Below are 51,127 nucleotides of genomic sequence, written 5' to 3' on the forward strand. Positions count from 1 at the left end.
GCCCCCGCGCGCCGCGCCGGCGATGGCACCGCCTGCCGCGCCGACAGCGCCGACACCGGCCGCAGCGAGACCAACTCCGGCGGCGCCGATCCCGGCCGCCGCGAGGCCGGTTCCGACGGCGGCGCCGGCGCCAAGCTGGGGACCGCCGGCGATCAGGCCGTTGGCGATTCCGGGACCGAAGATCGTGAGACCGAGGAGAGTGAGCGCCGCCAGAATCAGGGTGAGGGCGTCGGAGATCGTCGGCGGATTGTTCAGCGCGGTGGTGAACTGGCCGAAGATGGTCGAGCCGATGCCGACGATGACTGCCAGCACGAGTATCTTCACGCCGCTTGAGACCACATTGCCGAGCACCTTCTCGGCAAGGAAGGCGGTCCGGCCGAAAAGCCCGAACGGCACGAGCACGAAGCCGGCCAGCGTCGTCAGCTTGAACTCGATCAGGCTGACAAAGACCTGTATCGCCATGACGAAAAAGCTGATGATGACGATCAGCCAGGCGATCAGCAGGATCGCGATCTGGATGAAATTGTCGAAGAAGCTGGTGAAGCCCATCAACCCTGAGATCGAGGTCAGGATCGGCTTGCCGGCGTCGATGCCGACCTGCGCGAGCTTTCCCGGTTGCAGGAGCTGCGCGGCGGTGATCGTTCCGCCGCCGGCCTTCAGCCCGAGCCCGGAGAACGAGTTGTAGATGATCTGCGCGAGATTGTTGAAGTTGCCGATGATGAAGGCGAAGACGCCGATGTAGAGCGTCTTGCGGATCAATCGCGCCAGGACGTCTTCGTCGGGCGCCATCGCCCAGAAGAGGCCGGCAAGCGTGACGTCGATCGCGATCAGCGTGCTGGCGAGCCAACGCACATCGCCCTGCACCAAACCGAAGCCGGAATCGATGTACTGCGTGAAAGTCGCGAGGAACCCGTCAATGACGCCCGTACCGCCCATGCGATTTACGGCTCCTCCGCATCGGTCTTCGGCGTCGGATGCGACGCGGGTGGGGTGGCGCTGTGGGCCGGCCGGTAGGTGAAGAAGCGGCGGCGATTTTCTGCCCATGCGGCCGCGCAGGCGCCGTCGTTTTGCGCCGCCATGCCGATCGACTGGCAGCGCGCGAGTTCGGCCGCGAGCGGATCGGTCGATTCTGCTCGCCGTGGCGCGGGCGCATGAGGCTTGGCACCGTCGTGATCGAAGCGAACCGCAAGGGCGACGATCGCCACGGCAACCAGCAGGAACCCGGACGCGCGAGCGACGGCGCGGGTGTTGAACAGCCGCCCGCGCATCAGTGGAACATCTGCGCAGAGCCGGCCTGATAGCCGGCGCCGTAGTTCAGGAAGTTCTGGAGCTGTTGCTGCGCCTGGACCTGGCTCTCGATCCGACGCGCGCCGTCGAGGCTCTGCGCCCGCGCGATCGACGCCATGACAGCGGTAAGATCGGCGAGCTGCTTGGTCTGGATCGCGATGAGCTGGTTTCCGGACTGCGCGGCCTGCAATGCGCCGGTCGCCGACTGGCTGGTGGAGATCAGCGCATCGATCTGCGTGCGGGTCGTGTCGAGGTTCTGCACGACACCGGCCTGAACGCGCATGGCGTCCTGGAAGCCGGCGCGCGCGTTCTGCCAGCGCGTCTGCGCGTCGGCGATCAACTGCTGCGATGACGTCGCGCTCGAATAGGCCTGCGGATAGGTTTGCGTGAATGCCTGATCGATGGTGCTGACGCTGTAGGCGATGCGCTGCGCCTGAGAGAGAAGCTGTTGCGTCTGCGCGATCGACTGTTCGAGCGTGGCGAGCGAGGAGTACGGCAGGCTCGCGAGATTGCGCGCCTGATTGATCAGCATGGTGGCCTGGTTCTCCAGGCCTTGGATCTCGTTGTTGACCTGCTGCAGTTCCCGCGCCGCGGTCAGCACGTTCTGGGCGTAATTGCTCGGATCGAAGACGATCCACTGCGCTTTCGCTGGCGGGCTGATCGAGACGAGAGAGAACGTGGCGACGCCGGCCGCGAGCGCGACGCGGATCCGATGACGGATCATGGGATGGTCTCCTGATTTTGGGTGAGCATGTCCGCTGCCCAGTCGACGCCCTTGGCGCGCAGCCAGGCGGCGGCAAAACCGTCGCGGCCGTGTTCGGCGAGGAGGCGCGAGATCGTGGCCTGATCGGTCTTCGACGACGCGGCGGTGAAGGTGAGCGCGACTTCGGAGAGCCCGAGTTCGAACAGGCGGTTCCCGCGTCGCGACTGGCAGTAATAGTCGCGCTTCGGCGTCGCCCGGCTCAGGATTTCGATCTGCCGGTCGTTCAGGCCGAAGCGACGATAGACCGCGGCGATCTGGGGTTCGAGCGCGCGCTCATTGGGCAGGAAAAGCCGCGTCGGGCAGCTCTCGATGATCGCCGGCGCTATCGACGATCCGTCGATATCGGCGAGCGATTGGGTCGCGAAGACGACGCTCGCATTCTTCTTCCGCAGCGTCTTCAGCCATTCGCGCAACTGCCCGGCGAAGCCGGGATCGTCGAGGGCGAGCCAACCTTCGTCGATGATGAGCAAGGTCGGGCGGCCGTCGAGCCGATCCTCGATGCGATGAAAAAGGTAGGCCAGAACCGCGGGAGCCGCGCCGGCCCCGATCAGCCCCTCGGTCTCGAAGGCCTGAACATCCGCCTCGCCGAGACGCTCGGTCTCCGCGTCGAGGAGCCCGCCCCAGGGTCCGGCAACCGTATAGGGCTGCAGCGCCTGCTTGAGCGCATTCGACTGAAGCAGAACGGAAAGGCCGGTGATCGTCCGCTCCGCCATCGGCGCGGAGGCGAGCGAGGTGAGCGCGGACCATAGGTGTTCCTTCAGTTCGGGCGTGATGGTGACGGCCTCGCGGCCGAGCAGGGCCGCGACCCACTCGGCAGCCCAGGCGCGCTCGCCAGCGTCATCGACGCGCGCGAGCGGCTGGAGTGCGACGGCTTCGACGGCTTCATCCGCGAGGGCCCCGCCGAGGTCGTGCCAGTCGCCGCCCATCGCCAGCGCCGCCGCGCGGATCGATCCTCCGAAATCGAAGGCGAAGACCTGCGCGCGCGGGTAGCGGCGGAATTGCAGCGCCATCAGCGCCAGCAGCACCGATTTGCCGGCGCCGGTCGGTCCGACGATCAGGGTGTGACCGACATCGCCGACGTGCAGCGAGAAGCGGAACGGGGTCGAGCCTTCCGTGCGCGCGAAAAAGAGCGGCGGCGCCGGGAAATGCTCATCCCGTTCCGGCCCGGCCCACACCGCCGAGAAAGGCATCATGTGGGCGAGATTCATCGTCGAGATCGGCGGCTGACGCACGTTGGCGTAGACATGACCGGGCAGCGATCCGAGCCACGCCTCGATGGCGTTCACCGTCTCGCGCATGCAGGTGAAGTCGCGGCCCTGGATCGCCTTCTCGACCAGGCGCAGCCGTTCCTCGGCGGTGCGGGCGTCTTCGTCCCAAACGGTGACGGTCGCCGTGACATAGGCTTCGCCGACCAGATCGGAGCCCAGCTCCTGCAGCGCGGCGTCGGCGTCCAGCGCCTTGTTCGCGGCGTCGGAGTCCATCAGCACCGACGCCTCGTTGGTCATGACCTCTTTCAGGATGGCCATGATCGACTTGCGCTTGGCGAACCATTGCCGCCGGATCTTGCCGAGGACCTTGGTCGCGTCGGTCTTGTCCAGGCAGATGGCGCGCGTCGCCCAGCGATAGGGGAATGCCAGGCGGTTGAGGTCGTCGAGCAGCCCCGGCCAGGTCTGCGACGGGAACCCCATGACCGTCAGCGTGCGCAGATGCGCGCCGCCGAGCCGTGGCTCAAGGCCGGCGGTGAGGTCCTCATCGAAGAGGATGGCGTCCAGATACATCGGCGTCTCGGGCACGCGGACGCGCTGGCGCCGGGTCGAGATGCAGGCGTGCAGGTACGTCAGGGTTTCGCCGTCATCGAGCCACGCGGCTTCGGGCATGAAGCCTTCGATGAGCGCGAGCACGCGATCGGTGCGATCGACGAAGCCATCGAGCGCCGCGCGCCAATCGGCGCCCGTCTGAGCGCGGTTCTCGTAGAGGAATGCCTCCGCGCGCGCGGAATCGTCGGCCGGCGGCAGCCAGAGCAGCGTCAGGAAATACCGGCTCTCGAAATGCGCCCCTTCCTCTTCGAATTGCGCGCGGCGCTCGGCGTCGACCAACTCCGAAACCGGGTCCGGGAAGCGGCTGTTCGGGTAGCCACGCGCGAAGTCGCGCTGCGCCTCGATGAAGATCGCCCAGCCGGAGCCGAGGCGGCGCAGCGCGTTGTTGAGCCGCGAGGTGATGGAGACCAGTTCCGCCGGGGTCGAGGAATCGAGGTCGGGTCCGCGAAACTTCGCGGTGCGCTGGAACGATCCGTCCTTGTTGAGGACGACGCCCTCGCGCACGAGCGCCGCCCAGGGCAGGAAGTCGGCGAGGCTCTGCGCACGGCGACGATATTCGGCGAGGTTCATCATCGCCGCGCCCTCACGCGACCAGGTGCTGCGGGTAGCGCAGATGCCGGCGCACCACGTCGACGAAGGCGGCGTCGCGCTTGGCGGCCCAGACGGCCGCGAGATGCCCGAGCAGCCAGAGCGCGGCGCCAACGAGCCAGAGCCGCAGGCCGAGTCCGATCGCCGCGGCGAGCGTTCCGTTGACGATCGCCACGGCGCGCGGCGCGCCGCCCAGGAAGATCGGCTCGGTCAGGGCGCGATGGACCGGCGCGTAGAACCCGGCGATGGCGTCGGACGGTTCCATCATACCATCACCCCGCCGCCGAACTGGAAGAAGGACAGAAAGAAGCTCGAGGCTGCGAAGGCGATCGACAGACCAAAGACGATCTGGATCAGGCGGCGAAACCCTCCGGAGGTTTCGCCGAACGCGAGGGTCAGGCCGGTGATGACGATGATGATGACGGAAATGACCTTGGCGACTGGTCCCTGGACCGAATCCAGGATCTGGGTCAGCGGCTGCTCCCACGGCATGTTCGTGCCGGCCGCGTAGGCCGGCGCCGTGGCGAGCGCGACGAAGGCGGTGGCGGAGGCCGTGACGAGGGCACGGCGGGCGCGGGTAAGCAGCATCACGGTTCTCCTGCTGGGGTGAGGACGTAGTCGCCGTTGGGTCCGAGCCCTCGGACGGCGGCGAGTTCGGCGAGACGGCGGGCGGCGCCGCGGCCCGACAGCACGGCGATCAGGTCGATCGTCTCGGCGATGAGCGCGCGAGGAACGGTGACAACGGCCTCCTGGATCAGCTGCTCGAGACGGCGGAGCGCGCCCACCGCCGAGCCGGCGTGGAGGGTGCCGACGCCTCCGGGATGGCCGGTGCCCCACGCCTTGAGCAGGTCGAGCGCCTCGGCGCCGCGTACCTCGCCGATCGGAATCCGGTCCGGCCGCAGCCGGAGCGATGAACGCACAAGATCGGACAGCGAGGCGGCCCCGTCCTTGGTCCGAAGGGCGACCAGATTGGGCGCCGCGCATTGGAGCTCGCGCGTGTCCTCGATGAGCACCACGCGGTCGCCGGTCTTGGCGACTTCCGCGAGTAACGCGTTGACGAGGGTGGTCTTGCCGGTCGAGGTGCCGCCGGCGACGAGGATGTTCTTGCGGGCCAGAACCCCGGCGCGCAGCAAGTCCGCCTGGTCGGCGGACATGATCCCGGCGTCGACATAATCTCCGAGCGTGAAGACCGCGACTGCCGGGCGCCGGATCGCGAAGCATGGCGCGGCAACGACCGGCGGAATCAGACCCTCGAACCGCTCTCCTGTTTCCGGGAGTTCAGCCGAGACGCGCGGGGAACCTGGATGGACCTCGACGCCGACATGGTGCGCGACGAGTCGCAGGATGCGTTCCGCGTCGGCGGGTGCCACGCGGACGCCGGTCTCTTCCAGCCCGCCGGACAGGCGATCGATCCACAGTCGTCCGTCGGGGTTGAGCATGACCTCGACGATGCTCGGGTCTTCGAGGTGGCCGGAGATCGCCGGTCCCAGCGCGGTGCGCAGCATGCGCGCGCCACGGGCGAAGGCTTCCGATCGAAGGGAGATCGTCGTCACACAGAACCCCGCGAAGTCGCCTCGACGCTGAGGCGGTTGGATCAGCGGGGTTGATTAGAAAGAGCCAGAACTGGGGCGACGCAACAAGACTCGAGGGTGCGTCGGGCTACTGGGTAGAAATACAGGCCGCCAGGACAGTGCATCGCTATCCCAGGCAGAGGGGCACTGACGACACTGAGTGAACATGCGAAGGTCGGCCTGCATACGGTCAGACGCACGAAATGACTTTTTGCAAAGCGAGACACAAGCTGCCGGCAATGATTCAGAGTTTCAAAATGGCAAAGAAAAGTAGTTCTGACGCAAGAAGACTAGGCAAGCGAGCAAAGGCTTGGACCAATTACGAGGAAGTCGCTCGATATGTGCTTCAACAGCTTGGGAAGAGGTTCGGACTTGCCGATGTGGAAGGTAAGCAGAAGGTCTCTGGGCGGCAATCTGGAACAAAGTGGGAAATTGATGCCAAGGGTGTGCGAGATGGCGACGCGTCGTTCGTAATTGTCGAATGTCGACGCTACGGTAAGCGCCTAAATCAGGAGGCACTTGCGGCGGTAGCATATCGGATCCTCGACACGGGTGCGACAGGCGGAATCACAGTCAGCCCGCACCCCCTTCAAAGGGGCGCCGCGAAGGTCGCCAGGGCTAGCCAAATCGAGCATGTGCAACTCCGATCCGACAGCACCCGTGAACTGTGGGTCGCTGAGATCAAGAAGGTGATCCACGTCGGAATCACCGAAGTTGTTGGATTGACCGTGAGGGACTCTTTCACGATCACGGTCATAGACGCCGACGGCAATGTGGTGGAGCAGCGGAGCGGATAGGCCACGAAGAGCGGTTGATCTTAAGATCTGACTTGCGGTCCCACGGTATCCGCATTGGAAAGCGTTCGGCGCCGGTCACACCGACCTTTTTGGGTCGCTATCCGACCCTCAAAGCCGTTGTCGATCGCAACCGTCATTCGGTCTATACGGTTGTGAGTCGGATGCCGCTACGTCGCAAACAATCTCGTCGGCCAACTTGCGCCCGCGAGCGAGGCGGCGACCCAGCGCTTCAACAAACCCTTCATAGCGCTCTCGCCCCTTGGCCTGCGCCGCGGCGACCGAGCTGTCCGGGAGTGGCGGCGTGCTCGTCAGCCAGAAGCGAACAAAGACCGCCAGCGCCTCGTTCGATATGTCCACGTACCTTTCTATGCGCTCCAGGTGCCGGCCAATGCGATCCAGCCGTCGCGCCAGCGCCGCCTCCAGCCGGTCGGCGCCATCCGGGGACAAATGCGATGCCAGCGCCGCTTCGACGATCATCGACTGGCTAACCCCTTTCCGCGACGCATAGTCGGACAGCTTGGTCATCAGATCGGGGGGAAGGCGGAACGTGTGTTTGGTTCGCATCGCGCTCACATCCGCATGTCGTCTGCCGGATCGAGGGACACTTGCCGGGCGACAGCACTCATCGTGCGCTGCAAGATGCGCTGCCGCTGCGGCTCGTCCTCCGCGTCCTCATCGATCAACTCGAATTCGTTGACAGCCCGTGGCGCCGCCGGAGCAATGTCCTCGTGCTCGGGCAGCTCGGGCTCGCGCCGGATGCCTCCATTCGCTGGATCTTCAGTGTCGGTCTGGTGCGGTCGAACGATGACGGCGCCTTCCCAGTCGCCATAGGCGTCAGTGGGATTGGTTTTCGCGCGGGGCGTGTCCAGGCTGTGGCCCGATAAGTCGGGCGGCCGCAGAATGCGAGCCTTCAGTTCGGCGTCCTCGTAGTAACGCGCTTTCTTCGCTCGAATCGGCTGGCAACCGGATACCAGAACGAGTTCGTCCTCGTGCGGAAGCTGCATCACCTCACCCGGGGTCAGCAGCGGTCGCGCGGTCTCCTGTCGTGACACCATCAGGTGGCCGAGCCAGGGGCTCAGCCGATGGCCGGCGTAGTTCTTCATCGCGCGCATTTCGGTGGCGGTGCCGAGGGCGTCGGACACACGCTTGGCCGTCCGCTCGTCGTTGGTCGCGAAGCTCACGCGCACATGGCAGTTGTCGAGGATCGAGTTGTTCTGGCCGTAGGCCTTTTCGATCTGATTGAGCGACTGCGCGATCAGGAAGCTCTTGAGCCCATAACCCGCCATGAAGGCGAGCGCGCTCTCGAAGAAATCCAGCCGACCGAGTGCCGGGAATTCGTCCAACATCAGCAACAGCCGATGCCGCGGCGCCTTCGGTGAGAGCTCCTCGGTCAAGCGCCTGCCGATCTGGTTGAGGATCAGGCGCACGAGGGGCTTGGTCCGGCTGATGTCCGATGGCGGCACCACCAGGTAGAGGGTGGTCGGCGCCTTCGCCTCCACCAGGTCGCGGATGCGCCAATCGCACCGCCGCGTCACAGCCGCCACGACGGGATCGCGGTAGAGGCCGAGGAACGACATGGCGGTCGACAGCACGCCGGACCGTTCGTTCTCGCTCTTGTTGAGCAACTCGCGGGCCGAACTGGCGACCACCGGATGAACGCCGTGCTCGCCCAGATGCGGCGTCGTCATCATGGCGCGAAGCGTCGTTTCGATCGGGCGGCGCGGATCGGAGAGGAAGTTGGCCACGCCGGCGAGCGTTTTGTCAGGTTCGGCGTAGAGCACGTGAAGGATTGCGCCGACGAGCAGTGAGTGGCTGGTTTTCTCCCAGTGGTTCCGCCGCTCGAGTGCGCCTTCGGGATCGACCAGCACGTCCGCGATGTTCTGGACGTCGCGCACCTCCCATTCGCCCCGGCGAACCTCGAGCAGTGGGTTGTAGGCGGCAGTTGCCGCATTCGTCGGATCGAACAACAGCACCCGGCCGAAGCGCTGGCGCCAGCCGGCGGTCAGCGACCAGTTCTCGCCCTTGATGTCGTGGACGATCGCTGATCCCGACCACGTCAGGAGCGTCGGCACCACCAGACCGACGCCCTTGCCGGACCGGGTCGGCGCGAAGCACAGGACATGCTCGGGGCCGTCGTGCCGCAGATATCGATCCTGCCAGCGCCCGAGCACCGCCCCATCATGGGCGAGCAGACCAACGTCGCGCACCTCCGCGGTCTGCGCCCAGCGGGCCGAGCCATAGGTCGTGACGCGCTTCGCTTCGCGGGCGCGCCAGACCGACATGGCGATCGCGACGATGACGGCAGCGATCCCGCCCAAGGCGGCAATGTAGGCGCCCTCGGTGAAGATGTCGCGTGCGTAGGCGTCGTAGGCGAACCACCACCAGAAGAAGGCAGGAGGCTGATATATCGGCCAGCCGAAGACCTCGAACCAGGGTCTACCGAGCTGGGGTTGGAAGACGAGCCTCCACGCCACCCACTCCGTCGCCCCCCAGACGAAGGCGAGCGCGACAAGGCTGACGGTGAGCACCTGGCCCCAGAGGATCTTGGTCGCGTTCATAGCGATCGAAGATCAGCGGGGGGATCCGAGTGAAAGACAACCGTCTAGTGAACTTCACAGTTCGCGCGGATAGATTTGGGTAGAAATCGGTCGGGTTAGCGAGCCCGCGCTGACGTGAAGCGGAGCGTAACTTCGGAGTCTATGATGGATGTCTCATACGCGGTTGACACCTTGTTCGCCGGGGTCGTGCCCGAAAGGCTCGATGAGTTGAAGAATTTGTGGGGACAGCATGCGGAGCGGGTCCGCCTTCTCGACGTGCCGAGGTTCCTTCTGCAGCAGCTTTACGGAACCGTACAGGTGAGCGAAGTGGCGCTGCGCCAAATTTGGCTCACTGGTTATGCCGCGTGGAGCGCCGTCCAAGCCTATAATGTACCGCTGGCGCTTTCCGCCGTTCATGACGCTCCACTCGATATTGCGGCCTGGCACGCCGTTCCGTCTCAAGCCGAAAGAGACTTCGCCTTCGACAGCCTTTTCGACAAGCTAATCGAACTCGGAAGAATCGGAAGCCTTGAAGGCTTCAACTGGCCCGAGAACGTCCCTTACCCCCAAGAAGGATTGAAAATCACGGATCCAGAGATGAAGGGAACGTTTGACCTTGTCTGCATGGCAGGAGCTTACGTATTCGCGCATGAGGTGCGGCACGGCGTATTTGAACAAGAAGGTAGCAGGCCAAACGACCTCGTTGAGGAGGAGTGGGAATGTGATCGTTGGGCGTTGTCGCTGATGCTCGACGAAGCGGAAGACTATGCGAACCGTAACGGTTGGGCACCATCTGACGTACGAGCTAAACGACTCCTTGGAATCATCATCGCAAAGCTGACAATCCTGGCGCTTACGCCCCGTTCGTCGTGGGATGAGTCTGAAGATCATCCGCCCGTGAGGGAGCGAATGCAACTCGTTCTAGACGCCGCGGTTGATCCCGTTCCCGACTGGTTCTGGATAACGGTTACATCGATGCTTTTGGCGTTCGCGAGACGACTTGGCATATCCATAACTCCGCGCCCTCTTCCTCCAAGTTTTCGCAGTCTGAGCTACAACATCTGCGAGCTCCTCACGTCGCACTAGCAGCAAGCCGCCCTATAAGCCGATCCCGCGATTACGCTGAAAAATCCAATCCACTTTACCGAATTGACCCATGACGCCCCCGACTTGTCGCCCGAGCTGCCGCTCCAGCGCCGGCCGCCAAGGGACGAGCTGAAACCCCATGCCGTCATCGATCATGGCGAACCGGCCGGAGGCAAGCGCGACCCGTTGGCGATAGACGCCCGAGACGTGCTCGCCCTCTACGGATGGCCGATGGGCGAGCCCCGTTTCGGCCGAGAGCCGCGCGACAGCGTCATCGAGTTCACGTCGGCGCAGCGTGTCGAGAATGTCGCGTGCGAAGACGACCTGCTGCCCTTGCCGGCGCGCGAGGTCCTGTTCAACGAGATGATCGATGCGGCGGTCCATCGCGTCCCGCACTTGAGCGCCGAAGCCGGCGCCACCGAGCGCGGTCTCCTTGGCGAGAAGCTGGCGATCGAGCCAGGTGGCGCCGGATGCCGTCACCTGCGCGTCAATGTTCAGGTCGGAACGGGTGGCGAGCGAGAGCCGCCTGCGGCCGCCGGCATCGTCGTAGACTCGCGCCTCGACGATTGCGCCGGGCTTCGCGTCGCCGGTCACGTCGAGATGGGCGAAGACGACGTGATGCGTGCGGCCGTCGATCCCGTCGACGACGACGTAGGCCGTGCCTTTCAGCTCGTCGTGCAGCCCGCGCTCGACCAGACGGCCGAGGATCGGTGCGGACGGTTCCTCTCCGTGCATCGCGAAGCTGGTGACGTCCGGCTCGCGATCGCAGGCACTCATGGCCCGGTGCATGGTCTTGATGATGTCGCCGCGGACGCCGAGGTCCCTCAGCGTGGGTTCGAGACCCGGCTTCAGCGTCCACTGCGCCGGGCTACACTGCTCCGCGAGCCCGAGGCGTTCGAGCCTGGCTGCGCGGCCGATCAGCAGCCGGCGCAGCTCGGGGTCTTCGTCACCGCCTCCAGGCCTTAGGTCCGCGACGCCGCCACCCTCGTCGGCCATGTCGCGCAGGGAGCGGTCGAGGCTGGTCCATCGCTCCGCGCCGACTTCGCTCTCCAGCCCGGCGCGGATTTCCAGGGCGGTGCGCGGCCCGAGCTCCAGGGTGACGCGTTCGGCGGCGCGGTTGCGCAGTCCGTGGCTGATGTAGTCGCGACTGATGACGAGATCGGCGCCATCGTCGGCACGTCCGCGCACCAGGACATGGATATGCGGATTGTTGGTGTTCCAATGATCGACGGCGACCCAATCGAGGCGGGTGCCAAGATCGCGTTCGGCATCCCGCATCAGCTCGCGCGTGAAGGCGCGCAGGTCCTCCATGCGGCCGCCGTCTTCGGGCGAGACGGTGAAGCGGAAATGGTGCCGGTCATCCTCGCACCGCTCGGCGAAGGCCCGTGCGTCGGCGTCGTCGGAGGACGCGTCGAACATGCGCGCGTCGGCGCCGTCATGGGTGACGCCGTCACGCTTCAGATAGGCCAGGTGCTTCGCCAGCGGCGCCGATCGGAACCGGTCGCCGCGATGACGGACGATGCGGGTCATGATGACGACGCGGCGCGTGGATGAGCGCGACGCAAGCGACAGCGCCGCACGCCGGCCGCGGCCGAAGGTTGATCCCCCCTTGCTCTTTCCGGCGCCCTTGAACGTCGCTCCCCGATGGCCGGCCTTCGCGGCGGCGCGCATCACCTCGCCGACGAAGGTCTTCGGCCGCTTGGCGCCTCGGTTGCCATGGCGAATGCGGCCGGGCCTGGCGGTGAAGTCGTCGTCGGCCCCCGTCATGGCCCGATACGTGCTGGCCGATACAGAGGATGGCGCTCGGAGCGTTGATTTGCTTGGGCTTTTGACGGAAAGCGCCAGCACGGTTGCTGGGCCATCTGGCGAAAATCCTCAATCCAACCAATCACATGCGCCGGGCCGCAGGCGGCGCTTTTATCTTGCCGTCCGTTGGTCGGTTCGTCGGTCTCGCTCTCGACGACGTTCCAACCGCCGCCACAGCCCGCCGGAACACGAAATGACGTCGCGCCGATCATCGCCCCGGGCTCCAACCAGACAGCGCTACGAACAGGCCGTTCGACGACGGCGCGAGGCCGGTCCAGTCGGCGACGCGACGGTCACCTGACGCCGATCCGGACGACGGCCCGACTGCATTCTTGCCGCTGCTCGATGGCGGTCTCGACGGCGACGGGAAAAGCGATGCTTCGGTCCAGGATCGCTCGACCGTCGCCAGCAGCGTCGCATCATCGACCTCGCCACCGGCAACGACCGGGGCCAGTCGTGCGAGGTAGGCGCGGGTCTCCATCGGCAGCGGCCTGCCTGTCGCGAGGTGGTCCTCCCAACGTGCTGGCCCGGCGTTGTAGGCCGCGAGGAAGCCAGGGATGCCGTAGCGGTCGTGCAACTCCCGCAGATACGCCGTGCCGGCGAAAATGTTGTCGTGCGCGTCGTAAGGATCGGCGCCCAGATGGTAGTGACGGCGCAGCTCGGCCCATGTCTCCGGCATGATCTGCATGAGGCCGATCGCGCCCTTGGGCGACGTCGCGCGCGCATCGCCGACGCTTTCGGCCCGCATGACGGCGCGGATCCAAGCGGGAGGAATGCCGAACCGCGTGGCGGCTTCGTCGACGAAGACGGCGAACGGCTCACGCGGCGCGACCACGCGCATCTGTGCAGGTTGGGCGCGGGCCGACATGCCGCCGAGCGACACCTGGACAGCGACGGCAATGATGCACGCCGCGCGATGCAGACGCCGCTGTCGATGAGGATTGGGGCGAATGGGGGATCGAAGGCAGGCCGGTAAGAGGGATAAGGTTCGGTGGTGAGCGGGGCCATGATCGGCCAGCGAGCAGCGAAGCCGTTGCACGATCAGTCCTCCTCGTGCGTCCAGAGGGGAACCGCCCGACCGACGATCGTGCTCGCAGGCAGCAAGCCGAAATAGCGGCCGTCAAAGGAGTGCGCCGACCCCCGGTTCATCAGGAAAATCGAGTCTGTCGGCACGCGCTGGCAGCCCTGCCAGACTGGCAGTGGGCGGCGCTGGCTGTCGCTGTCGAGGGCCTCGCCCATCGCAATGCCATCGACGCTGACCGTGCGTCCTGCGCGGCATACGATTTGGCCCGGAAGGGCAAGGATGCGCTTCAGCATGGGCACGCCCCGGGGCAGGTAGCGACGCTCCGCGAGGAAGCTGGCGAGCTCCGGCGGCGGATCGACGGCGACCAATTCGGTGACATGCAGTTGCCCGGCGGACTCGATCGCGTAGAAGCCGATCGGCACGCTCGCGCTGACGTTCCAGATCAACAGCGGCCTTGGCCGGATGACGAGCGTCGTGGCCGCGGCCAGCGCGATCAGGCTCGCGAAGATCGACCAGCGTTTGCGCGTCATAGGCCGACGCTCCGACGCGCGAGCCACGCGCGATGACGCTCGCGGGTGTAGGGGCGCGGCGCGTCGCCAGCGCTCAGCCGGTTATGGACGTGACGCCAATAATCGGGCGCAGCTTCGCTGGGATCGATGTCGAGCGCTTCGATGGCGTCGATGGTCTGAAGCGTGCGCTCGACCTTTGGCCAGCCGCTGATCCGCAGCAGAATCTCGCCACCTGGCTGGACGTAGGGCACGGTCTGGTAGGCTTCGCCGGCGGCGACCGCGCGGAGAATATCGATCCGGGATACGACGGTGCCGTAGTCTTTGGCGGCCCAGCGAACGAAGGCAAAGAGCGAATTCGGCGCGAAGCTCAGCACGCGGCGTCGCCGGTCGAGGATCGTTTCCTCGATGTCGCGACCGAAGCGGATCCAGTGCTCGATCCGCTTTTCGATCCAGGTCAGTTGGACGTGGGTCAGCGGTGCGGCAGCATGAGATGCGCGCGATCGCGGTCGCGTGTCAGCCGTCATGACGCCGTTCCCTCGTTGTCGGGAAACTCGCGCAGCAGCAGAGCGCGCAGCATGTCGGCGACGGTTTCGCCACGGCGGAACGCGGCGATCTTGATCCGTCCGCGCAATTCAGGCGTCACGTCGATTGTCAGCCGAGCGGAGAACGTGTCGGCGCCGCGCGGCGGCGGCGCGAAATCCTGAGTTCGCACCCAGGCGTCCGGGGTGGCCGGTCGCGCGGCGAACGCGCGCTTGGAGACACGATCGGTCATGTCGCCACCGCCTCGACTTCAGCGGCGAGCGCGGCGATTTCTCGCGCAGCTAGGCTGTCCGGGGCGAGCTCGTCGACCAGGCGGCCCGAACGCGCGGCGTCCGCGAAGGCGACGCGCTGGCCGATGCGGGACGCGAGAACCGGCGGATCGTGCTCGACCAAGCCGTCGGCGGTCTCGCGGGCGATCACCGTGCGCGCGGCGCAGCGGTTGAGCAGGAACCGCGCGGCGAGTCCGGGGCGAAAGACGCGCGCCTCCTCGAGCAGCCGCAGCATCTCGGCGGACGCCCACCCATCGAACGGCGAGGGTTGCGCGGGGATCAGGACCAGGTCGGCGGCGAGTAGGGCCGAGCGCAGCAGGCCGGCGACACGAGGCGGCCCGTCGATGATCACGTGATCAGCACTGCGCGCGAGGTCCGGCGCCTCGCGATGCAGCGTGTCGCGAGCGAGGCCGACGACGCCGAACAACCGGGGCGCGGTCTCCCGGGCGCGCTGCGCGGACCAATCGAGCGCCGAACCCTGCGGGTCCGCATCGATGACGATGACCCGCTTCCCTTCCCGGGACCATCGCCCCGCGAGATGGAGGGCGATCGTCGTCTTGCCGACGCCGCCCTTCTGATTGAGCAGCGCGACGATCATGGCCCGCGACCCCGGGTTATCCCCAAGGTTGGCGCGTGGCCAACTTCAAGAAGGTTAGATTCTTTTGGGTTAGAGTCTAAGTTAGGTGTGTCGTAAGTGACTGTTTTGGATATCGGAATCGGCGTTTTCGGTTCCCGATGGCACGAGCCCGCGGTTCCTGATGGCACGTGTTCGCCGGTTCCCGATGGCACGAGCGTTCCCACAGCTTGTCCACAGACGCCTGTGGATAACCGCGCGCTGACGAACGCGAGCAGCTCGCGCCGCCCTGCCTCGTATTCGATGGTCAGGCGATAGCCCGGCAAGGGCTGACGGCGGACGATGTCGCGCAGCTCGAAGGCGAAGCGCTTGAAGGGCGAAAGGCTGGCTGACTTGGCGTGCAGGTGCCGAAAATCGAACCGCCAGCCGGCGTGCTGGTTGCCGGCGTGCTTGCGGACGAGCCGATAGAGCCAGCGTTCCAGCCCGCCGGTCAGGCGGAAATAGGTGCGGTCAATGGTCAGGACGAGCGCGTCATCGAGGACGGCGCGATAGAACCAGTCAGGCACGATTAGGTCGATGCCGGCGGGGTTGCCATGCCTGTCGGCGTGCTCGGTCCACTCGTTGATCCAGGAGAAGCGGTGCAGCCGCCGTTCCGCCGCCTGACGCAGGGACGTGGCGACCGTCGTCGACTGGAGCCTGTCGAGCGCGGCCTTCAGGCGGTGATAGTCGCGTGCACTCGTGCCGCGTCCGATGAAGGTCAGGATCTCGTAAGGCGTGGCCGCCATCAGGCGCGATGTGCGGATTCCGGCGTCGCGCGCCTCGACGATCTGCGAGGCCGCCCAGATCAGGACGTCCGCGTCCCAGATCGTCGCCATGCCGTGCTCAGGCACGGCTTCGACCCGGATGGTGATATCGTTCATCCGGAAATCGATCGGCGTGGTGCGATGCGTCTTGGCGAGGCTGAAGAAGGGGTAAGCCATGAGGTCCTGCGCGTCGCGTGGCGCGAGATCGCCGGGCAGCGCCCGGAAGAGTTCGAGCTGCTCGCGTTCGGATTGAGGGCGGTGGCGCGAGGACATCGGGCAAGTCAGCGGCGCGGAAGCGCGGCGCGCGCCAGGGCATCGGCCGTGTGGCGTTTGGCGGGCAGGACGGTCGAACGGCCGGGGTCCGAGGTGGACGCTTTGGCGCCGGACTCGACCCAGGCCTGGAGATCTTCGAGGCGATAGACGACGCGACCGCCAAGCTTCGAATAGCGCGGCCCGGTGCCGTAGATGCGGTGCTTCTCGAGCGTGCGGATGGAGAGCCCGACGATGCGCGCAGCCTCCGGCGTGCGCAGATAGCGTTGTGGCATGCCCGCGATGGTGGTGGACATGGGATACCTCCGTGATCCTATGAGGGGTCGCCGGATGGCGGCGGCCGTCGCGGATCACGTTCGGCAATCGAGCGGGTGAAGGGGGATGGCGAAGTTGCGGGCGGCGAATTCGCCACCCCCCGGGCGCGCGACGCTATTCGGGTGGCTTCGATTTCAGCAGCTTGCGATAGCCACCGCGCATCAAGGCGACGCCGGTGCGCGCGATGCGGATGACCGCGTCGCGTAACGACGATGTCTTCCAGGCCTCGTCGGCAACGCGTCGGGGGCCGAAGATGACCTCAGCAATCGCGCGGTAGCTGGCGCCATCCAGCCGCGCGTCCAAGGCTTGCAAGGCTGCTATCAGGCGTTCGAGGCGTCGGGATCGGGATCTTCGAGGGCCAGATGATCCTCGCGCCTGCGCTTCCCAAAGCCGCACGACCGCGTCGGCCCGCGCCGCGGTCATGGCGTCGAGCGGAATGATGGCGGCGAGGGACGCTCCAGCGTCGGTTCCCGCCGTTACCCAGAGCTGCTGGAGGCCGGCTTCGCTCCGGACCATGAGATGAGCGCCATCCTCGGCGTCGCGACGGACCATCTCAGCGGGAAGATCGGCAAGGGTAAGGGCGGACTGGCTCGCGCCAGCCGGCGCGGCGGCGAGGATGACGACCGACGCCAGTTCGTTCGGTCGCCAGAAAGCGGGCGACTGGTCGGCGCGGGCGTCAGGGTCCGCCAGGAAATCGTAACCCCCAGACGCCGGCGCGGACATCCGCGGCGCCAGCGTCGCCGGCGGCGGCCCGATAATCGGCCCGGTAGGCAGGGTTACGCCGCAGGAACTCCCAGGCGAGCCCGGCGGATTCAAGCGTCTTGGCGTATTCGTAGGCGGCAGGAGACCGCCAATCCTCCTTCGACATGGTCGGTCTCCGCGACGGAACGACGTGATGCCTTCGGTTGCGAGGACTGAGGTGTGAGCGAGTCGCCGGATGTGAAGTCCACCCGCCGGCATCGCGCCATGCCGGAATCGGCTCGGCGTAAATACGCGGATCCGTGATCGCGGGACCGGATGGAAACGTAAAGCCGGAGTCGCGGTTCGGGTCAGCTCGGCGTGCTGAGGAGATCTCGGTAGCCCTGCGCTGTCAGCCAGCGGGCGCGCGCCAGATGCGATTCATAGGCGCTGCGCGCTCGAGCGGGTTCGTGCCCCGGATCGATGCCCAGCACGATATGCGCCGCTTCTTCCCACGGCGCGCCTTCCTCGGCGGCGTCGAGCAGGCGCAGATAGATCGCAGCATGCGATCGGTCGTAATCCGTAACGTGCGTCGCGTTGGGCGCGGCGTCTGCGATCTTCGAATCCATTGGCGCGGTCCTGATCGTCTCTCGTGTCCCCAGACGGAGGTCTGGCCCGGCGGCGTGGTTGATAGCGAACCTGTGGCCCCGCGAACACCGGGACGTAAGGCCGCGTATTATAATACGTAGCGCCAAAATACGCGATTGGTGTCCACCCTATGGATGGATATCCGGCGAGTTTTTGGCGCAAATCTCAGACGATTTCGAACGCAAGCGGGTCTCAGCCAGGAGGCCGTGGCCGAGCGGATGGATGTCGATCGAGCTCATGTGAGCAGTATGGAACGCGGTCAGCAGAACGTCACGCTACTGACGCTTTGGCTCGTGTCTCAGGCGGTCGGCGTGAAGCCGGCTGCATTGCTGGATGAGGATTTCGCTGCGACGGCTGCCGAGGGCATCGCGGAGAGCGATCCGTCGTCCTGATCCCCTAAACGGAAAACCCCGTCCGGCGGTTCCGGACGGGGCTTCGCGTCGTCGGCTCAGTCGCCGTTGGTGCGGCGGCTGCGCGACCAGATCAGGGTGAACCCCTCGCCGTCCTCGTCATCGACCAAGTTGGCGTAGATCGGCGCGTTGAAGCTGGGATCGTCCAGCTTGACCGAGAGATAGTCGCGCCCCTCGTTCGAGCGCTTGGACCAGGCCGCCCCGATCTCCGCCCGGCCGACGAAGATGCGGTGGCTGGGCGTGTTGTCGCTCGCCCGGTTGGCCTCCGGGACGATGCGGACGCCCTTGGTCTGAACGCTGAGGGTGACGATTTCGCCCTGCAGCTCGCTGCCGACCTTCTTGAAGGAACCGATGGTGGCCATGTCACTTCTCCTTGCTGTTCGCGAGCCCGCGACCATCGCGGCCTCGATGGCGATCGGCAGGCCGAAGACGATCGACGACGCACCCGACGGTCGGGGTCCCCATCGCCGCCCTTTCGGCGTATGTGCGATGGGGTGGCCCGAGGGCCGTAGCGCAGCGGAGGACGGCGCCGAGGAGACTTTCTTGTCTCGCGAGGAATGGGCCGATCCGGGGTCCCGCGGGCTCGTCCCGTGGGGTGGTCGGTCCAGGGGAAGAAAGTCGATGCGGCGACGTTGCGGCTCAGACGATCGAGGCGCAGCCGGTCTTCGGCCAGATCAAGCCAAGGAGAGGCCCCGTGCTCGCGCGCGGTGAACAGCATCCTTGGGGAAAGATGTGGCGGGCTTCGGTTCGCACGAACAAGGGGCTGCGGCGCTGACGGGGAGAGAAAGAGCCCCTGGCGCAGAAAAGGGCGGACCAGCCTGAGTCCCTGAAGGCGGGGAAAGCGACGCTATTTCAGCCAGCACGCAGATCGACGGTGGGTAGACACCGCGGCCTAGCTTCAGCGATACGTGAGTGCGCGCGCTTCATTCGTCGGAGGGATGCCCCCGCTCAACGCCGACCTATCCCAAGCTCGACCGCGATCAGAGAAATCGGGGATCAGGAGATCCTGGGCGTTGTCGCCATCTGCGACTGATCCGACATCGCGACAGAGACACGTCGGACACCGGACGGGTAAGCCATCCCAGCGACTCGGACGACAGCGGTCGCACCGATGGCGATCGCGCCCACAATGGCAAACACCTCTCGCCAGCCTTCGGCTGGGACGCCGATCCGGGCCAGCGCGAGGGTGGCGTGGTAGCCGGCAACGGTTGCGGGCGCGGCGAAAAGGAGCGCGATGAGCCCCCGCAGCACGGGTGAGGCGAAGGTCGCGAAGATCGCTTGGCCGACGACCAACGTAATGGCGCCCGCCGTAAACCCGACGATCAGGCCGCCGAAGAGACCCGCTCCGCTATGATAGGCGGCGAGGCCCGTGGTCATGCCGGCGAAGAAGGGCAGCGCGTAAACGGCGAGATTGAACATCAGCCAGCAAAAAAACCGATGCCGAAGAGACTGAGAACGATGCCGATGGCGAGCATGGTGGCGAACTCCACGACCGAGTCGGACGTAAGGATCGCGCCTTCCACCACCATCATGGCGCAGACGCGAATATAGTCGAAAAGAGCCGAAGGCGTCAGCAGAAATCCGGCATGGTCGTTCGTTTGGCCTGTGTCTGTCGACGGCGCTCACGCGCCGCCCTTGCCAAACTTCCAGACCGGAATGCCGAGCTTCCGCGCCTTGTCGGCGAGGTTGTCCTGGATGCCGGTACCCGGGAAGTGCATTACCCCGATCGGCAGGGCGTCCAGCATCGCGTCGTTTCGTTTGAACGGCGCCGCCTTGGCATGCTTCGTCCAGTCGGGCTTGAAGGCGATCTGCGGCACCTTGCGGTTGTCGGCCCATTTGGCGGCGATCAGCTCGGCGCCCTTCGGCGAACCGCCGTGCAGCAACACCATGTCAGGGTGCTTGGCGTGGACCTGATCGAGCTTGGCCCAGATCAGGCGGTGATCGTTAAAATCGAGGCCACCGGTGACGGCCACCTTCGGCCCGGCCGGCAACAGCACCTCCCGGTCGGCGCGCTTCTTGGCGGCGAGGAAGTCGCGGCTGTCGATCATCGCGGCGGTGAGGTGGCGATGGTTGACCTTCGATCCGCTGCGCGGCCGCCAGGCCGAGTGTGTGTGCCGCTCGAACTGATCGGCAGCTTGGTCGCGCATCAGCTCGAAGACGTTGCGGCGCTCGATCAGCGTTTGTCCCTCCGATGTCAGCCGTTCGAGTTCGACGGATTTGACCTCGCTCCCGTCCTGTTCCCGTTGCGTGCGTCGCTGCGCCAGCTCGTTGTCGTCGAGTTCGCGTTCGATCCGGTCGATGGCGCGATGGAACACGTTCACCGTCGACCAGAGCAGATCCTCGAGGTCGGGTTCGAGGCGCGTTTCCGCGAGCGCCACCACGAGGGCGTCGAAGATGTCGGAGATGCTGCCAGCGAGAATGTGCGGTTCGGGAAGGGGCCGCGGGTCGGGTTCGTCGCGGAAGGGCCGGTAGCCGTAGAGCTGAAGTTCCTGGAGGACACGGTCGGTGGGGGATGCGCTGTGGCGGGGCTCGAACTCTTCGTCGTGGTCGATGGACATCGCGGCTTTCCTCGTCGGATCGGCCGCGCCCATCGCGGCCTTCATGGCGACGAAGGCGGCGGGCGGGGCGGACCTGCACCCGCAGCGCAGCGAAGGGCCGAAGCGCCAGCGGAGGATGGCGTAGGCCGGCGATTTTGCTTCGCGATGGAACGGCGCGCAGCGCCGCCGGAAAATCGTTGGCCGCAGCCATTGCCGGTCTGCACCGCATGGCGCCCGATCGCCCTCTCCAGAAGGCCGTGGGCGCGGTCCTCTCCGCCGCTTAGGGAAAGCCGGTCCATCGCGTGAGAAAGACGAGCCGCGCAGTCTTCCCTGCCGGCTATGCCGCCATCTCCATGAAGCGGGCGACGTCCTGCGCCGCGATCTGCTCCCGTATCGCCGCCCGGAGCGCGTCGATCCCCAGCAGCCGGAGATCCTCGTTGAAATCGCCTAGCCGTGGCGAAAGCACGAGCGCCTCGGTCCCGGCCGACTGCGCGCGGTCGCGGAGCATCGCCACCGCGCTATCGCCTGCCGGATCGTTGTCGCGGGCGATGTAGAGGCGTCGCAGCATGTCCGGGAACAGGATGGCCGAAAGATGCGCGGCCGAGAGCGCGGCTACCATCGGCATGGTCGGCAAGACGCAGCGGAGCGACAGCATTGTCTCGATGCCTTCGCCGGCGGCGAGGACCTCGCCTGCGACGCCGAAGCGCACCGCGTGGCCGAGCAGATCGCCCATAGCCCGTCTCGGCGTGTCGATCGGCGCTTTGCCGAGCGTCGCCTCGTTGAAGCCGTCAGGGTCGAGCCAGGTGCGATGCACGCCGGTCAGGCGACCCGCGAGATCGGTGACGGCGGCGATCATCGCCGGCCAAGTCTCGGTCGGGCTGTGCTCGTCCGGCCGGTAATAGCAGCGTGGATGGAAGCGCAGACTGCCGGTTCCGTGCAAAGCCGAAATGCCGCGTTGGCGCAAATACGCTTCCACGGGAGTGCGCTCGATGGGTTGCGACATAGCGAACAACCGGCGCGCTGCTTCGGAAGATCCGGCCGGCGCATCCGGCCTCGCTGGAGCGACGTTCGGCCACCGCGACGGTTCAGCAGGTTGCGGAAGGCTCAGGAAAGCGCGGGCTTCATCGACGACGTCCTTGAAGTCGGTAAGGCTGCGGCTCTCGAGGATGATGTCGAGCAGATCGCCATGCTCGCCGGTGGCGGCGTCGGTCCATTTGCCGGGCGGACCTTTGGCCGTCTCCCTGAGACGCACGAACATGGACCGCCCCGGCGTGTTGCGGGCGTCGCCCACGACCCAGTAGGCGCCTTCGCGACGCCCAGCGGAGAGGTAATGGCGGCACACCGCCTCGGCATTGCGAGCGAGGCGGTGTGCCAGCTCAGCGGCGTTTTCCGCCATGGCGAACTCCCAGACGAAAAAGGCCCGCCATCGCTGGCGGACCAATGAGGCGGATCGATACTTCTATTCTGCGGCGATGCGCTCGGGGCCGGATGCGTCGGCCTCATCTTCGCTTTCGACCGAGGGTTCTCCCATGGCCGTTTCATATCCGGCGACCGCCGTCTCTTCGACCTCAGGCGCGACCGGTGCGGATTGGTCTGTGCACGCGGCAGAGAGGTTGCCCGAGGGCGCGTGCCCAGGCGTCCGGAGCGGCTCCGGAAGCCAGCGCGCGTCCGCGAGCAGCGCCTCCGCTTTCACCGCCATGTCGCCTTTCTTCAAATGCTCGATGCTTTCCGCTGCGCGCTCCCCCTTCGACTCTGCAACAGCTTGCAAAATCCGCCCTTTGGTGACGCGGCCGAGGAAGTTGTCGACGGTCGGCTGCCATCCTGCGGCGGCCATATCGAGATCGACGGCCTGGGCGAGTTGATCGGCATGGGCGAAAGCGCGCGGTCTCCGGTTCCATGCCTCATGCACGGCATTGACCGATAGGCTGACCACGTGGGCGAAAAGCGCGCCCCGACTGTCGCCGTCCCAGCCTTGCAGCGCATTCCATAGGTCGGCCGAGTTCTTCGGGAGCGCCTTTCCCCAGGTTTCGTGGCGAACGCGGATCGCCTCGGCCGCCGCGCTATCGTTCAGGCCTGGCGCCTGGGCGCTGAAGCTGACGCTCTTCAGATCGAGATCCAGGCAACTATCCGAACCGTAGTGATAAAACGCCTTCAGCGAGAGGGCGTGCAGGGCGGCGAGAAAGGCGACGTCGGGCCGTTCGCCGAGCGCCTGACGCAGGCCGAGCGTCCGGTGGGCGGTGAGTTCCGTCATCAACCGGTCCGAAATCGGAGACAGGCCCTCGTCTTCCTCGGGTTGTGTCGGGGGTTCGTCCACCGTCACGCTATCCCCGCCGTAGCTCGCGGCCACGGGCCGGGCAGCCTGGTCGTCTGCCGCCGGACCGGGGTCGGACTGCGCCGGCAGCTCGTCCTCGGTGCGAACGTAGCCGCGCTCGACACGCAGGGTGCCGTCATGGGCTATGCTGACGAAGGCGCCGGCGCGAACAACGTCGGCAGGGTCGAACATGACTGGCCGAGTTTCGAAGGCTTCGATTGCGGTCTCGAGTTCGCCGAAGCGCTGATCGACGTCTTCGGGCAACTCGTCGGCGTCGGCATATTCCTCCGACAGCCGGTCGTATTCCGCCTGGAGCGCGCTGCGGGTTGCTTCCTCTTCGGCGGTGAGCGGCGCTTCCTGGCCGCGAAGCTGACGCAGGCCGAAGGTGTGACCGTAGGCGAAGTCGGGCGCGACCTCGATCCACTTCCACCCTTCGGCCGCGATCGCTTCGGATTCCGCCCTCAGCTTGTCGGCCACCATCTGATCGACCAGCGCGACGTCCTGCAGCCAGCCGCCATCGTCGCCCTGGAACAGGTCACGCAGGATGGCGCCGCCGGCTTCGACATACGCGTCCACGCCGATGAACTGTACCCGCTTGTCGGAGGCGCGGACGGCGCCTTCGGTCAGCATCCGACGAATGGTGTGCGGCTGCTTGTCATAGGAAGTTTGCAGCCGCTCGAACACCTGTTCCTGGCGCGCGTGATCGGCGGAGACGGTGAAGGCCATGAGTTGATCGAGAGTCATGCCGTCGTCGGCATAGGCGTCGAGCAGGGCCGGTGAGACCGAAGCGAGCTTCAGCCGCTGCTTCACCACATTGACCGAAACGAAAAACGCGGCAGCCATTTCCTCCTCGGACTGGCCCTTCTCGCGCAGCGCCAGAAAGGCCCGGAATTGATCGAGCGGATGCAGCGGCGCGCGCTGGACGTTCTCGGCCAGCGAGTCCTCCTCGGCGATGCCGCCCTCGCGAATCACGCACGGCACGGGCGCGGTCTTGGCGAGCCGCTTCTGTTTCACGAGCAGCTCCAGCGCCCTGTACCGGCGGCCGCCGGCCGGGATCTCGAATATGCCGGTCTCGACGCCGGCTTGGTCGATGACCGGCCGGACGCTGAGGCCTTGCAGCAGGCCGCGGCGGGCGATGTCTTCGGCCAGTTCCTCGACCGAGACGCCCGCCTTCACGCGCCGGACGTTCGATTGGCTGAGCACGAGCTTGTTGAAGGGGATGTCGCGCGAGGGAGCGAGGGTGATCTTCTGAACGGCGGTCGCCATGAGATGATACTCCGCGACGGGCGGCCGAAAGCCTCTCTCTCGGCCTGCAACCCGTCACGGAACACGGCGCCGCCCTCTTCCTCTGAGGGCAGCGCCGCGAAACCATTGATTAGGATAGAGAAAGCTGCCGGTGACTACCAATCGGCGGGCCATTGACTACCAATCTGCCGAAGGCTGCGGTCTGGGTAGAAAGCCGGAAATGCGCAAATCCGCTTCTCCGGCTTTCCGGTAATCAGGCTGCCCGGTCGAGCAGCCTCTTCGCCCGCGCCTCCAGGTCGAGCCGGGCGTCCTGGTGGGTCTTGCCGCGGGCGACGGCGGTGATGCCCTGCACGAAATCGAACACGCTCTCGGGTTTGCGACCTTCCTCGGCCAGCACCGTCTCGATGATTTTGGCTGTCTCGCCCTTCGAGAATCCGCGCTTGCGCAGGAACTCACTTCGATCATCGTCATTGCGGGCGACGATCTTTTCCCGCGCCGCCTTGATGCCGTTGACAAAGGGCATTGGCGAGGAATTGGCGAAGCGGGTGAGCGCCGGCGCCGCTTCGTGGGCGAAGCGCGAGGCGGCGTATTTGGAGTGCCGGATGGTGATCTCCTCAAAGTCCTCGACGCCCCACAGATTGCGGTTCTGGCAGACGGCGCGGAGGTAGAAGCTCGCGATGCCCAGCGTCTTGGCGCCGACCTCGGAGTTCCAGCAGTAGAAGCCGCGGAAATAGAGATCGGGCGAGCCGTCCGGCAGCTGTCCGGCCTCGATCGGGTTGAGGTCGTCCACTAGGAACAGGAAGACGTCGCGGTCCGAGGCGTAGAGCGTCGTCGTGTCCTGGGTGATGTCGACGGACGGGTTGTAGACCCCGGTGGACCAGTCGAGCACGCCCGGCACTTTCCAGCGCGTGTCGCCAGTCCCATTGCCGGCGATGCGCTGCACGGCGGCGACCAACTCGTGGTCGAAGATGCGGCCATAGTCCGGCCCGGTCACGGCGCGCAACTCGACGCGGCCATCCTCGATCTCGAGCGTCTTGACCTGCTCGGCGCGGTGCGTGGTCAGACCGTATTGCAGGTTGATGCCAGCGAGCGGGGCGGGAAGTTGGCGCAAATAAGCGGCCGGGGCGCCGACCAGGCTGGCGAGCTGGCCAAAGCTCCAATGCGTTGGAGCGATCGGCGCCTCGGCCTCCGGTAGTATTAGCGTCAGGCGCTCGGCGTCGCCGCGGCTGGCGTCAACCCGGATCGCGGCGCTCTCCACCGTCCGGGTCCGGCTGCGTTCGGTCCGGCCGCGCACGGACGCAAAGAGCTCCGACAAGGAGAGATAGCGCTCGTCCGCCGGTCGGCTGAACCACTCCGACGATACGCGGCCGACGCGCTCGCCGCGGCTCACGTCCACCTTGTAGCCGCCGTTACGGCCGCGAGCGGCGTCCAGAACTTCCATCTGGGTCATGGGATATCTCCATGACGGGCGCCGGAGGCCTCTCCTCCAGCCTTTAACCCGTCACAGAAACCCGTCGGCACTCTTCCTCTATAGGCGGCCTTCGGGAGGCTGGGTGGCTTATGTACGCGCCTTGAACACCGCAGCGCCCCCTAGGAACAACGAGCTTGGCGGACGTGCCTAGCCACGTTGGGGCGCACGATGGTCCGACACGCGTTGGCGCGGAGGTCGCCGCTTATCAGCAAAATTCCGCCGGTTAAGACGGCAATTAATCTCGGATTGGTCGGCGCTGCCGGCGCGCAGGTCCCGATAATTGTACCCTGCATCCACGCTTCGAGCATCTCGAACCTCTCGCTGGTGCACAATTTTTTCGAATGATCTCTCCAGGGCTAGCTGAAGAATCGCGACTATGCTATCCTCCGCAGATAGTAGTCGATGTCGTCGGCACCCCAAGATGTGGGGTTTGCGAACGCGCTGACTAGCAGGTGAGCAACATTTGGGGGCACAGTTATCTATGCAGACGGCCGCCGTAATTGGAACCCAGGCTGTCCCAGTGGCGCGTTCGAACTTGTCGATCGTCACCATCTGCACTAAACAAAAGCGGTTCAAGCCATCGCCCGCGGGCACTCCGGCGGCGCTTACCGCCGCCACCCAGGCAGACCTAGCGGCCCAATGGATAGCCGTGACGCAATCCCTGCCTCGCACGACGGTTGCCGCCAACCTCTACGCCGGACGCGCTTTCGGCCTTGCCCGAGACGCCGCGATGGTAACCGCCGCTCCGCTCTTCATTCTCTCAGCAGGCCTCGGCCTAGTGGCGTCCGACACGCCTGTTCCCGCCTATGGGTTGACGGTCTCGCGCAGCGGCGCGGAGTCCATTTGGAGCAAAGTCATCGGGCCGTTCGACGCGAGTCGGTGGTTCGCCGCGCTCACTAAAGGCCCCCACGCCGTCGGATGGGATAAGGTGTTCTCGCCGGGTTCGGGTCGCGTGCTGATCGCCCTGACCCGGCCCTATGCTGTGATGATCGCGCCGACGCTCGCAAGCCTGCCGCATGACGACTTAAAGCGGCTTCGCATATTCGGTGCCGGCCTCTCGACGCTCCTACCTCCGACTGTGCGCGAGGCCGTAGCCCCCTATGATGATCGTCTGGACACCATGATGCCGGGCACGCGGTCCGACTTCGCTCAGCGCGCCCTGCTACATTTCGCGCAGCACATCGCAGTCGTTGCTCGCGATCAAAAGGGCGACGCCGAGGCGGTCAAATGCGCGCTCGCGCCGGTCCGCGCACCTTTGCGGCCGACCCGCCGGAGTGGGTCGGACGCTGACATCCTAACCTTGATCAAAGCTCGCCTAGCGCCGGGCGCGAGCGCGAGTCGATTGCTGCGTCAACTCCGGGACGAAGACTACATCGCCTGCGAACAGGGCCGTTTCACTGAGTTGTTTCGCCAGGCAAAAGCCGAGGACTGCGCGTCATGACCCGCCCAAAGAAGACCGGGGAGCCTATTCTGGCGGTGCGCGCCGTTCGGACGTTCCAGGCCGAGAAGGCCGTCTACGCCTTCTTCCTCGCCGGCGCGGACTTACTGAGGATCGCAGACCTCTCACGGGTGCATCGCGATGCCGAGGGCTCGCTCCATGGGTTTCAACGGAAGGGCATCAGGAGCCACGTCCAGGCAATCACCGACTATCTTAACCACGGCCCGGCCCTCTTCCCGAATTCCATCATCCTGGCCATCTCGCCGCGTGCACGATTCACCGCAGCACGGGGTGAGCGGCCGGAAGGCGACTTGCGTGTGGCGGAGGCCGGTACTCTACGCATCCCCGTGCCAGTGGATGGAACGCGTGCCGCCTGGATCGTCGATGGTCAGCAGAGATCACTCGCTCTATCCCAAGCCAAGGATAAGGCCTTTCCCGTCCCCGTGGTTGCGTTCGCTTCGGAAGATCTTTCCGTCCACCGGGAACAGTTCATCCTGGTAAACAAGGCCAAGCCACTTGATCCGCGCCTGATCAATGAATTGCTGCCTGAGGTCGACGCGTACTTCCCGCGCGACCTCGCAGCGCGAAAGATCCCGAGCCTGTTGGTGCATCGGCTTCAGACGGCGGCGGATTCGCCATTGCAAGGCCTGATCCGGCGGGTGTCGGAGGAAGAGAACACAGCGGTCATCATCGACTCCGCGCTGATCAAGGGGATTCGCCAAAGCATCGCCAGTGGGTTGGGCGCTTTGGGACCGCTCAGGGCCAGCGGTTCGCAACCGGCCGATGTCGATGGCATGTATCGAGTGCTCACCGCGTTTTGGTCCGCCGCTCGAGACGCCTTCCCGGAGGCGTGGGGTCGACCTGCGACTGAGAGCCGGTTGATGCATTCGGCGGGCATCGAAGCCATGAGCCTGCTTATGGACAGAGTGATGTCGCGGGCTGCGCCGGGTGTCGATCTCTACACCCACGCCTATGAGGCTCTTAGTCGTGTAGCCCCGCACTGCCATTGGACCTCGGGTCGGTGGGCGGAACTGCAACGTGATTGGAACGAAATCCAGAACGTTGCCCGCGACATCAAGATGCTGTCGAGCCACCTCGCTCGTCTCGACCACCTCTACGCCTTCGCCAAGGTGGCTTCGTGAGATTCATCTTCGCCGACAGCTTGGATACGATCGACCCGGCATACGACTTTGTCGCTGACCGCAACGGCGCAGGCCGCACGGTCCACCGAGACGATCAATATCCTCACGAATTTCTCGACCAGGCGCCCTACGATGGCATCCTAGTGTCGCGCGGGATCGTCGGTGACGCTCGCCACCCGGGAAAGTATTCCGAGGCGCAGTTGATGCGGTTTCGGCGCGAGGGCGCCCGCCGGTTCCTGCGTTACCCGCTTGAGCGGTTCCCGGATAGCGTGGTGATGGGAGACTGCGGGGCGTTCACTTACCGCAACCTACCCGAACCGCCGTATAGAGCCAGGGACACAGTAGAATTCTACGCGGACGGTGGCTTCTCCCATGGCTGTGCGCCTGACCACCTGATCTTCGATTTCGACGACGTGGGTGTCGAGCGGGCGCTGACCGATGTCCCCGAAGACATTCGCAAGCGGTACGAGATCACTCTTCAAAACGGCGTGGAGTTTTTCGCCGAGGCCGCACGGCTGGGGCCTGGCTTCACCCCGATGGGGGTCATCCAGGGCTGGTCGACCCGGAGTATGGCGGACGCCGCCCGCCAACTCGCCGCAATGGGCTTCAACTACCTGGCCATCGGCGGAACCGTCCCGCTGAAGATCAATCAGATCCGGCGGGTCCTGGCGGCTGTGCGGGACGCCCTGCCGAACACGGTGCGGCTCCACCTGCTCGGCTTTGGGAAGATCGAAGAGCTTCGATCTTTGGAGGACTTTGGCGTCACTAGCTTCGACACGACATCACCGCTTTTGCGGGCCTTCAAGGACGCACGCAAAAACTACTGGGCGCGGACCGCAGACGGCGATCTGTCCTACTACACGGCTATTCGCATTCCCCAAGCCACCGAGAATAACAAGCTCAAGCATAAGGCGCTTGAGGGCAGCTTGAATCAAGAGGCGGCGCGCCACCTCGAAGACGCCGCGCTCAAATGCGTGAGGGCCTATGCAACGGGCGAGGCCACCCTCGATCAGAGTCTGGATGCCATCATGGCCTACTGGGCCGCGCTCAACTGGGACGAAGAAAACTCGCCCAGTCGCCGTGCCGACGCGGCGGCGCGACAGCGCCAAGTCTATTCCGAGACCCTGGCCGACCGACCATGGGAGCATTGCGGGTGCCGCGTCTGTCGGGAGGGCGGTGTCGAAGTGCTGATCTTCCGGACCTCGAACCGCAACAAGCGGCGCGGCATGCACAACCTCCATGTCTTCCACACGCACGTCAACGAATTTCGGCAGGAAACCGTATGAGCGAGACCCACCTTTCATTCGACGCCCTGGTCCCGGCGCAAAGCCGCAATATGACCGTCTTCACCTTCGTGGCGAAGGCGGCAGACATCGCTCGATTCGCCCGAATCGAGCGCGCCGGGCGTGCTGCCGACGGTATGCTGCAGGGTTTCCAGCGTCCGCAGATCGCCGCCCACATCCGGGAGATCCGCGACTATCTCGAGAAACCTAACGCAATTCTACCTAATCCGATCGTTGTGGCCTTCCTGGGCAAGGCCGAACTCGAACCGTCTCGTAAGGCGAAGGAATCGCGGCGCCTGAAGATCGACATCAGCGATGGGCCGCCCGGCTGGATCGTCGATGGACAGCAGCGATTCACGGCACTGTCGGAGCTCTACGGAAGGGAGTTCGAAGTACTGGTCTCCGGGTTCCTCTGTGAGTCGGAGGAGGAGTTGCAGAAGCAGTTCATCCTAATCAACAATACTCGCCCCCTGCCAAAGGCACTAATCTATGAATTGCTGCCGCAGGTCGCCGACCTGCCACCGCGGATGTCAAGTAGATCTCAGGCCGCGCTGCTCACCGAAGCCCTTAACTATCGCGCGGGCTCAGCGCTCAAGGGCCTGATTAAACAGCAGACGAACCCGAAGGGCGTGATTCGCGATACAGTCCTCCAACGGGTCATTATGAACTCGCTAAGCGACGGCGCCTTGCGTCTCTACGCCGGTGACGACGCGCTTCTGCTGAGCAAAGGCGTCGAACTGATCAGCGAATATTGGCACGCTGTGCAGACGGTTTTCGCCACTGATTGGGATGGGAAGACTCCCAAAGACTCCCGGCTCATTCATGGGACCGGCATCATCGCCCTGGGCTATGTGATGGACTACCTTAACGCCGTCACCGGTGCCGAGGCTCGCGACGAGTTCGCTCGCGGACTGCGTCCGCTGAAAGGCAAGACAGCTTGGTCCTCCGGCGAGTGGCACTTCGGCGAAGAGCGCCGGCGGTGGAACGGCTTGCAGAACGTCCCCGCAGACGTCCGCCAATTATCCTTCTATCTCCTGGACGTCATCAAGGCGGCACTCGCCGAACAAGCGCGGGCAGCCTAACGATGGTCGCATACGCCGTTAAAGAGATTTTCTACACGCTGCAAGGCGAGGGCCGGCATGCGGGCCGCGCCGCCGTCTTCTGTCGCTTCGCAGGCTGTAATCTCTGGAGCGGCCGCGAGCAAGATCGAGGAACAGCGACCTGTCGCTTCTGCGACACGGACTTCGTTGGCGTTGATGGTCAGGGTGGCGGGCGTTTCCAGGACGCTGCCGCCCTCGCTCAGGCGATCTCCGACGCCTGGATCGGCCGGGGAGGCCGCCGCCTCGTTGTATTAACCGGCGGCGAACCTCTGTTGCAGGTCGACGAATTACTCATCGAGCGCCTACACGCCATGGACTTCGAGGTGGCAGTGGAAACGAACGGCACCGTCCCCGCGCCGGCTGGACTCGATTGGATTGCGGTCAGCCCAAAGGGGAACGCGAAACTCCAAATCCTGCAGGGGAATGAACTCAAGCTGGTTTATCCCCAACCCGAGGCACTGCCGGACCGTTTCGAGGAGTTGGCATTTGCTCACCACCTCCTCCAACCCATGGACGGGCCCGACCTTGCGGCCAACACAGCCGCTGCCGTGGCTTACTGTCTGGCTAACCCGCGTTGGCGGCTCTCCCTACAATCACACAAAGTTCTGGGGATTCCCTGATGTTCGAACTCAGCAAGGAATTTCGATTCGACGCGGCCCACACGCTAGAACGCGTGATCGACACAGAGCCGAGCCGCCGAATTCATGGCCATTCCTACCGAGCCGAGGTAGTGATTCGGGGTCGCCCAGATCCTCAGACCGGGATGATCATGGACCTTGGGCTCTTCGAGCGTGCGCTGGAATCTGCTCGGGAGGGCCTCGATCATCGGTTCCTCGACGAACTCCATGACCTTGGTCCCTCGACGATGGAAAATCTATCGGCCTGGATCTGGCGCAAGGTCGAACCCGTCTGTCCCGACCTCTGGCGCGTTACCGTGCGTCGCGACAGTGATCAGGGCGCATGCAGCTATTTCGGCCGGGAGGGTCAAGGGGTATGAGCGATGGCGGCGCGCTGGTTTTGTTTTCTGGCGGCCAGGACTCGGCGACCTGTCTCGCCTGGGCGCTGAGCCGTTTCGATCGAGTGGAAACGATCGGGTTCGACTACGGCCAACGTCATCGGATCGAGTTGGACGTGAGAACCCGTTTCCTGGGCGAGATCCGGACGGCATTTCCTCAATGGGGCCAACGCCTGGGAAACGATCATCTGCTCGACCTGTCATCGCTTGGCCGGATCAGCGACACCGCGTTGACGACCGGCGCCACCATCGCCTTCGCCAAGAGTGGACTGCCGAACACCTTCGTGCCAGGTCGCAACTTGTTGTTCCTGACCTACGCCGGCGCAATCGCCTACCGTCGCGAGATTAAGCACCTCGTGACCGGGGTCTGCGAGACAGACTATTCCGGCTATCCGGACTGCCGCGACGACACCATCAAGGTCGTCCAGGTGGCGCTCAACCTGGGAATGGACAAGCGCTTCGTAATACACACGCCGCTCATGTTGATTGACAAGGCGGCAACCTGGTCTCTTGCGACCCAATTGGGCGGGCTACCCCTGGTCGAGTTGATCGTCGAGCACTCGCACACCTGTTACGAAGGTGATCGGACCCAGCGGCACGCATGGGGATATGGTTGCGGCGCCTGCCCAGCCTGCAATCTTCGCGCCCAAGGTTACGCAATTTGGGCATCAGACGCCTAGCAACTTCCCTTCAATTCCGTGCGGAAACGAGGTGTTTGTCGATTACTCGCACGACACCCGACGGCAGCGTGGCGCTTATGGACCTGATACAAAAGTGCGACGACGGCGATTTTCTCAAAATCGTGGCCGAAGCTGTCCTTTGCTGCCATATGGCAGTGCTGCCGCATGCACACCATGAGCACTCAACCCGCACGCGCACCCAAGGTCCAGCGATCGATGGACGCCAACATCATCAGAGGAGTGCCTTATCCAGAAGTCGAGTCGCGTCGCAGTCCGACCAGTTCTATAGCCGTCGGCGCGCTTCTGCCCCCGACCAGTCCTCAACAGCGCGGACGATGCTCGTTGCCCCTCGGCCGGTTGCGTATACAAGCGGTCGGGCGCCCCGACGCGACTTGATAAAGTCTGTCGCAGCATGTTTGGCAGATGCCCAGACAACCACTACAAGCTCTGCTCGAGCAACCATGGCGCCGAGAGCAGCGCTGCCACCATGGTCGTGGTTGAGTTCGACCGTGAGGTTTGGGATCGCCGCCTGAAGCAAAGCCTCCGCCTGCCGGGCGGCGGGTTCGGTGAGTGTATAAATGCCCACAACCTTGCCTTCCAGCGCAGCGCTGTTGAGGGCGGTCTCGGTCGGTGAGGGCGTGACGCCGAGGTCGATGCCCACCTCAGCAGCAAGCGCGGTCAGTGTCAGACGCTGACCTTCCGTAAGGCGCGGCCAGAGCGGGATAAGAACTGAGATTACGTCGATGCTGAATTCTTGCAGCCGGGTGGGGACGATAGGTGTGAAACTTCGCGCGATCTCTACGAGCTCGAGGGCGTCGTAGGCGGACGTGCGGCTCAGGCCTTCGCTAGCGATGGTCTGCGCGGCATCCAGGGCGTCACGGTACTCCGCGACGGACAGACCGCACTTTAGTGCACCGTCGAGCAGGCCCGCTGCCGAGCGGAGCGCTGTCTCACCGCGACGGGCGCTCAGTGCCATGCGGGTGAGGGTTGCGAGATAGACCGGGCAGAGGTCCCGGCGCGGCCACCGTGGGTCCGACTGCGCCCATTGCACCAGGTAAGGGATCGCTTGTCCAAAGCGTTCTTCGGCCAACCCATCGGGAATGAGTTCGATCTTGGCGGCTAGCGCGCGCGCGGCGCCGACATCAGTGTCCGCGTCGGGCAGTCGCCAGGTGGTCGCTCCGGCGGCGGCCGCCTCGGCAGAGGCGAAGTCGTCCCTGGATAGGGCGTCCACCCAGGTGGACCAGTCGAAGGGTGGTTCGTGATCGCCCGCTCGCTCCAGCACCTCCTGCCAAATCGCGCGGTTGGCAGGGCGGCGGAAGAGATCATGGCGCGAATCAGCGCTGAGAGCGTTGACGGCGTCGCGTAACGCCGCATCGGCCGCAGGGTCGCCTTCGGCGGGTAATCCCGCCACGGTTATCAGCGCCGCGCGCGCCACAGCTAGCGGATCGTTCGTCGGCTCCGCATCGCGAGGGGCTGTTGACTCTTGTGGGACCTCCTGTCGCAGCGGCGGCACAAGGATGGCGCGCAGCCACTCGACTGCCGGTCGAGAGGGATCGGGGGCGATGCCAAGGAGCAATCGCGCGTATTCCATCGCCGGATCGCTTCGCACCAGGTCGGGCGCGCGCTCGGCCGCCGCGTCGCTGTCGTAAACGGACGTCCAGTAGATGGCCTCGATTAGAATCTCGGCGGTGGCGGGCGCAGGCCCCGCCAGCGCCAGCGCTTCGAAGCGGTCGTGCCAACGGATAGCGCCCCAATCGCCTGCGACGGATAGGATCTGGACCTCGAGTTGGACGAGGTTGAGCGCCTCGAGGCGTGACTCTTCGCGCAGTACGGCGAGGATGCGCCAGGCCTCGGTGACGTCGCCGCCATTGAGAGCGTCTTGCAGCGCCGCGAGCAGACGCGAGGTCGGTTCAGGCCGGGCGATCGCAAGATCTGGAGCGCCCTCCAGGAGACTCGCTAACCGCACCAGGGCGCGTACCGCCACCGCCTCGCCTTGAGCATAGTTCCCGGGCTGAAGGCGCGCGGCTATCGTGATCCCAGCCCCAAGCAGTACTTGATCGACTCCGCGGGCGGGGTCGAGCGGCACGGGTGCGCCCTCGAAGTCGGTGAACGTAGGACCGGCAAACGCGAGAAGCAGAGGCTCTAGCTTTCGCCATTCGGCTGGCGTTCGGGCAGCCGCGTAAACTACGAGGTTGCCGCTTGGATCACGGACCGGAAACATCGCGCCCGGAAAGCGGGTCGACTGGAGGGTCGACGTCAAGCTGCGGGCACCCGCTGTGAGACTGTCCCAGTCGGCGGCTGCGGCGAGCGCCCCTAAATCGAGCGTTAGCCCCATTGAAGGCTCCCACTCCAGCGCTCCTGAAGGGCGAGTCGGCGTGACGCGGCGGCCTGTCTATCAACTCGAAGAAGGACGTGCTCGTCGCTCGCGGTTAGGCCACTCAGTGTTAGGTTCATGGAGCCACCGAAGATATAATCCTCGCCGACGACCGCTTTCTCGTGAGCGGCAGGGGCGATGGCGAGGCCCAGACGCCCATCCGTCTCCAATTGGAGATCCCGGAGGGAGCGGATGAAGAGGGCGTTGTGATCGACCTCACGGACGACGACACAGAGGCGGCCGCTTCGATTTGCCAGGGCTTTGATGACCTCGGTCAGGCGAATGGAGGCTGCCGGCCAGTCCGGGCGCACGGCGCTGAAGGCGCGGGCGGTGTTGTCAATAACCTCAACGTTGGAGATCCAAGCCGACAGAATCCAGAGCTCTGGACTGGGTCGCAGCAGTTCCGACAGTAACAGTGTTTGCAGGGTGTCGCGGATCGCCCGACTCTGCCACGGACCGCTGTAATCACGGCTCAGCATCAGACCTGTTCCCGCAGAATGAGACTGGCCCAAACCCGTGCATCGTCCTTTGCGATGCGCTCAACAACGGCATAGAGGCTAAGCGCACCGACATGAATCGGGGTCGCCTGAAGGCGAACCAGCGCCTCGCCCAGTCGCCGCTGCTCAGGGATGGGCGCAGATAGGGTAGCGGCGCCGTCGATTGCGAGGAGTTCGGTCAGCCGATTCCACCAATTATCCTCATCGAGCGGAACCGCTGCGCGTGCGCCCTCAAAGAGAAGGCTGCGAACCAGGGCTGGTTCACAGGGCAGGGGAGCCCGATAAGGGTTCCAACTGGTCAGGCTTTGGCGGTGGAGCGACGCGGCGCGCGGCCACAGCAGGCTCGCGAAGACCGCCGCCCGGGTCGCGGCATCTGTTGCATCCGTGAAGATCCCAGCCTGTAGGCCAAGTTCGTTGGCATCAATGTCGCCGACTGCGAGCACGGCAATCTCTCGGAGGTCGAACTCAAGGCCAAGGCCAACCTCCACATTTGTCCAGAACGACAGGAGCCGGCGGACGACAGCGTCATGCGCCACCCCGAGACCCGGCGCGAGCATCCGGGCGCTGAGGGAGACGACGAAGGCGCGGCTTGTCTCGACGCCGCAGCCCTCCAATTGCGACAGCAAACGCGCTCGTGCTGCGGCGCGCGGCCGGTGGTCAACCTCGGCGCGCACGCCGGCGACGGCGGCGGCCACGTCCGGATTTTCCGCTGCCAGACGGTAGGTTCGGGTCAGTGCGCTGGCCGCGACATCGAGATCGGAGGGCTCGAGAGCCGCTTCGATGCCGCGGAAGATAAGCCGCGGTTCGGCGGCGAAGCGGTCGGTGAGAGCCTGGAGCACACCAGCGCCGCCGACCGTGGATTCTGTCAGCCAAATGGTTGAGTGACCCGGCTGATGTTCGTCGTTGGCGATGTCGACGAGCAAGGCCTCGGCCGAGGCCTGTCGCGGTGTTGCAGCCACGGCTGCCGCCATTAGACCTTCGGCGAGCGTGCCCTGAAGGGCGCGCCGCATGTAGTCGCCGAGGCGGGGGCTCGTGTCGTCAAGCGCCTCCAGCAGGGCGGCGTGCAATCGAGCCCGGACGTTGTCCTTCGCCAGTTCGTCGCGCAGGCCAGCCTTTAGCCGTTCCAACCGATCACGGCGTGGACGCCCGCGGCCAGTCGGTCCGTGGGCGCCGCCACCGCTACCGCCGGCGTCATCTTCGTCCGATCCCGCGTTCGTGTGGGCGTCGCGTCGCTGAACGCCGAGGACGGCGTCTAGAGTGGCGGCATAGTCCGCAAACATGCCCGCCGCGGATACCGCATCGGCGGCCGCGACTAGGGGTTCATTCCGTTCGAGCGCGCGCCGAGCGCAGACCAGCAGGTGGATTTGACGTAGCCATGCTCGTGAGAAGACGTTCTGATCGCGGTCCAGCAGAGGGTCTTCGTTCACCAGACGCTTGTGCAGCGCTGCCCGAAGTCCGCGGCGGATGGTATCCTCGATAGGCGCAGCTTGCAGGTTATCGGGCGGAGGCAAGGTGAGGTGTAGCGCCAGGCCATCGGTCTCGAACTCGAAGCCCACGGCAGCCGTGGTGTCGTCCGCGTCACGGAAGTGAATGTCGACCACTTGCTGGACGCCAGCGGGACGGCGCAGGTCAGCGCGCGCGCCAGTGGCGAACCGTGTCACCTCCACGCTGGCCCGGAAGCGGTGCAGTTGGATATCCGCCCCCCGTACGAAGGTGCGCCAGGCGGTGCGCGCGGGCGTTGCGATTTCTACCGGCGCACCGCGCGCCGCAAAGGCGCTGGCCCACGTGAGCTGCGAATTGGAGGTGACTCCGATGACTTCGGGGCGGGCGCGGTCAAGGTGGATCCGCCAAGGGCGATGGACGTTGGCTTCAATGAATCCAGCCCCTCCCTCGCCACGCCGCACTCCCAGAGGCTGAGACGCCTCGGCGTAGGAGGCGATAGGGAGGTTCCAGTCCGTCACCCCCGCCGGGACTGCCGACCAATGCGATAGCCCGCCGTAGTCGTCGCCAAAACGTCGGGTGACGCGGCCGGGCGCGAGTTGCGCAAGTCCTTGTTGGAGCGGCATGGACTCCAGGGTATCTGGCTCGCCGTTCCGGCTCGGCGGTAGGACGATATCGAGTTCGGGCAGATTCAGATCGGAGAAGAGGGCTCTGGGCGCAAAGTCGGGAAGAGGGTGGTCGGGCGTGAAGCGATCGCGCTCATGACCTTGTGTCGGCCAGGCCAAGTTCCAGTTTCGGAACAGCCGGCGCAATAGCGTCGGCGCCACTTCCAAGAGGATCGACCGTGGCGCCTCCCACAGAAGGCGGTCGACGGTCAGCTCCTCTACGCGAAGGGCGTTGAGAAGGTGCTGGCGCAGCGCGCGGCGTTCCGGGCCATCCTCGCGAAGGATCTCGCCAAGCAAGCGCACAATGTGATCGCGCAACGCCTGATCGTCCCAGGTGGGTGACTTCGGCGCGGCGACCGTTCGCCAGACGCTGCCGGCCGGTGCCTGCCGCGGTTGATCAGCAAGCCAGTCTAGCAGCGAAAACACCGCCTGCATGCGAAGGACATATTCGTTGCGGACCGGTAGCGCCTGTGCCGCCAAAGTGGGATCGAAGAGGTGTTCAACGGCTTGGAAGAGCGACCGATCTCGCCCTTGGTCGGATAAGACAGTGACCGTAAGTGGACGCATCATGCGGTCCCGGCCTGCGCGGCCACGGCGCTGGAGGAAGGCGGCGTAGTCGCGCGGAGCTTTGTGCTGCAGGACAGCGCCCACGGTGCGGTCGTTGAAGCCAACCTCCAGGGCGGCTGTGGCCACGATGATGTCAGCGGCGACGTCGACCCCTGGATCGCGTGAGGTGGTGCGGCCGACACGCAGGCGATCGGCTAGATTTCGGCCCAAGGTCTCCGGTAGACGCCAGCGCTGACCATCAGCGTCGCGAAGCCGACGTTCCGCATCGGTTTCGGCCTGACCCGGCAAAATCTGGGCGCGCAGGACCGCTAGGGGCTGACGGCCGGGATCGGGGCGACCGAAGCGGTCGTAGGCCTCCGCATCCCGAAAGTCGTGGAAGAGGCGGTGGGTGACGTCGAGATCATCGGTGAAGGCAAAGATCCGACGGCCATAGCGTCCTTGGGACGGCGCAACTGAAGGATCCATGATCCTGCCCAGCAGCATGGCAGTCTGGATCGACGCTGACAGAACCGTGGTGCGCGCGGCCGGATCGCTACGCAGCACCACCTGATATTCCCGACCTTCCTCTTCTAACTCGTCCTCAAGCGGGACGACCTCCGTAACAGAGGCGACATCGACGCCGGTCAACTCAGCGAAGAAGCGCGCCGCGTCGCTCAGGGTCGCGGAGAGGCCAGCCCACGTGACCGGACCGCCGACGAGGTGGCGCCAACGGCGTAGGGTCAGCGCCGCCTGGGCGCCGGATACGCCCGTGTAGGTGTGAGCCTCATCGAGCAGCAAGAACTCCGGTCGTCGACCCGGCGGCGCGCGGACGCCGAATACCACTCGCGATGTTTGGTCGGAGAGCGAGCGGTTCAGCATCTCTGTAGTAGTAAAAAGAAAATCAGGCGGTTCACGGCGCTGTCGGTTGCGCGTGAGGACGAGGATCTCGGGGTTCGTCTCGTATCCGCAGTTGCGAAGGCAGACTAGGCGTTCCCGACCCGCCGCCAGGTCCTCGCGCGCCCAAATCATGTCCCCGCCGCACTCACATCGCAGGAAAGGGCAGATGAAACCTGCGCCGTTACGGGTGGCCTTCCACTTTCCACCGACGCTCTGCTCCGACGCTGCTTGGGGAGTATCGCCGAAATAAGGTCCTATGCGCATCGGCCGCCGACCGGCTGCCCGAAGGGCGGGCGAGACCGCTGAGGCGTTGCGCAGCGCTTCAGACAACTGGTCCTTTAGCAACTCGTTGCGTGGATAGATGGCGATCGCTTTGGTCCAGAAATCCCCAGGCTGGACGGACTCTGCCAGGCGAAGAAAGACCGGGAGGTAGAAGGCCAGGGTTTTCCCAGATCCCGTGCCGGCGCCGACAATGACACCAGCGTCGCGGTCGTTGGAGACCAGCAGTCTCTGAGCCGCACGCTTCTGGAACTGGGCGAGTCGAGTCGGCGATAGCGCGCGCCAAATATGTCGCTGCAAATCGGAGAGCGGGCCTAGTTCTTGCATAACGTCCGCCGCGTCAAGTTCACGCGCGGGATAACGACGCTTGCGAAGGTCGATCCGAAAGTCGGCCACCAAAGGTGGAGCGCCCTGCCAGGCCTCACCCGGAAAAGTCTGTCGAAGGCGTGCGAGCAAGCGGATCGTTTCGGCGAACCGCGAGCGATATCGTTCGCCGCCTCCGGGAGGATTGAACGCCTGAACCAGGCCCGCCTCCAGCAGCGCTTCGACCGCGTCCTCGGTGTCGGCGGCGAAGTGCGTCGTCGCGAGATCTAGAATCGTGTCGCGGGAAAGCGAGGCTGCGGCGTCGCCCCATCTTAGCGACAGGAGTTCCAGATCCTCGATGCTGTTCAGCAATTCGTCGTGGCGTCGATCCAGGACGGTCATCGGCGCGCCCGGACAGTGAACGAGGCCATGAGGTTCTGGGCTGTCAGCCACGTTTTCACCTCGTCGGTCAGGCTGTCGAGCGCGGCGCCTGTTTCGGATGTGGCACCGCGCAAGAAACGTGTCACAGCGGCAGGGATGTCATCCGCATCAAGAGCCTGCCAGGCGTCCTTGCAGGCCTTGGCTGCTCGCTCCACGGCGTCGAGGTCGGCGCTGTCCGTAGGAAGACGGTCGGCGAAGGCTTTCGCCGCGGCCTGCAGCGCGCGGAAGTGCTCGACACGCGTTTTGAGGGCCGGAATCTGCCCCAAGACCTGAACGAGATCGATGCCGACGTGGGGCAGACTTTCGTGGACGTGGCGCTTCCAGGCGATTCCATTGGCCTGCGCGATAGCGTTCGTGAAGCTTTTCAATGGGGTCAGGGTCTTGACGCCGACTTCGGCGGCAGTGACGGATGCTGGATCCGCAGCCGTCGAAGTCCTGATCTCGGAGAGGAAGACCACAAACCCGCTGGCCGGGGCGAGGTCGACATCGACCTCGATGTTACGCCCACGCAGCAACTGTAGCTGGCCAACGGACAGACGAAGGTTGGCCTGGGCCTCTTCGAGTTGTGTGGCTCGAGAACCGACCGCCTTCACCAAGGTCGTCGCCTTCTTTAGCGCGTTCAATTCTTTCGCGGCGTCGGCGAGCGCCTTCGATCTGTCGAGCACGTTCATCGCGCGCCTCCGAGCGAAGCTAGCTCTCGGTTTAAGCCATCGATAGCCGCATTGACTCGCTCCACATTGAGACTGAGTTCCTCAATGCCGGCTTCGGCCCGCTTACGCTCGACGTCTGCTTCGGCGGCGGTCACGAAGTCGTCCCAGACTCTGATGAGCCGGCTGGCGGAGGCGACCGCGTCGGCGCGGCCTTTGGCGTAGTGCAGCAGTTCAGACTGCGGCGGGTCGGCGGCTTCGATCGTCCGCACGGCACGCACCGCTGCGTCATACTGGAAGCTGCTGAATGACTGCAGGGCGTCTTCGAGCGCCTTGCTCGATACGGGAATGCCCGACGCCGTCGTGGCGGCGATGACGGCCCGCGCCGCAGTCAGCACCTCTTGTTTGCTGGCGCTACCGAAGGCCGCGTCGACGGCGGTCAGCCACTCCCGACGACCGTCTCGCTCGGCCGCCAGGGCCGGCTCCAGGTCTTGCTTGACCTGTTCGTAGACCGTGCCGACTTCGACGTAGAGATCCGGGCGCGGTTGGGGCGTCCGGGCGAGGCTCCACTTATCGCGCCGCAGTCGACGAGCCGCCTCACGGATAACGCGAGGATCAATAGCGCGGCCTATCCGGCCACCTTTCGAAGCCGAGATATGCGCTCGTACAAGGTCTTGCAGCTTTTCACGTCGCCTTGAGAGCCGGTCATAGAGGGTTCGCAGACGCGGCTCCGCATACGGGCAATCGGCAGGCATCGGCAGGAACATTGCCTCGATCAGCGCTTCATCGTTGCTTTGGTTTGCCGAGATGACACCACCAAGTGCGGCGCCGATCAGTAGAAGTTCAGCGGCGCCGGCGATGGGGTTCCAGCGCGCATCGCCTCGCAAATTGCGCAGTTGGTTTGCCACCTCAAAGGCGCAACTCGAGACGAGTTCGCTCACGGCCGCCAGACCGACTAGACCATTGGACTGGCCCCAGTCGCTCGTCTTCTCAAACTTCAGGAGCGACTCCAACGCCAGCGCGGTGTTCGCGAAGCCCCCCGGATCCTGCTGGAAGGGCAGTTCGATCACGACCGGAGGTTTTGCTATCCCAGTCGTTCCCTGACGGGTGAACTGCACGCTCACATTTCGGAACGGTCGGGTACCCGTTGCGCCGGAGAAGGTTGCTTGATGGAGGCCAAGCACGTCCCAGTCGATGGCCCGTTCGATCAACGGGAACAGAGCCTGCCGAAGGCGGTGAGCCAAGCTCTGGTCGAGCCCCCCTCCGTCGACCCATCGCGAAAGTTGCGCGGCGTCCGGATCGGCGGCGGGGGCGGGTCGGACGATCGCCGTGCGATCGACTCCCCCCGTTGATGGCGCGGTCGGGGCTGGCGGCGGTGGGGGGGCCGCTGCCCCTGCGCCATTCAAAGCCGGAATTGGGGAGAGACCGAAGGCGCGCATGATCTCTGGCGATGCGCCCGAGAGTCGCCCCTCGTTCCACAGTTGAAAGAAGGTGAGGTAGCGCTCGAATCTCGCCCCGGCCGCATCCTGAAGACGTTGGCGATCGAGGTTCTCGATCTCGGCGCCCCCCATCTGCGTCAGAAAGCGCATTGTGGGGAATTGATCGCCGGCGAGAGCTGACGCTTCGTCGATCAAGACAGGCTTGAGAACTTTCTTCTGGAACTCACGCGGGTTGAATACCTCGCCATCGTCGGCGCGAGAGCGCCTCGCCAAAGTGACGAGTGCGCTTGCCGTGAATGGATAGAGTCCAACCGGATCGTCCGTCGCGCCGACGCTGCCGAAGGCCTCGAAGCAGTCCCCGCGAAAGGCGCAGTCCGCGCATGCGTTTGGCAGCACCCGCTCGGGCGTCGAGAACGCTTCGGCCAGACGAACTCCACCCACGCGCACCGCATTGAGATAACGTCCGGTAAAATGCGCCAGATCGGGACGAGGTGGCGACGTCTCCATATCGACCACCAAGTCCATTCGGCTTCGAACGGTGTCAGGGAGTCCGCGGAAACGACCGCTGGTGCAGGCCAAGGCCCACCGGACCCGGCAGAGTTTGTCTCCGCCTTGGACGACCAGGGCGGCCAGCATGGCGAGGTCATAGCCCTGCAGACGGGCGAATTCCTCAAAGAGGATGACGAGTTCCTTGCCCTCCTCCTTAAGGCGCTGACGGATCCTTCCCAGCAACGCGCCTAGTTGGTCGCCTGAGAAGTTCAGCGCCCGCGTGATCGCCGAGGGCAGGTTGCGATTTATGACCTCAAGAACTGGCGGGATCGTATTGGCGCTGTCGTATAGGAAGACCTCGATCGCCTCCCTCGCCGGGGCAGAGCAATTTTGAAGATTGATGCCGCTGAGCGGTAGGTTGTCCGCCTCGAAGAGGATCTCCTCTTCGACGCGCTTGCCCTCGCGGGACGAGAACAGCCGATCGACGAGTTCAGGAACAACCTCGCCGTCATTCAAGAATTTTTTAGTCCGCAGATAAGGATCACGGAGGAGGCTTGGCAGAGTGCGCAGAAGTTCCTGCTCAAGGTCGGCGGCGATCTTGGAGTCCGGCCTTATTGCGTCCTCCTCGACAGCCTGTGCGAGGCTGTCCAGCAGCGTTGACTTTTGGACGGCCGGTGTCGAAAGAGATGGCCCGGCACGGCGCAAATCGTCCAGGTACTGGGCCTGCTCGGCGGCCGGGAGGCGGGCGATGAGCTTCTCGAGGACGGCGCGGAGATTGGTTTCGAGACGCCGGATGGCAAGAACCTCGAACCCAGCGCGGCGCTCGATCTCTTGGCGCATGCGGTGGATGAGGTGTGACTTGCCGGCCCCGGCAGGGCCGAGCACCGCAAGTTGGAAGTGGTTCAATTGCGGCGCCAGGAAAGCGCCAACGATCTCGGTCGTCGACTGCTGACGAAGCGGCGCGTCCTCGCCAGCCCGCGTGAACAGGGGCGTCTCGGTGTCGACGGCCCAGAACACCGGATCGGCCACATGATCAGCATCAATGTTGATGACTTGGGTGACGAGATCCGGTTGCCAGCAGACGACCTGCTTCATGCGTTCACCTGTCGGCGGCTTACGTGCGTGACGCGCCCGTCGCCGAAAAGGCCCTCCGCCTCCACGACCTCGGCATCGTCAAAATATTGGAATTGTAGTTCGCCCCGCTGCTTGAGGCGCAGAAGCGCAAGAGAAAGCGACGCTGAGACCTTGCTGGGATTTGCAGTGTCGCCTGCGCGTGTGGCGACTTCGCGATGGACGCTCCCGCCGTCGAGAACAGGGCAGGTGCGTCCGAGGGCGGCGAGAAAAGCCGGCATGGTGATCTGCTGACCACGAAGTAGCACGTGATCAAGGCGTTGACTGACCGCCTCGGTCGGATCTGGTACAACGACCTCCGCTTTCACGATGTTCCAACGCGTGACGAAGCCAAGGGCGCGGGCCCAATACACGGCTTGCTGGACCCGGCTGTCATTGGTCATGCCGAAGGGCGGTGGGCTTCCCAGTTGGCTCTGCAGCCGGGTCGCAGTTCCAGAGCCCGTCCAGGGCAGCGGACTGCGCGGGTCCTGGCGTAACATCCAAGCAATTGCGCCAGCCACCCAGCCTTCTGTCGGGACCGAAGAGATAATTTGGTCCACCATTTGTCGACCGGCGAGTTCCAGGAAGCTGGAAGGGCCATCGACCCTCGCTAGCGCTACGCGTCCGCTCTCCTCCCGGAACAGTCCCATCTCGTGCCCCAGGGCGAGGCAATCCACCAAAGCGTTGTCCTCGCCCGCGTCTGTCTGGTCCTTGGCAAGGGAGGGGGGGCCTAAGAGATTGGCTAGGCGCTCACGTTCCTCTCCCTCGACCCCTGCTTCTCGAAGGATGCTGTAGAGCACTTCCATTCTTTGGGGCGTAGCGCCGACTGCGGTAATCGCCTTCACGTGGAGAGTCTTTCGAGAAGCGTGTCGAGGGTCATACTGACGCGGTTGTACCGATCTAGAAGGCCCTCACCAGGTCGGTCAGGATCAGCGGCTCCAGAGGGCAGAATCAAGATACGCGGGTCACGTCCCGGCGGCGAGAGCCGCCACGGCGTTTCACCAACGATCACGACCTCCGGGCCCGGCGGGAGACGTGATGTCGCCGATGTGGCGGAGCGGCTGAGGAAGACCGGGCGTGTCGCGAGGTCTGCCAGGCCGCGTTCAAAGACCGGAGGGGTGTCGCCGACCAGTCGGAAGACCCGCATACCGCCTTGGGTAAGCCCCGAAAGGGCGGCGGCCATGCGACGCGACGCGTATGCCCCGGTGGCTGTCGCGTCGAAGGTTACCACGAATTCGCCGTCACTCAGCAGGCCAGAGAGAGTCGACGAAAGGGCTGGTGCTGGCCAGACGGCCGCCGGTTCCAGCGGCAAAGCATCCATCTGTGCACGAGCAGGATCCGCGCGGCAGATTTGGCAGTTGCTGCAACCCTTCAGGATTCGGCTTGCACCGTAAAGTTCTTCAATCAGGCTTGCGGGACACTCGCCTCCGCGCAGATGCCGGACCATCAGGGCCAGGTTTCGCGAACGGGCCCTGGCGATCTGTCCGCGCACGGGCTCGACTTTTCTATCCCATATTTCTTCGAGCAGGTGCTGGTCATCGAGAATTTCGACCGTCTCGAACACACCGTCCTCGCTGCTCTCACCGCGGACACCGCCGACCATCCGGAGAAGGCCGCACCGTGCCATGAGGGTCAGCACTCGGGCGTTCCATTGCAGACTGCGCTCGCCTACAAGATCGATGTCATCGATCCCCGGGCCAGGGGCAACGTCGAGGCGGAGCTTGAACCGCTTGTCGCCGAGGTGTCGGGTCTGCGGATGCTCGAACATGGACCGCCACCGTTCGAGTCCTCTGCGCACCGTAATCACTCTCTCGCGGTTGAGGCCCCGGGCCAGTTTGACGTCGGAATGACTCGGTAAGAGCAGCGAGAGGGATGTGCGTCCGTCCCGCCCCCCCCGGCCTACCTCTTGGTAGAAACGGTCGAACGTCTCAGGCACGCAGCCATGCACGACCGCTCGGACTTGGGGGTAGTCGATTCCCAGGCCGAATGCTGACGTGGCGACGACGAGGTCGAGCTCACCCTTGCTCCATCGCTTGAGTGTGGCCGCGCGTTCGTTGTCCGGCGTGTCGCCATGGAAGGCGGCGAAACGGCTCAGTCCAAGTGCTGCGAACCGGTGGGCCCAAGCCACGGCATCCGCAACTTTGGTCACGTAGAGGATCATGGGCCGTGGAAGCCGCAGGATGGCCTCTTCGACCCGTAGGTTACGGCTTGTTGCGTCTGTTTGTGGCGCAACGACGTAGGCGGGTTCTGGCCGCACCTGCGCTGCTGAGAGAAGCTCGAGACGTTCGGGCCGTGCGAACAGAACCTCCAGGGTGTCGAGCGTCTCCGGAGTCAGGGTTGCTGAGAGCAGGAGTGTCCTGATCCTCGCCCCGGCTGGGCACGCGGCTAGGAGCTCGGCTCGGAGGCCCGCCAGACTTTGGAATTCGGGACGAAAGCCCGTGCCCCAAGCATCGACGAGGTGAGCCTCATCAAGGACTAAAGCTTTGAGGCGCCCGGCCTCGGCGAGCGAGATGAGGGTGCCGCGCAGGCTGCCGCATGCGGCCTCCGGTGCGCAGAACACTAGTCCGGTCTGCTGGGTCGAAAGGCGTTCGATGATGGCCGCGCGCCGCTCGGCATTGTCGCCGACATAGGCGAGGGGGTCTGTGCGCTCCGCGCGAACGTTGTTTTCGTGGTCGTACGCGAGCGCGACCGTGGGAACCACGACGAGTGTGACGCCTTCGTTCGCGGGGATCGGGGCCGAGGCGAACCCCACGGCGTCGATGGCGTGGAAAATGGCGCTCTTGCCTTCTCCTGTCGGCAGGTCAATGGCGAGCGTTCGACCCTCCGGTGTGAGCAGCGCGCTCCTGACGGCGGCGCGCTGGCCCACGGAGCGGTAAGTCGCATAGCCCAGTTGGGAGATGAAGGGATCAGGCGGCGGGCCGGCGGCCTCGAATCGGCGGGGTATCGATGCCGCTGCCAGACGATCGGGGTCCGGGTCGCTGTCGGCGAGCCAACCAGGCCGCCAAGGCCTGGCCCGCACCCGATCAGCACCGATCGGTTCCAGCCCTGCCAGAGCCAGCACTTCATCCGAGCAGGCCCTCTTTTTGGGGCGAGGTAGCCAAACAGCCTCGCCTCCCCCCTGTCGAGCGCCTTCTGCGAGCAGGGCATGTCGGACAAGTAACGCCAAGTCCAACGGACTGGCGCTCGGATCACCGATCGCCAGGCGGAGCCGTTCGGCTGCGATCTCCTCGAGTGAAAAGCTGTCTGCGTCTCGGCGTCCGCAAAGGGCTTCGCCCAAGGCTGTGAAGCCCGCTCCCTCGGCAAGCCGGGTCATCGGCGCGGCGCCTGCGGGACATAACCGGCCACGACGAAGGCGCCGATACAGTCGAGACGGAGCCGCGGGCGCTCGATCAGGTCGCGGACGATGTCGTCGAGGATTGCGTCGCGTGCGGCCGCTTCATCAGTATCGAAACCGCCCCTGAGGCGCCTGCGCGAGGCGCGTCGTTCCATTTCAAGCGCCGCGCGCCCGCTGGCGGCCGAGATGCGCTCGCGGAACAGTTCCGATCCCTCAAGAGATGCGGCGGCGCCAGCTGTGACGCTCGCGCAGAGATTCGCAAAGGATGTCTGGTCGATGACTTGGCGAAGCCATTCGGGGCGGCTGCCCAGATTGAAATCGCGAGAGCCGTCCACGGCGGCTTCTGGTCGATACGGGCGCTCGAGGAGTGCCAGCCAATCTGGATCGGTGATCGGTTGCAGGTCTGGCCCGACATGCTGGGTGAGCGTCCAAGGCTGTAGGAACCCCTCGGCTTGTCGGCGCAGGCCCTCGGCGTCCTCGCCCGACCGCAACAGGTTCGCAGGGGGCGTCGACGGCCCAACCACCCAGCAGAGCCGAAATGCCAGCCGCTCCTGTCCCGGGCCGCCTGCGCCGGGCTGCAGCCGCCAGGTTGCGAACGCGGCCCCGCGGTCGTCCCATTCTAGCAGTCGCTCAAGGGCGTCGATCAGTGCCGAGCCCGGGCGTAGGAGAGCGATCTTCGGACGCGCGACACTGAGCCGTCGCTTCCAGGTCAGGGGCCGGCCGAGGCCCGCGGAGAATTGGGCGCGCCACGGATGCTCCGGAAGCTGCGTGTTCGGTCCCCAATTCAGGGTGAGGATGTCCTTACCCTCACGGCGAACACGAAGTTGCAGTGTCGAGGTCAGGAGACCGTCAACGCGGGCTGCGAGGTCGTCCTCGTCCGCCTCGGCGTCTTCGAGCGTTTCTGCTAGGGCGCGCGCGGACTCCCGGGCCATCGCCAACTGATCCATGGCGTATTGCTCGTCCAGGCGTTCCCGGTGCTGCGCCACCAAGCCGGCTAACTGCTCTCGGAAATCCAGCAGCGCTTGCGGGCCCAGCAACCTGAGACGACGAACGTCCGCTTCGATCGCGTCCAGGACGAATTGGATATCGCCAACAGGGCGGTCGAAGATCCCAAATCCGTCGCGGAGTAGGTCACACCAAGCCGACCATGTCGTATCGCCGTCCGCTGCCGGCGCGACAACGACATGTTTGATCGGACCACGCGTGCGCCCGAATCGGTCCAGGCGTCCGATCCTCTGCTCAAGACGCCTGACAGAGGGCGGCAAATCCGCATGAAGGATCGCGTCGGCGAAATGAAGGTTGAGGCCCTCCTCACCGGCTGGGCCGAAGACCGCGATCGCCGCAGCGTCGCACATGGCGAAGTCGTCCGCGACGTCTTGGCCTGTCGCGGCATCGAACACTGACTCGACACCGAGGGCCCGAATTGCCGCGACGATCGCCTCGGCGAAATCCGAGTCTGAGGCGAAAACCACCAGCCTAGCCGGGCCGGACGTCGGTCGCAGGAACCGCAGATGGCGTTGCGCGACCTCCGCGACGAAGGCTGCCCGACGGATACGTGCGTCATCCCCAGCGGCCTCATCGATGGCCTGAAGGAGCGCGGCCTCGCTGGCAAAGATCGGACTGAGCGACGCGACCGGGGCGGCGGCGGTGCTGAGAATCTGCAGGAGGCATTGGTATCGCTGCGCCAGTTGGTCGGCGAGTTCGGGTTCCGACTGACTGACGAGGAGCGCCTCGGCTCGCCAATCCTCAAGTCCGAGAAGGGCCTGCTGCAGCGCCGGGTCCGCGTCTTCCTCGACGCGCAGGGTAGCGGGACCTCGCGGTTGAAACTCCCAGCCCTCCAAATCGGCCCGTCGATTTCGGATGAGGCGTTGGTGAATGCGGTAGGTGTCGGCAATGTGCTGACGCAGCTTCGAGCAGATCGTTACCCGTTCCGCGGCGTCTTCCGTCGTTTGGAACCTGTGTGCCAGATCCGCTATTACCGTATCGTCAGGGAAGAGCGACGTGGAGCCGGCGACGCGCTGTCGCAGGACGAACGCACTCGCGTCAGGGCGAAGACCGAGGAGCAAACGACCGTACTCTTGGCTTCTCGCGACATGTTCCGCGAAACGTTCCTCCGTCTCCGCCTCCCAGCGTTGCGGATCGAGCAGGCGCAGCAGGGCCAAAAACGCTACTTCGTGGCCTATGGGCGGCGTCGCGGATAGTAACAATAGCTTGGGAGATTCGTCGGCGAGGCGCTTCAGGTGCCTGAAGCCGTCCGATCCAGGTTCGATCCTGTGCGCTTCGTCGACGATCAGCAACGTCGCGGCGGCGATGTCCGCCGAGAGATCGCCATGGGGCAGCACTTGCACTCGGCCACCCCGGCCGGGCGTCAGGTCAAATCGGTTTAGGAGTTCGCGCTCCCACTGCCTCGTCAGCGCCGACGGCGTGAGGATCACCGCGGTTGCGCTAACATCATCGATGAGCGTCTGACGCAATACTGCGCAGGCCTCGATGGTCTTTCCAAGACCGACCTCGTCTGCGAGCAAATAGCGCTGCAAGGGGTCATGAAGAACCCGACGAACAGCGTCGAGTTGGTGCCCCACAATTTCCACCGACGCCGAGGCAAGACCGGTCAATCCCTGCCCAGCCGCCCGTAAGGCGATCAACGCCTCCCGCGCCGGCCACCTGGCGTCGAACCACCGCTGAGTCTCAGAAGCGCCAAGCGCGAGAACCTCCCCTGGCTCCCAGACGCCGGCCAGTGCGCGCACCCGCAGCGCCGCCTCGGGGACGTCGACGTCCTGCTTGTTGGGAAGGCGCACCTCGTAGGTGACCGACCCGTCGTCCTCCAGGAAGAAGTTGCGGACCCGGCCGATGCGCCAGCGCTCATCGCTCAGCCGGAAATAGACGCGCATTTGCGGAGAAAGGAAGGTGCGCTTAAGACGCCCCAAGGAAATCAGCGAGCGATCGGATCGTGTGGCTGAGTGAAAAAATTCCACCGCACCGTAGTCACCCTCGATAGAATGTAACAGGCCGATCTCACGTGCGTCGCCAAGAACTTCCACGAAGCGGCAAGGGGCGAGCGATAACGCCGGTTTGTGTCCATGCGTGTTAATGCCTACGGCCACCGGGCCCTCCGGCAGCAGAATGCATCGTCATCACCATGTCGCTTGGAAAATTCTAAAATGGCGCGACTAATATTCTTGAACGCCAAACTCACGATCTCGCCCCTAACGATGGAGTGAGACAGCAAGGCCGTGCAGCGACCGTCAGCCACCGTCTCCAGTTCACACAGACTTCTTCGCCCAGCGACTCTAACTGGCATGCCTCGGAGCAACTCGCTGGCATTTCAACGACTTTACCCGATACGTGGGACGAAGATAAAAAAACGCTCTAGAGGATGGTAACGGTGATCCGGCAGGCGTCGCAAGGTCGATACGACCGCTCGGGCAACCGCGCCACGTGGGAGACAAATGCTTCCCCGCTGCCTAGGCCTAGACTCCGGACTCAAAAGCATGGTTGCGACGGGAGCGTCGACTGGTGCGAAGTTTCTGGCGAGCCTGAAGTTGACTCGGTTCGGAGGAGCCAGTCAGGTTTTCCCCGAAAGGTCAGCCTGTGCCGAAGACACACGCCCCCTATGCGCCCGAACTCCGCCGCAAGATGGTCGAACTGGTGCACTCGGGCCGCGGCCCCTATCATATAGCGGCAGAGCGGGTGGGATAATGGCTGTAGTCGGTTAATGGAAGTCGGGGGGCAACGGGCTACAATTGGCGGTGGGTTTCGGACGCGAATTGCCGGTCTTGAGTTATGATGGACAAATGCAATGGGTCGGTTTGGAGCACGAGCCATGAGACGTCCCTTCACAGCCATCGTTCGGGAGGGCCGGTTTCCGGGCGCTTGCATCACTGGTGGCACTACCGGCTTTTGCACGAGCGGCGCTCAAATCGCCGGCGTGCCATGGCCCCAGTGTGTGCGGGGTTTCGTCGGAACTAGGATCTTGGCCAAGCCTACCGGACCCGATCGCCCGCCACAGCCCGCCGCCCGCTGCTTCCCCAGTGCTTCCCCGACAATGGCTCGGAGGCCGGGGAAGCAAAAAGCGGCCCCGAGGGACCGCTCTAAATCGCTGATTTCGTTGAGAAAATCTGGAGCGGGCGAAGGGATTCGAACCCTCGACCC

The 51,127-nt window shown here is 64.9% G+C and carries 45 protein-coding genes; 10 read left to right on the plus strand and 35 right to left on the minus strand.

What is annotated here, in order from left to right:
- The 7 genes from trbL to trbB form a co-directional block, all read right to left on the minus strand.
- The coding region (trbL, locus tag B8460_RS00195; protein ID WP_048859554.1) for a P-type conjugative transfer protein TrbL at positions 1 to 936 on the minus strand (936 nt) is incomplete at its 3' end.
- 5 nt (positions 937 to 941) lie between these two features.
- Complete coding sequence (gene trbK-alt / locus B8460_RS00200) at positions 942 to 1,268, minus strand: putative entry exclusion protein TrbK-alt (RefSeq protein WP_048859555.1); 327 nt, start codon at positions 1,266 to 1,268, stop codon at positions 942 to 944.
- Positions 1,268 to 2,011: a P-type conjugative transfer protein TrbJ gene (gene trbJ / locus B8460_RS00205; protein WP_084623037.1), complete on the minus strand. Its 744-nt coding sequence runs from the start codon at positions 2,009 to 2,011 to the stop codon at positions 1,268 to 1,270. Before trbJ ends, trbK-alt begins: the two co-directional genes overlap by 1 nt.
- Complete coding sequence (trbE, locus tag B8460_RS00210; protein ID WP_048859556.1) at positions 2,008 to 4,440, minus strand: conjugal transfer protein TrbE; 2,433 nt, start codon at positions 4,438 to 4,440, stop codon at positions 2,008 to 2,010. Before trbE ends, trbJ begins: the two co-directional genes overlap by 4 nt.
- A gap of 10 nt (positions 4,441 to 4,450) precedes the next feature.
- Entirely contained in the window at positions 4,451 to 4,720 is a 270-nt protein-coding gene (locus B8460_RS00215; protein WP_048859557.1) for a VirB3 family type IV secretion system protein, read from the minus strand.
- Complete coding sequence (locus tag B8460_RS00220) at positions 4,720 to 5,043, minus strand: TrbC/VirB2 family protein (protein ID WP_048859558.1); 324 nt, start codon at positions 5,041 to 5,043, stop codon at positions 4,720 to 4,722. Before B8460_RS00220 ends, B8460_RS00215 begins: the two co-directional genes overlap by 1 nt.
- Entirely contained in the window at positions 5,043 to 5,960 is a 918-nt protein-coding gene (gene trbB, locus B8460_RS00225; protein WP_048859559.1) for a P-type conjugative transfer ATPase TrbB, read from the minus strand. Before trbB ends, B8460_RS00220 begins: the two co-directional genes overlap by 1 nt.
- Before the next feature lie 305 nt (positions 5,961 to 6,265).
- On the opposite strand from trbB, the gene B8460_RS00230 reads away from it, so the two are divergent.
- Positions 6,266 to 6,823 (plus strand): restriction endonuclease, encoded by a 558-nt coding sequence (locus tag B8460_RS00230; protein ID WP_199445493.1) that lies wholly within the window; start codon positions 6,266 to 6,268, stop codon positions 6,821 to 6,823.
- A gap of 108 nt (positions 6,824 to 6,931) precedes the next feature.
- Here B8460_RS00230 and B8460_RS00235 read toward each other — a convergent pair whose 3' ends face one another.
- Together B8460_RS00235 and B8460_RS00240 are read right to left on the minus strand one after the other, a co-directional pair.
- Positions 6,932 to 7,387: a CopG domain-containing protein gene (locus tag B8460_RS00235; RefSeq protein WP_048859560.1), complete on the minus strand. Its 456-nt coding sequence runs from the start codon at positions 7,385 to 7,387 to the stop codon at positions 6,932 to 6,934.
- Positions 7,388 to 7,392: 5 nt separating this feature from the next.
- The gene (locus B8460_RS00240) at positions 7,393 to 9,381 is read right to left on the minus strand and encodes a conjugal transfer protein TraG (RefSeq protein ID WP_048859561.1); all 1,989 of its coding nucleotides are present in this window, start codon (positions 9,379 to 9,381) and stop codon (positions 7,393 to 7,395) included.
- A gap of 144 nt (positions 9,382 to 9,525) precedes the next feature.
- On the opposite strand from B8460_RS00240, the gene B8460_RS00245 reads away from it, so the two are divergent.
- Positions 9,526 to 10,446 carry a phage exclusion protein Lit family protein gene (locus B8460_RS00245; protein WP_158322639.1) on the plus strand — a complete coding sequence of 307 codons (921 nt, stop codon included), beginning with the start codon at positions 9,526 to 9,528 and terminating at the stop codon, positions 10,444 to 10,446.
- 12 nt (positions 10,447 to 10,458) lie between these two features.
- On the opposite strand, the gene B8460_RS00250 is transcribed toward B8460_RS00245, so the two are convergent.
- The 12 genes from B8460_RS00250 to B8460_RS00305 form a co-directional block, all read right to left on the minus strand.
- A complete protein-coding gene (locus B8460_RS00250; protein WP_048859562.1) occupies positions 10,459 to 12,213 on the minus strand; it encodes a relaxase/mobilization nuclease domain-containing protein in 1,755 nt (584 codons plus the stop codon).
- On the minus strand, positions 12,210 to 12,464 hold the full coding sequence (locus B8460_RS00255) for a hypothetical protein (protein ID WP_148360176.1): 255 nt from the start codon (positions 12,462 to 12,464) through the stop codon (positions 12,210 to 12,212). Before B8460_RS00255 ends, B8460_RS00250 begins: the two co-directional genes overlap by 4 nt.
- Complete coding sequence (locus B8460_RS00260; RefSeq protein ID WP_241771047.1) at positions 12,461 to 13,291, minus strand: lytic transglycosylase domain-containing protein; 831 nt, start codon at positions 13,289 to 13,291, stop codon at positions 12,461 to 12,463. Before B8460_RS00260 ends, B8460_RS00255 begins: the two co-directional genes overlap by 4 nt.
- A 2-nt stretch (positions 13,292 to 13,293) precedes the next feature.
- Positions 13,294 to 13,806 carry a S26 family signal peptidase gene (locus B8460_RS00265; protein WP_048859563.1) on the minus strand — a complete coding sequence of 171 codons (513 nt, stop codon included), beginning with the start codon at positions 13,804 to 13,806 and terminating at the stop codon, positions 13,294 to 13,296.
- A complete protein-coding gene (locus B8460_RS00270) occupies positions 13,803 to 14,309 on the minus strand; it encodes a DUF2840 domain-containing protein (RefSeq protein ID WP_048859564.1) in 507 nt (168 codons plus the stop codon). Before B8460_RS00270 ends, B8460_RS00265 begins: the two co-directional genes overlap by 4 nt.
- Positions 14,306 to 14,557, minus strand: a complete 252-nt coding sequence (locus tag B8460_RS00275) for a hypothetical protein (RefSeq protein WP_048859565.1) — start codon at positions 14,555 to 14,557, stop codon at positions 14,306 to 14,308. Before B8460_RS00275 ends, B8460_RS00270 begins: the two co-directional genes overlap by 4 nt.
- Positions 14,554 to 15,192: a ParA family partition ATPase gene (parA, locus tag B8460_RS00280; protein WP_048859566.1), complete on the minus strand. Its 639-nt coding sequence runs from the start codon at positions 15,190 to 15,192 to the stop codon at positions 14,554 to 14,556. The genes B8460_RS00275 and parA overlap by 4 nt, the downstream gene beginning before the upstream one ends.
- Complete coding sequence (locus B8460_RS00285) at positions 15,189 to 16,244, minus strand: replication initiator protein A (protein ID WP_048859567.1); 1,056 nt, start codon at positions 16,242 to 16,244, stop codon at positions 15,189 to 15,191. Before B8460_RS00285 ends, parA begins: the two co-directional genes overlap by 4 nt.
- Positions 16,245 to 16,252: 8 nt before the next feature.
- Positions 16,253 to 16,537: a helix-turn-helix transcriptional regulator gene (locus B8460_RS00290; protein WP_048859568.1), complete on the minus strand. Its 285-nt coding sequence runs from the start codon at positions 16,535 to 16,537 to the stop codon at positions 16,253 to 16,255.
- Positions 16,538 to 16,670: 133 nt separating this feature from the next.
- Positions 16,671 to 17,279 carry a DUF2285 domain-containing protein gene (locus B8460_RS23240; RefSeq protein WP_048859569.1) on the minus strand — a complete coding sequence of 203 codons (609 nt, stop codon included), beginning with the start codon at positions 17,277 to 17,279 and terminating at the stop codon, positions 16,671 to 16,673.
- The gene (locus B8460_RS23245; protein ID WP_084623041.1) at positions 17,233 to 17,424 is read right to left on the minus strand and encodes a transcriptional regulator domain-containing protein; all 192 of its coding nucleotides are present in this window, start codon (positions 17,422 to 17,424) and stop codon (positions 17,233 to 17,235) included. The genes B8460_RS23240 and B8460_RS23245 overlap by 47 nt, the downstream gene beginning before the upstream one ends.
- Before the next feature lie 181 nt (positions 17,425 to 17,605).
- A complete protein-coding gene (locus tag B8460_RS00305) occupies positions 17,606 to 17,863 on the minus strand; it encodes a DNA -binding domain-containing protein (RefSeq protein ID WP_048859570.1) in 258 nt (85 codons plus the stop codon).
- A 153-nt stretch (positions 17,864 to 18,016) separates the two neighbouring features.
- On the opposite strand from B8460_RS00305, the gene B8460_RS00310 reads away from it, so the two are divergent.
- Positions 18,017 to 18,274, plus strand: a complete 258-nt coding sequence (locus B8460_RS00310) for a helix-turn-helix domain-containing protein (protein WP_048859571.1) — start codon at positions 18,017 to 18,019, stop codon at positions 18,272 to 18,274.
- Between the two features lie 56 nt (positions 18,275 to 18,330).
- On the opposite strand, the gene B8460_RS00315 is transcribed toward B8460_RS00310, so the two are convergent.
- The 6 genes from B8460_RS00315 to B8460_RS00340 form a co-directional block, all read right to left on the minus strand.
- Positions 18,331 to 18,654: a DUF736 domain-containing protein gene (locus tag B8460_RS00315; protein WP_048859572.1), complete on the minus strand. Its 324-nt coding sequence runs from the start codon at positions 18,652 to 18,654 to the stop codon at positions 18,331 to 18,333.
- A gap of 634 nt (positions 18,655 to 19,288) precedes the next feature.
- Positions 19,289 to 19,711, minus strand: coding sequence for a hypothetical protein (locus tag B8460_RS00320; RefSeq protein WP_199445494.1), 423 nt, complete (start codon positions 19,709 to 19,711; stop codon positions 19,289 to 19,291).
- A gap of 203 nt (positions 19,712 to 19,914) precedes the next feature.
- Positions 19,915 to 20,883, minus strand: a complete 969-nt coding sequence (locus B8460_RS00325; RefSeq protein ID WP_456303895.1) for a DUF2493 domain-containing protein — start codon at positions 20,881 to 20,883, stop codon at positions 19,915 to 19,917.
- Positions 20,884 to 21,166: 283 nt separating this feature from the next.
- Entirely contained in the window at positions 21,167 to 22,225 is a 1,059-nt protein-coding gene (locus tag B8460_RS00330; RefSeq protein ID WP_048859574.1) for a DUF7146 domain-containing protein, read from the minus strand.
- Between the two features lie 63 nt (positions 22,226 to 22,288).
- Entirely contained in the window at positions 22,289 to 24,406 is a 2,118-nt protein-coding gene (locus B8460_RS00335) for a ParB/RepB/Spo0J family partition protein (RefSeq protein ID WP_048859575.1), read from the minus strand.
- A gap of 232 nt (positions 24,407 to 24,638) precedes the next feature.
- The gene (locus B8460_RS00340) at positions 24,639 to 25,835 is read right to left on the minus strand and encodes a hypothetical protein (protein ID WP_048859576.1); all 1,197 of its coding nucleotides are present in this window, start codon (positions 25,833 to 25,835) and stop codon (positions 24,639 to 24,641) included.
- Positions 25,836 to 26,391: 556 nt separating this feature from the next.
- Between B8460_RS00340 and B8460_RS00345 the strand changes: the two genes are divergently transcribed.
- The 7 genes from B8460_RS00345 to queC are packed head-to-tail and all read left to right on the plus strand — an operon-like array spanning position 26,392 to position 32,514.
- Entirely contained in the window at positions 26,392 to 27,297 is a 906-nt protein-coding gene (locus tag B8460_RS00345; RefSeq protein WP_148360178.1) for a hypothetical protein, read from the plus strand.
- A complete protein-coding gene (gene dbpB / locus B8460_RS00350) occupies positions 27,294 to 28,436 on the plus strand; it encodes a DGQHR domain-containing protein DpdB (RefSeq protein ID WP_048859578.1) in 1,143 nt (380 codons plus the stop codon). Before B8460_RS00345 ends, dbpB (B8460_RS00350) begins: the two co-directional genes overlap by 4 nt.
- Complete coding sequence (gene dpdA, locus B8460_RS00355) at positions 28,433 to 29,722, plus strand: tRNA-guanine transglycosylase DpdA (protein WP_048859579.1); 1,290 nt, start codon at positions 28,433 to 28,435, stop codon at positions 29,720 to 29,722. The genes dbpB (B8460_RS00350) and dpdA overlap by 4 nt, the downstream gene beginning before the upstream one ends.
- The gene (gene dbpB, locus B8460_RS00360) at positions 29,719 to 30,801 is read left to right on the plus strand and encodes a DGQHR domain-containing protein DpdB (protein ID WP_048859580.1); all 1,083 of its coding nucleotides are present in this window, start codon (positions 29,719 to 29,721) and stop codon (positions 30,799 to 30,801) included. Before dpdA ends, dbpB (B8460_RS00360) begins: the two co-directional genes overlap by 4 nt.
- A 2-nt stretch (positions 30,802 to 30,803) precedes the next feature.
- The gene (queE, locus tag B8460_RS00365; RefSeq protein WP_048859581.1) at positions 30,804 to 31,439 is read left to right on the plus strand and encodes a 7-carboxy-7-deazaguanine synthase; all 636 of its coding nucleotides are present in this window, start codon (positions 30,804 to 30,806) and stop codon (positions 31,437 to 31,439) included.
- Complete coding sequence (locus B8460_RS00370) at positions 31,439 to 31,816, plus strand: 6-pyruvoyl trahydropterin synthase family protein (RefSeq protein WP_084623043.1); 378 nt, start codon at positions 31,439 to 31,441, stop codon at positions 31,814 to 31,816. Before queE ends, B8460_RS00370 begins: the two co-directional genes overlap by 1 nt.
- Positions 31,813 to 32,514 (plus strand): 7-cyano-7-deazaguanine synthase QueC, encoded by a 702-nt coding sequence (gene queC, locus B8460_RS00375; protein ID WP_048859583.1) that lies wholly within the window; start codon positions 31,813 to 31,815, stop codon positions 32,512 to 32,514. Before B8460_RS00370 ends, queC begins: the two co-directional genes overlap by 4 nt.
- Before the next feature lie 283 nt (positions 32,515 to 32,797).
- Here the strand turns inward: queC and dpdD are convergent, their stop codons facing one another.
- The 8 genes from dpdD to dpdE are packed head-to-tail and all read right to left on the minus strand — an operon-like array spanning position 32,798 to position 50,079.
- Positions 32,798 to 34,849: a protein DpdD gene (gene dpdD, locus B8460_RS00380; RefSeq protein ID WP_148360180.1), complete on the minus strand. Its 2,052-nt coding sequence runs from the start codon at positions 34,847 to 34,849 to the stop codon at positions 32,798 to 32,800.
- The gene (gene dpdK / locus B8460_RS00385; protein ID WP_048859585.1) at positions 34,840 to 35,367 is read right to left on the minus strand and encodes a phospholipase D-like domain-containing protein DpdK; all 528 of its coding nucleotides are present in this window, start codon (positions 35,365 to 35,367) and stop codon (positions 34,840 to 34,842) included. The genes dpdD and dpdK overlap by 10 nt, the downstream gene beginning before the upstream one ends.
- Positions 35,367 to 39,917, minus strand: a complete 4,551-nt coding sequence (gene dpdJ / locus B8460_RS00390) for a protein DpdJ (RefSeq protein ID WP_084623045.1) — start codon at positions 39,915 to 39,917, stop codon at positions 35,367 to 35,369. The genes dpdK and dpdJ overlap by 1 nt, the downstream gene beginning before the upstream one ends.
- Positions 39,914 to 40,627, minus strand: coding sequence for a hypothetical protein (locus B8460_RS00395; protein WP_048859587.1), 714 nt, complete (start codon positions 40,625 to 40,627; stop codon positions 39,914 to 39,916). The genes dpdJ and B8460_RS00395 overlap by 4 nt, the downstream gene beginning before the upstream one ends.
- Complete coding sequence (dpdH, locus tag B8460_RS00400; RefSeq protein WP_048859588.1) at positions 40,624 to 43,626, minus strand: protein DpdH; 3,003 nt, start codon at positions 43,624 to 43,626, stop codon at positions 40,624 to 40,626. The genes B8460_RS00395 and dpdH overlap by 4 nt, the downstream gene beginning before the upstream one ends.
- The gene (gene dpdG, locus B8460_RS20705) at positions 43,623 to 44,486 is read right to left on the minus strand and encodes a protein DpdG (RefSeq protein ID WP_158322641.1); all 864 of its coding nucleotides are present in this window, start codon (positions 44,484 to 44,486) and stop codon (positions 43,623 to 43,625) included. The genes dpdH and dpdG overlap by 4 nt, the downstream gene beginning before the upstream one ends.
- Entirely contained in the window at positions 44,483 to 46,954 is a 2,472-nt protein-coding gene (dpdF, locus tag B8460_RS00405; RefSeq protein WP_084623047.1) for a protein DpdF, read from the minus strand. The genes dpdG and dpdF overlap by 4 nt, the downstream gene beginning before the upstream one ends.
- On the minus strand, positions 46,951 to 50,079 hold the full coding sequence (gene dpdE / locus B8460_RS00410; RefSeq protein WP_148360188.1) for a protein DpdE: 3,129 nt from the start codon (positions 50,077 to 50,079) through the stop codon (positions 46,951 to 46,953). The genes dpdF and dpdE overlap by 4 nt, the downstream gene beginning before the upstream one ends.
- Between the last annotated feature and the right edge of the window lie 1,048 nt (positions 50,080 to 51,127).

It is taken from the genome of Acidisphaera rubrifaciens HS-AP3 (assembly GCF_000964365.1).
Lineage (GTDB): Bacteria > Pseudomonadota > Alphaproteobacteria > Acetobacterales > Acetobacteraceae > Acidisphaera > Acidisphaera rubrifaciens.

Excerpts from the sequence above, each read along its gene's own strand:
- dbpB (WP_048859580.1), top strand. The coding sequence starts at position 29,719 with ATGAGCGAGACCCACCTTTCATTCGACGCCCTGGTCCCGGCGCAAAGC.
- B8460_RS00285 (WP_048859567.1), bottom strand. The coding sequence starts at position 16,244 with ATGTCCTCGCGCCACCGCCCTCAATCCGAACGCGAGCAGCTCGAACTC.
- B8460_RS00325 (WP_456303895.1), bottom strand. The coding sequence starts at position 20,883 with ATGGGCGCGGCCGATCCGACGAGGAAAGCCGCGATGTCCATCGACCAC.
- B8460_RS00235 (WP_048859560.1), bottom strand. The coding sequence starts at position 7,387 with ATGCGAACCAAACACACGTTCCGCCTTCCCCCCGATCTGATGACCAAG.
- dpdD (WP_148360180.1), bottom strand. The coding sequence starts at position 34,849 with ATGGGGCTAACGCTCGATTTAGGGGCGCTCGCCGCAGCCGCCGACTGG.
- trbJ (WP_084623037.1), bottom strand. The coding sequence starts at position 2,011 with ATGATCCGTCATCGGATCCGCGTCGCGCTCGCGGCCGGCGTCGCCACG.
- dbpB (WP_048859578.1), top strand. The coding sequence starts at position 27,294 with ATGACCCGCCCAAAGAAGACCGGGGAGCCTATTCTGGCGGTGCGCGCC.
- trbE (WP_048859556.1), bottom strand. The coding sequence starts at position 4,440 with ATGATGAACCTCGCCGAATATCGTCGCCGTGCGCAGAGCCTCGCCGAC.
- queE (WP_048859581.1), top strand. The coding sequence starts at position 30,804 with ATGGTCGCATACGCCGTTAAAGAGATTTTCTACACGCTGCAAGGCGAG.
- B8460_RS00340 (WP_048859576.1), bottom strand. The coding sequence starts at position 25,835 with ATGACCCAGATGGAAGTTCTGGACGCCGCTCGCGGCCGTAACGGCGGC.
- B8460_RS00255 (WP_148360176.1), bottom strand. The coding sequence starts at position 12,464 with ATGATCGGCGCGACGTCATTTCGTGTTCCGGCGGGCTGTGGCGGCGGT.
- queC (WP_048859583.1), top strand. The coding sequence starts at position 31,813 with ATGAGCGATGGCGGCGCGCTGGTTTTGTTTTCTGGCGGCCAGGACTCG.
- B8460_RS00215 (WP_048859557.1), bottom strand. The coding sequence starts at position 4,720 with ATGGAACCGTCCGACGCCATCGCCGGGTTCTACGCGCCGGTCCATCGC.
- B8460_RS23240 (WP_048859569.1), bottom strand. The coding sequence starts at position 17,279 with ATGTCCGCGCCGGCGTCTGGGGGTTACGATTTCCTGGCGGACCCTGAC.
- B8460_RS00305 (WP_048859570.1), bottom strand. The coding sequence starts at position 17,863 with ATGGATTCGAAGATCGCAGACGCCGCGCCCAACGCGACGCACGTTACG.
- B8460_RS00320 (WP_199445494.1), bottom strand. The coding sequence starts at position 19,711 with ATGTTCAATCTCGCCGTTTACGCGCTGCCCTTCTTCGCCGGCATGACC.
- dpdF (WP_084623047.1), bottom strand. The coding sequence starts at position 46,954 with ATGACCCGGCTTGCCGAGGGAGCGGGCTTCACAGCCTTGGGCGAAGCC.
- B8460_RS00265 (WP_048859563.1), bottom strand. The coding sequence starts at position 13,806 with ATGACGCGCAAACGCTGGTCGATCTTCGCGAGCCTGATCGCGCTGGCC.
- trbB (WP_048859559.1), bottom strand. The coding sequence starts at position 5,960 with ATGCTGCGCACCGCGCTGGGACCGGCGATCTCCGGCCACCTCGAAGAC.
- B8460_RS00335 (WP_048859575.1), bottom strand. The coding sequence starts at position 24,406 with ATGGCGACCGCCGTTCAGAAGATCACCCTCGCTCCCTCGCGCGACATC.
- B8460_RS00370 (WP_084623043.1), top strand. The coding sequence starts at position 31,439 with ATGTTCGAACTCAGCAAGGAATTTCGATTCGACGCGGCCCACACGCTA.
- B8460_RS00275 (WP_048859565.1), bottom strand. The coding sequence starts at position 14,557 with ATGACCGATCGTGTCTCCAAGCGCGCGTTCGCCGCGCGACCGGCCACC.
- B8460_RS00245 (WP_158322639.1), top strand. The coding sequence starts at position 9,526 with ATGGATGTCTCATACGCGGTTGACACCTTGTTCGCCGGGGTCGTGCCC.
- B8460_RS00310 (WP_048859571.1), top strand. The coding sequence starts at position 18,017 with ATGGATATCCGGCGAGTTTTTGGCGCAAATCTCAGACGATTTCGAACG.
- parA (WP_048859566.1), bottom strand. The coding sequence starts at position 15,192 with ATGATCGTCGCGCTGCTCAATCAGAAGGGCGGCGTCGGCAAGACGACG.
- trbK-alt (WP_048859555.1), bottom strand. The coding sequence starts at position 1,268 with ATGCGCGGGCGGCTGTTCAACACCCGCGCCGTCGCTCGCGCGTCCGGG.
- B8460_RS00240 (WP_048859561.1), bottom strand. The coding sequence starts at position 9,381 with ATGAACGCGACCAAGATCCTCTGGGGCCAGGTGCTCACCGTCAGCCTT.
- dpdH (WP_048859588.1), bottom strand. The coding sequence starts at position 43,626 with ATGAAGCAGGTCGTCTGCTGGCAACCGGATCTCGTCACCCAAGTCATC.
- B8460_RS00220 (WP_048859558.1), bottom strand. The coding sequence starts at position 5,043 with ATGCTGCTTACCCGCGCCCGCCGTGCCCTCGTCACGGCCTCCGCCACC.
- B8460_RS00395 (WP_048859587.1), bottom strand. The coding sequence starts at position 40,627 with ATGAACGTGCTCGACAGATCGAAGGCGCTCGCCGACGCCGCGAAAGAA.
- dpdK (WP_048859585.1), bottom strand. The coding sequence starts at position 35,367 with ATGCTGAGCCGTGATTACAGCGGTCCGTGGCAGAGTCGGGCGATCCGC.
- B8460_RS23245 (WP_084623041.1), bottom strand. The coding sequence starts at position 17,424 with ATGTCGAAGGAGGATTGGCGGTCTCCTGCCGCCTACGAATACGCCAAG.
- B8460_RS00290 (WP_048859568.1), bottom strand. The coding sequence starts at position 16,537 with ATGTCCACCACCATCGCGGGCATGCCACAACGCTATCTGCGCACGCCG.
- B8460_RS00315 (WP_048859572.1), bottom strand. The coding sequence starts at position 18,654 with ATGGCCACCATCGGTTCCTTCAAGAAGGTCGGCAGCGAGCTGCAGGGC.
- B8460_RS00250 (WP_048859562.1), bottom strand. The coding sequence starts at position 12,213 with ATGACGGGGGCCGACGACGACTTCACCGCCAGGCCCGGCCGCATTCGC.
- B8460_RS00330 (WP_048859574.1), bottom strand. The coding sequence starts at position 22,225 with ATGGCGGAAAACGCCGCTGAGCTGGCACACCGCCTCGCTCGCAATGCC.
- B8460_RS00230 (WP_199445493.1), top strand. The coding sequence starts at position 6,266 with ATGATTCAGAGTTTCAAAATGGCAAAGAAAAGTAGTTCTGACGCAAGA.
- dpdJ (WP_084623045.1), bottom strand. The coding sequence starts at position 39,917 with ATGACCGTCCTGGATCGACGCCACGACGAATTGCTGAACAGCATCGAG.
- B8460_RS00270 (WP_048859564.1), bottom strand. The coding sequence starts at position 14,309 with ATGACGGCTGACACGCGACCGCGATCGCGCGCATCTCATGCTGCCGCA.